At 31.2% G+C, this 46,856-nt stretch carries 45 protein-coding genes and 2 pseudogenes; 44 read left to right on the top strand and 3 right to left on the bottom strand.

The features are described from left to right. Both coaD and JJD95_RS07115 read left to right on the top strand, forming a co-directional pair. Nucleotides 1-137 (top strand): annotated as a pseudogene (coaD, locus tag JJD95_RS07120) (pantetheine-phosphate adenylyltransferase); the annotation flags it as partial. Nucleotides 138-147: 10 nt separating this feature from the next. Further along, nucleotides 148-672 (top strand): ATPase, encoded by a 525-nt coding sequence (locus tag JJD95_RS07115; RefSeq protein WP_291641765.1) that lies wholly within the window; start codon nucleotides 148-150, stop codon nucleotides 670-672. On the opposite strand, the gene ylbJ is transcribed toward JJD95_RS07115, so the two are convergent. Next, the gene (gene ylbJ / locus JJD95_RS07110; RefSeq protein WP_291641763.1) at nucleotides 655-1,833 is read right to left on the bottom strand and encodes a sporulation integral membrane protein YlbJ; all 1,179 of its coding nucleotides are present in this window, start codon (nucleotides 1,831-1,833) and stop codon (nucleotides 655-657) included. The two genes, JJD95_RS07115 and ylbJ, sit on opposite strands and share 18 nt — an antisense overlap. A 123-nt stretch (nucleotides 1,834-1,956) precedes the next feature. After that, nucleotides 1,957-3,180 carry a nucleotidyltransferase gene (locus tag JJD95_RS07105; RefSeq protein WP_291641761.1) on the bottom strand — a complete coding sequence of 408 codons (1,224 nt, stop codon included), beginning with the start codon at nucleotides 3,178-3,180 and terminating at the stop codon, nucleotides 1,957-1,959. Nucleotides 3,181-3,422: 242 nt separating this feature from the next. Between JJD95_RS07105 and pta the strand changes: the two genes are divergently transcribed. The 20 genes from pta to JJD95_RS07005 all read left to right on the top strand — a co-directional run bounded on the left by pta (nucleotide 3,423) and on the right by JJD95_RS07005 (nucleotide 21,258). Beyond that, a complete protein-coding gene (pta, locus tag JJD95_RS07100; RefSeq protein ID WP_291641759.1) occupies nucleotides 3,423-4,424 on the top strand; it encodes a phosphate acetyltransferase in 1,002 nt (333 codons plus the stop codon). Nucleotides 4,425-4,477: 53 nt separating this feature from the next. Continuing rightward, nucleotides 4,478-5,671, top strand: a complete 1,194-nt coding sequence (locus tag JJD95_RS07095; RefSeq protein ID WP_291641757.1) for an acetate/propionate family kinase — start codon at nucleotides 4,478-4,480, stop codon at nucleotides 5,669-5,671. A 105-nt stretch (nucleotides 5,672-5,776) separates the two neighbouring features. Beyond that, a complete protein-coding gene (locus JJD95_RS07090) occupies nucleotides 5,777-6,379 on the top strand; it encodes a YceD family protein (RefSeq protein WP_291641755.1) in 603 nt (200 codons plus the stop codon). 12 nt (nucleotides 6,380-6,391) lie between these two features. Continuing rightward, nucleotides 6,392-6,577 (top strand): 50S ribosomal protein L32, encoded by a 186-nt coding sequence (gene rpmF / locus JJD95_RS07085; RefSeq protein ID WP_291641753.1) that lies wholly within the window; start codon nucleotides 6,392-6,394, stop codon nucleotides 6,575-6,577. Between the two features lie 138 nt (nucleotides 6,578-6,715). Beyond that, nucleotides 6,716-7,726 carry a phosphate acyltransferase PlsX gene (gene plsX / locus JJD95_RS07080; RefSeq protein ID WP_291641751.1) on the top strand — a complete coding sequence of 337 codons (1,011 nt, stop codon included), beginning with the start codon at nucleotides 6,716-6,718 and terminating at the stop codon, nucleotides 7,724-7,726. A 29-nt stretch (nucleotides 7,727-7,755) separates the two neighbouring features. Beyond that, nucleotides 7,756-7,989: an acyl carrier protein gene (gene acpP, locus JJD95_RS07075; protein WP_291641777.1), complete on the top strand. Its 234-nt coding sequence runs from the start codon at nucleotides 7,756-7,758 to the stop codon at nucleotides 7,987-7,989. Between the two features lie 179 nt (nucleotides 7,990-8,168). Continuing rightward, on the top strand, nucleotides 8,169-8,870 hold the full coding sequence (rnc, locus tag JJD95_RS07070) for a ribonuclease III (protein ID WP_291641749.1): 702 nt from the start codon (nucleotides 8,169-8,171) through the stop codon (nucleotides 8,868-8,870). After that, nucleotides 8,863-9,954 carry an elongator complex protein 3 gene (locus JJD95_RS07065; RefSeq protein WP_291641747.1) on the top strand — a complete coding sequence of 364 codons (1,092 nt, stop codon included), beginning with the start codon at nucleotides 8,863-8,865 and terminating at the stop codon, nucleotides 9,952-9,954. Before rnc ends, JJD95_RS07065 begins: the two co-directional genes overlap by 8 nt. A gap of 254 nt (nucleotides 9,955-10,208) precedes the next feature. After that, a complete protein-coding gene (smc, locus tag JJD95_RS07060) occupies nucleotides 10,209-13,763 on the top strand; it encodes a chromosome segregation protein SMC (protein WP_291641746.1) in 3,555 nt (1,184 codons plus the stop codon). Nucleotides 13,764-13,805: 42 nt separating this feature from the next. Further along, nucleotides 13,806-14,717: a signal recognition particle-docking protein FtsY gene (gene ftsY, locus JJD95_RS07055; protein ID WP_291641722.1), complete on the top strand. Its 912-nt coding sequence runs from the start codon at nucleotides 13,806-13,808 to the stop codon at nucleotides 14,715-14,717. 108 nt (nucleotides 14,718-14,825) lie between these two features. After that, on the top strand, nucleotides 14,826-15,173 hold the full coding sequence (locus tag JJD95_RS07050; protein WP_291641720.1) for a putative DNA-binding protein: 348 nt from the start codon (nucleotides 14,826-14,828) through the stop codon (nucleotides 15,171-15,173). Nucleotides 15,174-15,183: 10 nt separating this feature from the next. After that, on the top strand, nucleotides 15,184-16,533 hold the full coding sequence (gene ffh, locus JJD95_RS07045; RefSeq protein ID WP_291641718.1) for a signal recognition particle protein: 1,350 nt from the start codon (nucleotides 15,184-15,186) through the stop codon (nucleotides 16,531-16,533). 49 nt (nucleotides 16,534-16,582) lie between these two features. Next, nucleotides 16,583-16,825: a 30S ribosomal protein S16 gene (rpsP, locus tag JJD95_RS07040; protein ID WP_291641716.1), complete on the top strand. Its 243-nt coding sequence runs from the start codon at nucleotides 16,583-16,585 to the stop codon at nucleotides 16,823-16,825. A gap of 33 nt (nucleotides 16,826-16,858) precedes the next feature. Next, a complete protein-coding gene (locus JJD95_RS07035; protein WP_291641714.1) occupies nucleotides 16,859-17,086 on the top strand; it encodes a KH domain-containing protein in 228 nt (75 codons plus the stop codon). Between the two features lie 58 nt (nucleotides 17,087-17,144). Beyond that, entirely contained in the window at nucleotides 17,145-17,636 is a 492-nt protein-coding gene (gene rimM / locus JJD95_RS07030) for a ribosome maturation factor RimM (protein WP_291641713.1), read from the top strand. Next, complete coding sequence (trmD, locus tag JJD95_RS07025; protein WP_291641711.1) at nucleotides 17,633-18,358, top strand: tRNA (guanosine(37)-N1)-methyltransferase TrmD; 726 nt, start codon at nucleotides 17,633-17,635, stop codon at nucleotides 18,356-18,358. The genes rimM and trmD overlap by 4 nt, the downstream gene beginning before the upstream one ends. Before the next feature lie 132 nt (nucleotides 18,359-18,490). Then, nucleotides 18,491-18,841, top strand: a complete 351-nt coding sequence (gene rplS, locus JJD95_RS07020) for a 50S ribosomal protein L19 (protein ID WP_291641775.1) — start codon at nucleotides 18,491-18,493, stop codon at nucleotides 18,839-18,841. 60 nt (nucleotides 18,842-18,901) lie between these two features. After that, entirely contained in the window at nucleotides 18,902-19,414 is a 513-nt protein-coding gene (lepB, locus tag JJD95_RS07015) for a signal peptidase I (protein ID WP_291641709.1), read from the top strand. Nucleotides 19,415-19,422: 8 nt separating this feature from the next. Next, nucleotides 19,423-20,274: a ribosome biogenesis GTPase YlqF gene (gene ylqF / locus JJD95_RS07010; protein ID WP_291641773.1), complete on the top strand. Its 852-nt coding sequence runs from the start codon at nucleotides 19,423-19,425 to the stop codon at nucleotides 20,272-20,274. A 171-nt stretch (nucleotides 20,275-20,445) separates the two neighbouring features. Then, on the top strand, nucleotides 20,446-21,258 hold the full coding sequence (locus JJD95_RS07005) for a ribonuclease HII (RefSeq protein WP_291641707.1): 813 nt from the start codon (nucleotides 20,446-20,448) through the stop codon (nucleotides 21,256-21,258). Here JJD95_RS07005 and JJD95_RS07000 read toward each other — a convergent pair. Beyond that, entirely contained in the window at nucleotides 21,253-21,621 is a 369-nt protein-coding gene (locus tag JJD95_RS07000; protein WP_291641705.1) for a YraN family protein, read from the bottom strand. The two genes, JJD95_RS07005 and JJD95_RS07000, sit on opposite strands and share 6 nt — an antisense overlap. Before the next feature lie 631 nt (nucleotides 21,622-22,252). Between JJD95_RS07000 and JJD95_RS06995 the strand changes: the two genes are divergently transcribed. From JJD95_RS06995 to truB, 22 genes and pseudogenes are all read left to right on the top strand, one after another. After that, nucleotides 22,253-23,815 carry a YifB family Mg chelatase-like AAA ATPase gene (locus tag JJD95_RS06995; protein ID WP_291641771.1) on the top strand — a complete coding sequence of 521 codons (1,563 nt, stop codon included), beginning with the start codon at nucleotides 22,253-22,255 and terminating at the stop codon, nucleotides 23,813-23,815. Nucleotides 23,816-23,864: 49 nt separating this feature from the next. Further along, nucleotides 23,865-24,947, top strand: coding sequence for a DNA-processing protein DprA (gene dprA, locus JJD95_RS06990; protein WP_291641703.1), 1,083 nt, complete (start codon nucleotides 23,865-23,867; stop codon nucleotides 24,945-24,947). A gap of 47 nt (nucleotides 24,948-24,994) precedes the next feature. Further along, nucleotides 24,995-27,106, top strand: coding sequence for a type I DNA topoisomerase (gene topA, locus JJD95_RS06985; protein ID WP_291641701.1), 2,112 nt, complete (start codon nucleotides 24,995-24,997; stop codon nucleotides 27,104-27,106). Between the two features lie 202 nt (nucleotides 27,107-27,308). Next, the gene (gene codY, locus JJD95_RS06980) at nucleotides 27,309-28,085 is read left to right on the top strand and encodes a GTP-sensing pleiotropic transcriptional regulator CodY (protein ID WP_291641769.1); all 777 of its coding nucleotides are present in this window, start codon (nucleotides 27,309-27,311) and stop codon (nucleotides 28,083-28,085) included. 253 nt (nucleotides 28,086-28,338) lie between these two features. Beyond that, a complete protein-coding gene (gene rpsB / locus JJD95_RS06975) occupies nucleotides 28,339-29,040 on the top strand; it encodes a 30S ribosomal protein S2 (protein WP_291641700.1) in 702 nt (233 codons plus the stop codon). A 112-nt stretch (nucleotides 29,041-29,152) separates the two neighbouring features. Next, nucleotides 29,153-30,073, top strand: a complete 921-nt coding sequence (tsf, locus tag JJD95_RS06970; protein WP_291641698.1) for a translation elongation factor Ts — start codon at nucleotides 29,153-29,155, stop codon at nucleotides 30,071-30,073. Nucleotides 30,074-30,144: 71 nt separating this feature from the next. Then, nucleotides 30,145-30,864: a UMP kinase gene (gene pyrH / locus JJD95_RS06965; RefSeq protein WP_291641696.1), complete on the top strand. Its 720-nt coding sequence runs from the start codon at nucleotides 30,145-30,147 to the stop codon at nucleotides 30,862-30,864. 15 nt (nucleotides 30,865-30,879) lie between these two features. Further along, the gene (gene frr, locus JJD95_RS06960) at nucleotides 30,880-31,437 is read left to right on the top strand and encodes a ribosome recycling factor (RefSeq protein WP_291641694.1); all 558 of its coding nucleotides are present in this window, start codon (nucleotides 30,880-30,882) and stop codon (nucleotides 31,435-31,437) included. Nucleotides 31,438-31,518: 81 nt separating this feature from the next. After that, nucleotides 31,519-32,298: an isoprenyl transferase gene (locus JJD95_RS06955; RefSeq protein WP_291641692.1), complete on the top strand. Its 780-nt coding sequence runs from the start codon at nucleotides 31,519-31,521 to the stop codon at nucleotides 32,296-32,298. A gap of 10 nt (nucleotides 32,299-32,308) precedes the next feature. Continuing rightward, entirely contained in the window at nucleotides 32,309-33,115 is an 807-nt protein-coding gene (locus JJD95_RS06950) for a phosphatidate cytidylyltransferase (protein WP_291641690.1), read from the top strand. Between the two features lie 79 nt (nucleotides 33,116-33,194). Further along, a complete protein-coding gene (dxr, locus tag JJD95_RS06945) occupies nucleotides 33,195-34,355 on the top strand; it encodes a 1-deoxy-D-xylulose-5-phosphate reductoisomerase (RefSeq protein ID WP_291641688.1) in 1,161 nt (386 codons plus the stop codon). A gap of 14 nt (nucleotides 34,356-34,369) precedes the next feature. Continuing rightward, the gene (gene rseP / locus JJD95_RS06940) at nucleotides 34,370-35,401 is read left to right on the top strand and encodes an RIP metalloprotease RseP (RefSeq protein WP_291641686.1); all 1,032 of its coding nucleotides are present in this window, start codon (nucleotides 34,370-34,372) and stop codon (nucleotides 35,399-35,401) included. A gap of 12 nt (nucleotides 35,402-35,413) precedes the next feature. Continuing rightward, nucleotides 35,414-36,463: a flavodoxin-dependent (E)-4-hydroxy-3-methylbut-2-enyl-diphosphate synthase gene (ispG, locus tag JJD95_RS06935; protein ID WP_291641685.1), complete on the top strand. Its 1,050-nt coding sequence runs from the start codon at nucleotides 35,414-35,416 to the stop codon at nucleotides 36,461-36,463. A gap of 23 nt (nucleotides 36,464-36,486) precedes the next feature. Beyond that, the gene (locus JJD95_RS06930) at nucleotides 36,487-40,821 is read left to right on the top strand and encodes a PolC-type DNA polymerase III (protein ID WP_291641683.1); all 4,335 of its coding nucleotides are present in this window, start codon (nucleotides 36,487-36,489) and stop codon (nucleotides 40,819-40,821) included. Nucleotides 40,822-41,025: 204 nt separating this feature from the next. Further along, nucleotides 41,026-41,487: a ribosome maturation factor RimP gene (rimP, locus tag JJD95_RS06925; protein WP_291641681.1), complete on the top strand. Its 462-nt coding sequence runs from the start codon at nucleotides 41,026-41,028 to the stop codon at nucleotides 41,485-41,487. 13 nt (nucleotides 41,488-41,500) lie between these two features. After that, nucleotides 41,501-42,622: a transcription termination factor NusA gene (nusA, locus tag JJD95_RS06920; RefSeq protein WP_291641680.1), complete on the top strand. Its 1,122-nt coding sequence runs from the start codon at nucleotides 41,501-41,503 to the stop codon at nucleotides 42,620-42,622. Between the two features lie 11 nt (nucleotides 42,623-42,633). Next, the gene (locus JJD95_RS06915; protein WP_291641677.1) at nucleotides 42,634-42,903 is read left to right on the top strand and encodes a YlxR family protein; all 270 of its coding nucleotides are present in this window, start codon (nucleotides 42,634-42,636) and stop codon (nucleotides 42,901-42,903) included. Continuing rightward, entirely contained in the window at nucleotides 42,890-43,240 is a 351-nt protein-coding gene (locus tag JJD95_RS06910) for a ribosomal L7Ae/L30e/S12e/Gadd45 family protein (RefSeq protein ID WP_291641767.1), read from the top strand. The genes JJD95_RS06915 and JJD95_RS06910 overlap by 14 nt, the downstream gene beginning before the upstream one ends. Before the next feature lie 23 nt (nucleotides 43,241-43,263). Then, nucleotides 43,264-45,330 (top strand): translation initiation factor IF-2, encoded by a 2,067-nt coding sequence (gene infB / locus JJD95_RS06905; protein WP_291641675.1) that lies wholly within the window; start codon nucleotides 43,264-43,266, stop codon nucleotides 45,328-45,330. A 21-nt stretch (nucleotides 45,331-45,351) separates the two neighbouring features. Then, the gene (gene rbfA / locus JJD95_RS06900; RefSeq protein WP_291641673.1) at nucleotides 45,352-45,759 is read left to right on the top strand and encodes a 30S ribosome-binding factor RbfA; all 408 of its coding nucleotides are present in this window, start codon (nucleotides 45,352-45,354) and stop codon (nucleotides 45,757-45,759) included. Beyond that, complete coding sequence (locus JJD95_RS06895; protein WP_291641671.1) at nucleotides 45,749-46,711, top strand: bifunctional oligoribonuclease/PAP phosphatase NrnA; 963 nt, start codon at nucleotides 45,749-45,751, stop codon at nucleotides 46,709-46,711. Before rbfA ends, JJD95_RS06895 begins: the two co-directional genes overlap by 11 nt. Further along, nucleotides 46,708-46,856, top strand: a pseudogene (truB, locus tag JJD95_RS06890) (tRNA pseudouridine(55) synthase TruB); the annotation flags it as partial. The gene JJD95_RS06895 and the pseudogene truB, both read left to right, overlap by 4 nt.

The following is a 46,856-nucleotide window of genomic DNA, read 5'->3' as shown; positions in this document are numbered from 1 at the left end:
TTATGATGACAAAAGCAGAATATTCATATCTAAGTTCTTCATCAGTTAAACAGGTTGCAATGTTTGGTGGTTGTATTAAAGGATTAGTACCAGATGAAATTATTCCAGATATTATTAGGAAAATGAATTCTAAATAGGGGGGTAAATATGGATGTTATAAAGCTTTTAGATTATCTTCAAGAAATTATCGAGAGTTCGTCTAGAATACCAGTTACAGGTAAGGCAGTTATAAACAAAAAAGAAATATTGGATATAATTGATCAAATTATAAATCACTTGCCAGATGAGTTTAAAAAGGCTGAGTGGATCTGTGATGAAAAAGAGCGGATTCTTGTTGATGCTAAAAACCAAGCAAAGCTTTTCGAGGAAGAGACTATTGACAAAATAAGAAGAAGAGTTGAAAAGCAAGACTTGGTTAAAGAAGCTCAAATAAGAGCTGAAGAAATTGTAGCATCAGCTCAAAGAGATGGTAAAATTATGCGACTGGGTGCTAAAGACTATGCTGATGAAATATTATCTCAATTAGACAAAGAAATCGAAGTAAAAGGCCAGCAAATGGTACATAATATTAAAGAGGATGTTCAAGAGTTCCTAACCTCTATGCAAGGGAAAGTTACAGATACAACATCTTCCATAAGAGAAAATGTAAAAGAACTAAGAAGTATGAAATAGTTTAATTATATTTGCAAGAAATATGGGGGTAAATAAAATAAATAAAATCAGAATATATAAATTACTAGTGCTATATATGATGACGTTATTAAAGGCGAAAACAGATGTGGTATGTAGAAAAACATAGTATAAAATTATTGATGAAATTGAAGAAACTATTGCTTGAATAAATTTTCGGACCACGTATTTTTTTATTGATACATTATATTTATATGTATAACTATAAACTTGAGATATGATAGACAAACCACTAAAAGCAATTAAAAAACTGAGTGTTGGAAGTTTTACAATTAGGCTTGAATTACTGGAAGATATTAAATTGCAACCATTAGTTATCTCTAACATTCCAAGGATTAAACCTTGTATAAAATCACTAGAAAAACCAACAAGTAAAGAAAGTTTATTAAGGGCAATGTGAAATATAACATTGTCTTTTACTATTCCAGTTATTACGGAGAATATTACGATAAAACCGCCTATATTTAAGCAGTTTTTTATGGCGTCTTCAATACTGTTTTTGAATACAATACCAATGTTTATATTCGTATTTAGATTTTTTTTAATACTGTTGTCTTTAATGTTTTTTTTATTGAAAGAATTCTTTGAGGGGATAATAAATCCCATAAATAAGCAAGAGAGAATATTAGAAAGCAACAATACATAACCAATTTTACTATTTGACATCATAGAAGCACCTACTGTACCTATAACAAATAGAGGGCTTGCATTAGAAGCTATATTAAGCAATCTCTCACAGGTGACTAAGTCAATTAACTTTTTTTCGTATAGATCGCAAGTATACCTTGCGCCCAGTGGATAACCGCAAAGCACACTGACTATGAGTGCGATAGTAGATTCTTTTGGTAGTTTTAGTGGTTTACAAATTATATTGCCTAAGAGTTTAGAATAAATATTAATGCCATCGTAGTTTATTATAATATTTATTAGGACTAAAAATGGGAAAAGAGAAGGGAAAACTGCATTAAAAAACAATTTTGCACCAGATATAGTGTAGCGAATACAAAGATTTGGGTTAAGTATCATTTGAAGAATAATAAGAGAACAAATTATTGTTATTAAAAGATTTATCTTTAAGGTTTTAAATAGTTTAAGTAATAAGAATATTATGGCAATCAACAATACAATTAATAGTAACCTCAAGTCTAAACCCCTTTTTTAATAGTACTCAATTAAATATATTTGAAAACACGTAAACTTATGTACTTTAAAAAAAAATTAAATATAATAAAGTCTATTACCTCTCATAGGTAGTAGACTTTATTATTAATCTATAATTATAGGTGATATTAAATAATCACTATTATGAGTTAAATTACTATTTATAGTGCTATAGGCTCCTGTAGATTGAACATCTAGCTTTAAAGTCTCACTTTGTACTTTAGGAAGTTTAGTATAAAGTGGAATGCTACTGTTAGATTTTATAGATTTTAAAATTGACTTACCATTTGAGTTAAAACCTAAAACCCGGGCATAGGGGCAAGACATTGATCTTAATTTTTCAGTATCAAAGCCATCAAATCCAATAAAGTATTGGCATAAGATTCTACTAAGCCGTGTATAAGTGTAACGTTTGCTCTTCATATCTTCTAGTGCGCTAGAATAGCTTATATTATTTTGCAAGGATTTAATAATCTTATTATGGAGCCCCTCAGACACGTCTGGAAGATTCACCAAAGAATTTTTTGATGTAAGACATTTGTGCTTTATGTAAGGGAACATGGAATCTTCAAAGGTGAACTTATAATTTTTCAAGTATAAATTTTGAATTTCAGCTAATACTGAATTTGGAATGTGGCCTTTTAATTTATCTAATGCGCCATTTTCTTTGATGAATTTTCTTATAGCTGTAGCACTTGAGAATTCGTCGTGTAAAATATCACTCTTATAAGAGTCACCCTTTCGTTTCAAGGTGTAAGGCGTAATAGAACTGTTTAATTTAATTAAACTTTTACAATACTCGATGCCTAATATGTTATTAGAGGAATTTAAGAAGTTATGAAATAATGTGCTTGACATGTCAAATTTTGAATTTTTCAAATAATCATAAAGAGCATTAGCTCTAGCTAGCGGAAAAACATTACCTTTGGATAAATGAGACTTTAATAATAATTTGAATTCAATGGGTTCATTAGACAATATATTGGAAATACTATTTATAGGGTCAATATCACCGTGTTCGCTGCCAAAGCAAATATTGTCCACTACTCCTAAGCTATTTAAAAGACTCACAGCGCCATAGGAAAAAAACTCCGCTGAAGATACACTGTAGATAGTTGGTAGTTCTAGTACTAGATCTACCCCATTATTTAAAGCCATTTTAGTTTTTGTCCATTTGTCAATAGTAGATGGAATTCCACGTTGAGCAAAATTTCCGCTCATAACACAAATTAGGACATCGGAATTTGTGAGTTCTTTGGTTTTATTAATATGATATAAGTGACCATTATGTAATGGATTATATTCAACAATTATTCCAGAAATATTCATCGAATCACCTCCTAAGAGCTTATTTTAAATAAAAAATAAATTAGTTAAAGCTATTATATAATATAAAACAAATAAATAAAAGTATGTATATTAGAAACGAAAAGAAGAAAAGATTGAAAATTCATAATATATAAAATATAACATATGTAAAGCATTTTGGTATTTAGTGTTGAAATGTATGGTGGAAAAGTAGTATATTATTAGTGTGCATAAGTCAATAATAACAGAGAGGAGAAACAAAAATGACATTTATAGAAAAAATATGTAAAAGAGCACAAGAAGATATAAAAAGAATAGTACTTCCAGAAGGGGAAGAAGAAAGAACTATAAGAGCTAGTGAAATCATAAAAAACAATTCATTAGCTAATGTAATATTAGTAGGTGATAAAAGTGAAATACAAACAAAAGCAGCAGATTTCGGGGTTAACCTTTCTGGTATAGAAATAGTTGATCCTAAAACTTCTAAAAAAACTGATACTTATGCAAAGGAATTTTATGAATTAAGAAAACACAAAGGAATGACTTTAGAAAAAGCATCACAGACAATGCAAGATACTATGTATTTTGGAACTATGATGGTTAAAATGAACGATGCTGATGGTTTAGTGTCAGGCGCAATACATACTACAGGAGATTTACTAAGACCTGGAATGCAAATCATTAAAACTGCACCAGGAATTAAAGTTGTTTCAAGTTTCTTTATAATGGAATTACCTAACAAAGAATATGGAGAAGATGGACTTCTTTTATTCGCAGATTGTGCAGTTAATCCAAGTCCTAATTCAGAAGAATTAGCATCTATAGCTATTAGTACTGCAGAAAATGCAAAACTTTTATGCAAATTTGAACCTAAGGTTGCAATGTTATCTTTTTCTACTATGGGAAGTGCAAAGCATGAATTAGTTGATAAAGTAGTAAAAGCTACTGAAATTGCAAAGAATGCTAGACCTGATTTGCAAATTGATGGAGAGCTTCAGTTAGATGCAGCTATCGTTCCAAGTGTAGGAAAACTAAAAGCACCAAGTAGTACAGTAGCTGGAAGTGCAAATGTTTTAGTGTTCCCAGACTTACAATCTGGAAACATCGGGTACAAATTAGTGCAAAGATTTGCAAAAGCACAAGCTATTGGGCCTGTAAGTCAAGGATTTGCAAAACCTATAAATGATTTATCAAGAGGCTGTAGTGTAGAAGATATAGTTAATGTTGTTGCCGTAACAGCAGTTCAAGCACAAATTCAAAAATAGTTTTCATATAAAAAAACAAACATTAAAATTCATAGGCTTAGGAGGCAAATTCAATGAAAATATTAGTTATAAATTGTGGAAGTTCATCGTTAAAATATCAATTGATAAACATGGAAAATGAAGAATGTTTAGCACTAGGGTTAGTAGAAAGAATAGGAATAGAAGGAGCAAAATTAACTCAAAAGGCTAAGGGAGAAAAATACATAATTGAAGAGACTATGAAAGATCATACAGATGCCATTAGATTAGTACTTGGAGCACTTGTAGACAATGATCATGGTGTTATTAAAGAATTATCAGAAATAGGCGCTGTGGGGCATAGAATTGTACATGGTGGTGAAAAATATGCGGGATCGGTCATAGTTACTGATGAAGTAATGAAAAACCTAGAAGAATGTTCAAAACTTGCACCACTTCACAACCCAGCTAATATAATTGGAATTAATGCTTGTAGTGCTTTAATGCCGAATATTCCAATGGTAGCTGTATTTGATACAGCATTTCATCAAACAATGCCAGAAGTTGCATATATATACCCACTTCCATATGAGCTTTATACAGAAAATAGCATTAGAAAGTATGGATTCCATGGAACATCTCATGATTATGTTTCAACTAAAGCTGCAAAAATGATGGGTAAAGATATAAAAGATCTAAAATTAATTACTTGTCACTTGGGAAATGGAGCAAGTATTTGTGCGGTGCAAAATGGTAAATCAGTAGAAACAAGTATGGGATTTACTCCACTTGAAGGAATAGCCATGGGAACTAGGTGTGGAAGTATAGACCCAGCTATATTAATATATATAATGCAAGAATTAGACTTAACAATTGATGAAGTAAATGATATGATGAATAAAAAATCTGGAGTCTTAGGAATATCAGGAATAAGCAGTGACTTTAGAGATATAGAAGTAGCTGCATGGGAACAGGGTAATCATAGAGCACAGTTGGCACTTGATGTATTTACCTATAAAGTTAAGAAATTCATAGGTTCTTATGCTGCAGTAATGGGTGGCGTAGATGCTATTATATTTACAGCTGGACTTGGTGAAAACTCTCCAGAAACAAGAGAAACTATTTGCTCTGGGTTAGAATTTTTGGGAGCTGTTTTAGATAAGTCTAAAAATAAAGTTCGCGGAAAAGATGTAGAAATAAACACAGAAGATTCTAAAACTAAAATATTTGTAATACCAACTAATGAAGAATTAGTAATTGCAAGAGATACTGAATCTTTAATAAAATAAAATCATTGCTAATTTCTATGATAAATAATTCTTGACTTTTTATTCTATTGTTTATATAATAGTCTGTGTTTGATGTAAGTAAAAAACAATTTAGTTAGGAGGGACATGAAGCTTTGCTCGAGCTGTATAATTTTCATTATACAAGGTATAAAGATACTTTTATATGAGAAAAAACTGAATGGCATTTGGTTTTTCAGAGTGGATATTATGGTAATAGATGTTTCAGAAATATTTGGTAATAAAAACAGAAGGAAAGAAATTCATTTAGATTTTCAAAAGGATAAGTTTTGGTATGATAATGAGTTTATACAATTCTCTAAACCAGTTGTGCTAAATTTGATTTTCAAACCTATTGATCATGAAATGGAGTTAACTGGAAGTATTGAGACAGAGCTGTTACTTGAGTGTTCTAGATGTCTTGAGACCTTTTCACATTCAATAAATATTGAATTTAATGAAAGATTGTCGAAAACTCTACATAACGAAGATGAGGATATTATTTTTATTAAAGATGATAGATTAGATTTAAATGAGATTGTGGAAAATAATATCATTTCAATGTTGCCTATAAAAAAACTTTGCAATAAAGATTGTAAAGGGTTATGTCATCAGTGTGGAATTAATTTAAATCATAATACATGTAAATGTGAAATTGATGATATTGATCCGAGATTTGCAAAGTTAAAAAAAATGTTTTCAACTGATTAAGGAGGTGTTACAATGGGAAATCCAGCTAGAAAATTTTCTAAAGGTAGAAGAGATTCTCGAAGAGCGCAAACATTTAAACTTGGTTTACCAGGAATAGTTGAGTGTCCTCAGTGCCACGACATGAAACTTGCTCACAGAGTATGTAAAAACTGTGGTTATTACAAAAATAGAGAAGTTATTGCAATGGAAGCAAAATAAAAAGAAAGTCGAAAGACTTTCTTTTTATTTATAATTATATTCCATTAAGATATTAATAATACTAGGAATTCTTGCACATTATAGTATATAATATGTATATGTATAATTTATATGGCACATTCAAAGTGAGGGTTTAAAATGGTAGTTGTTGTAGATGGTATGGGTGGGGATTTTTCTCCAAATGCTGTGGTTTATGGATGCATAGAAGCTATAAAAGAATATGATATAGAGATTCTAATAACCGGTCCAGAGGAGCTAATTAGTGAAGAGCTAAAGAAGTATACCTATGATTTGAGTAAAATAAAAATTATTGATGCCAAAGAAGTTATTAACACAAATGAACATCCAGTAATGGCTATTAAGAGAAAAAAAGATTCAAGCCTCGTAAAAGCCTTGAACCTTGTGAAAATCGGAGAAGCAGATGCTGTTATATCAGCTGGAAGCACTGGTGCTTTTTTAGCGGGATGCACTCTTATAGTAGGAAGAATAAAGGGAATAGATAGGCCGGCTTTGGCACCTGTAATGCCTGGTAAAAAAGGACCTTTTATGATAATTGATTGTGGTGCAAATGCAGAATGTAAACCGCATTATTTAGTACAATTTGGACTTATGGGTAAAATATATTTTGAAAATATTCTAAAAATAAATAACCCATCTGTAGGTCTTGTGAACATAGGAACTGAAGAAGAGAAAGGTAATGAACTATCAAAATCAGCTCATAAACTACTAAAGGTAGCAAATTTGAATTTCGTAGGTAATGTGGAAGCTAGAGAAATTCCAACGGGAGATATTAATGTGCTTGTTTGTGATGGGTTTGTAGGAAACATAATTTTAAAACTATATGAAGGTGCAGTTGCTAATATATTCGATATGTTGAAAACGGGAATAATGAGTTCATTTAGAACTAAACTGGGGGGAATACTACTAAAACCAGTATTTAAAAAGTTTAAGAAGGATTTCGATTATAAAGAATACGGTGGAGCTGCGTTTCTGGGAGTAAATGGAATTTGCATAAAAGCTCATGGTAGTTCAGATGCTAAAGCTTTTAAAAATGCAATAAGACAGGCTACAATATTTTATGAAAATAAAGTTGTAGATAAGTTAAAATTAGAAATTGAAAATTTATCTCAGCAAGAAATAAACGTATAACTTATACGTTAATAAAAGGAGGTGAAGATATTATGTTTGAAAAAATTAGAACAACTATAGCATCACAATTAAGCATAGATGAAGAGGAAATAAAAATGGAATCATCTTTTATGAATAATTTAGGCGCTGATTCCCTTGATATTGTGGAACTCATAATGGCATTAGAAGAAGAGTATGAAATAGAAATTCCTGATGAAGATGTTGAGAAAATTACTACTGTGGGTGATGTAGTAGAATATATTAAAGCTCATATTGAAGAATAATACAAGGTCCCGCATTACAGCGGGCCTTTAACTTTTTGGAGTTTATTTTTGAATTTACTAGTAAATCATTTTGAAACGTAAATTGAAGAATAAACTTGAATGTTTTTTTAGATAAATAGGAAGATAATAATTAATAATGTTAAAATATTTAAATAAACTTCCGAAAAGGAGTAATGATTATGAATAGCGATATAAAACTACAGCAACTAGAGGAAAAATTGGGATTGAATTTTAGTGATAAGCAGCTGTTAAAAGTAGCAATAACACATAGTTCCTATGCAAATCAGAAAAGAGTGGTTGAATTTAATGAAAGACTTGAATTCTTGGGAGATTCTGTATTGCAAATTATAATATCCGAATACTTATACTGTCATTTTACTGAAAAACCTGAAGGATATCTAAGTAAAATTAGATCGTTAATTGTTTGTGAAAATTCTCTGTGTGACATAGCTAATGGATGGGAACTTGGAAAGTATATGAACATGAGCAAAGGTGAAGAAATTACTGGTGGTAGGAATAGAGTCTCAATATTGGCCGATTGTGTTGAAGCAATAATAGCTGCTATATATTTGGACAAAGGAATAGAGTATTCTAAGACATTTATACTTGATAATTTTAGAAGGACAATTGAGAAAGCCATTAGTAATGAGATAGTCTTAGATTACAAGACTAAGATTCAAGAAATATTACAGCAGAACGGTGAAGTGGATATTTGTTATGAACTTGTAAAATTTGAAGGTCCACCACACAGAAGAGAGTTCTTCGTGGATTTATTAATAAATCACTCTATAAAAGGCTCAGGGCGAGGTTACAGTAAAAAAGAAGCGGAACAAAATGCAGCTAAAGAAGTTATGTTAAGGCAGGAGGGGTTGCATGAGTAATTTACATTACATTATTCCTATTTTCGTTCCACATGAAGGGTGTCCACATGAATGTGTATTTTGTAATCAAAATAGCATAACGGGCACAAAGGTAAAAGTTGATGCAATGTATGTGGAGAAGACAATAAATGAATACTTAAAAACAATAAAAAGTAAAGATGCCGTTATTGAGGTATCATTCTTTGGAGGAACTTTTACAGCTATAAAAATGGAAAAACAAATAGAACTTTTAACTGTTGCTAAGAAGTTTAAGGATAATAATAAAATAAAATTCATTAGATTATCTACAAGACCAGATTATATCGATGATAATATATTGCTAAACCTTAGAAAATACTCTGTAGACATTATAGAACTTGGAGTTCAATCATTGGATGCGAAGGTGTTATTAAAATCCGGAAGAGGACATACTTCCCGTGATGTAGAACTTGCAGCGAAACTTATAAAGCAGTATGGTTTTACTCTAGGACTTCAAATTATGATAGGGTTACCTTCTGACGATATAAATAAAGATATAGAGACGGCTAAAGGGGTTATTGCTCTTAAACCGGATAATTGTCGAATATACCCTGCCCTTGTAATTAAGGATACACCTATGGAAAGCATGTATATAAAAGGAACTTTTGTGCCTTACACGTTAAGTGAAGCGGTAAATATAAGCAAAATCATTTACATTATGATGACTTTAAGCGGTATAAATGTGATTAGAATGGGGTTACAACCCACTAAAGAAATTTCGAAAGGTAATGACCTAGTAGCAGGACCGTTTCATCCTGCTTTTAGAGAGCTTGTTGAGGGTAGTATATATAATGATTTGTTATACTATGTAATCATTAATAATATCAAAAGTAACACTACCGCAAATAAGGTTTTAGTGAAAATTAATCCGAAAGATATTTCTAAACTTTATGCTAATGGTAAAATCTATTTTAATGACATGAAAAAACAAATAAGTACTATATATATAGAGGTATCTCAAGATATTTCTATAGAGCTCGGAAGTATTGCTGTATGTTTAGGGAGTGAATGTATTATTATGACCATATATGAATATGCATCCATAAAGTATAGTGAAGGATTTTAATTTATTTTAGAAAAACCGTGTACACGGTTTTTTAAATTTATATGCACTAATTTATGTGTATGAACACTAGCAATTGATATTTTCATGAAAATGCTTTAAAATATAGAGTAGAATAAAATTCAAAATATGAGGTGAATTATGAGTAAGAAAAAAAGAGAGAAGAACCAAAAAATATTGATTTATGGCATAGTCGTAGTTTTTATATTAGGTTTTGTATTGCCAATGTTATTTAGGTAAAATAGGAGAGTGTTCCCATGTTTTTAAAATCTATTGAAATTAGAGGATTTAAATCCTTTGCAGATAAAACAGAATTAACATTTAAGAAGGGCATTACGGCAGTAGTAGGCCCTAATGGTAGCGGGAAAAGCAATATATCCGATGCTGTTAAATGGGTACTTGGGGAACAAAGTGTCAAAAATCTCCGAGGGGATAAAATGGAAGATGTTATATTTGCAGGCACTCAGTTTAGAAAACCAGTTGGCCTTGCACAAGTTTCCCTTACTTTAGATAATAGTGACAGCGTGCTTAATATCGATTATTCTAATGTGACTATATCTAGAAGATTATATAGGTCTGGAGAAAGTGAATATTTAATAAATAATACAACTTGTAGATTAAAAGATGTTCAACAGCTTTTTATGGATACGGGTATTGGAAAAGAAGGATACTCAATTATTGGACAAGGTAAAATTGATGCTATTTTGAGTGGAAAAACTGATGATAGAAGAAAACTATTTGAAGAGGCTGCAGGTATTGTAAAATTCAAGACAAGAAAAGAAGAATCTCAAAAGAGATTGGATAATACAGAGCAGAATATGATTAGAATAAACGATATTTTAAGTACCTATGAAGAAAGATTAGAACCGTTAATGAAAGAAAGTGAAAAGGCAAAGAAATTTTTAAAGTTCTTTGAAGAGTTAAAAATTAAAGAAGTAAGTATGATTGTTGATTTTATAAATAAAGTTGAAGAAAAAATGAAAATTTTACAGGGTCAATCTGCTAAATTAAATGATGAGGTTGTAAATTACACAGATATAAAAAATAAGGTAAGAGGTGATAGTGAATACTGGAAGGTTGAATCTGAAAATTTTGAAACTAAAAACCAGGAAGAAAAACAATTATATTATAATGATAAACTAATTCACCAAACTAATACTTCTGAAATAAATATTCAAAATGAGAGAATACAAAATTTAGAGAAAATCATCCGTAAAACTTCAAAAGATAGTGATGATATTCATAAAAAACTTCTGGTTCTTAAATGCAATTTGAACGAACTAGAGGATTCTTCTAATAATATAAAAAATACTCAAGCGGAAATACAAGAAAAAATTGGGCATGAAGAGATAAAAATTGTTAACATTCAAGAAAACATAAAAACCAAAAGTGATGAAGCTAGAAACCTAAAAGAAGAAGAGCAGTTTATAATCCGTAAAACTATGGAAATTAGTAATAAATTATTGATTTTAAACAATAATATAGAGAGTGCTGAGAAAAGAATGGTTTTATTAGTAAGTACAATTGAAAACATTGGTGAGGAAGTAAAAATAAATACTAGCACAAAAGTAAATTATAAAAATCAAGTGCAACAAGTTAAAACTAAAATAATTGAATGCGAATTAATAATCAATGAAAATAATCAAAAGCACAGTAAACTCCAAAATATTTTAACCACCGATGAAACTATCATGAAAAACTGTAATATTAAAATGAGTAAAACTGAAGCCAATTTTAATGTGCTTACAAATTTAGAGAAAAAATTTGAAGGCTATAATAAGTCGGTAAAAAATTTAATGGAGCATATAAATGAAGGTAAGGTAGGAAACATTTCTGAATGTTTCGTACTTGGCGAGGTTATAAAGGTCGAAAAAAGCTTAGAAGTAGCAATAGAAATTGCATTGGGTGGTTCGATATCACACATAATAACTAAAGACGAAATCGCAGCAAAAACATTAATCAATTATCTAAAGGGCCATAGTTTAGGAAGAGCTACATTTCTTCCTTTAAACATTATTAAGGGTAAAAAACTTAATATCTCAAATGAAACTATAAGCCATATTGGTTTTGTTGGAATTGCAAGTGATCTTATAGGCTATGATGATAAATTTACTGAAGTTATGACATCTATTTTGGGAAGGACAATTATATGTAGTGATATGGATTCAGCCTTGCAAATATCTAAAAACAATAATTTTAGGTATAAAATTGTAACACTTTCAGGGGAAGTTATAAATCAAGGAGGGTCATTAACTGGTGGAAGTATATACTCGAAGACTTCTAGTATAATTGGTAGAAAAAGAGAGATACAACAATTGGCTGCTGATTTAAACACTTTTAAAAATGAATATCTTATTTATACAAATAAAATAAAACAATGTAAATTTGAAATCACAAGATTAGATAAGGTAAACATAAATACAAAGGACGAGGTTCATGTGCTAAGCATTGAGAAAACTAAGTTGGAAGCTAAAATACATTCATTAGAAGATGAAACAGATAGACTTAAAAAAAATCTTATGGATTTAGAGACTGAAAAAATGTCTGAAAAGAGTAAACTTTCAAGAGATAATAGTGAAATCAGTGAAAATAATGCCTCTGCCCTCAGATTAACTGGTGAGAGTGAAAAAATTCAGCAAAAGCTTTCAGTGGATCATTCCAAATTAAAAGATAAATTACAAGAAATTGAGAATATAAAGGGACTAATTGTCGATGCTAAGATAAAAAAAGCTGGAATTGATGAAGTAATGCAGAATAAACGTTCTGAAGTACAAAGGTTAAATGGAGAAATGTTTGTGCATAATCAAAAAATGATTTCATTTTCTAGAGAAATACAAGAAGCTTTGGAAAGTAAAAAGAGTAGCGATAAAGCAATAGAAAGTACTAATGAAAAAGTAAGAGAGATAACTATTAAATTAGATAAAATGGAAAAAAGCTTTGAAGACGATGAAATACAGAGAATTAAAATTAAAGAGAAAATAAAAATAAATGTGGATAAGTTAGAGGATACTACTCTAATATTAGAAAAAAGCGAGAAAGATTTATATAAATGTGAACTGGCACTTGCGAAAGTAGAAATGGAAAAGGGCGTTAATTATTCCAAGTTGAATGATGATTTTGAGCTAACATATGCAGAAGCACTTAAATTTAAAATTGAAATCGACGACATTGATCTTCTTAAAAAGCAAATTAAAGCCTTGAAAGGTGATATATCAATGCTGGGAGAGGTTAATGTAGGTGCTATCGAAGAGTATAAAGAAGTTAAAGAGAAATTCGCTTTTATGGACAGTCAAAAGGAAGATTTGATACTAGCTAAAAATGAACTATTGACAATGATATGTGAAATGACTGAAAAGATGAAAAAAATATTCGCGGAAAATTTTATAATATTAAGACAAAATTTTAATGAAACCTTCGTGGAATTGTTTAAGGGTGGAAGTGCAGATTTGATACTTACCGAAGGCGATGAACTTACAGCGAAAATAGATATTAATGTTCAACCACCAGGTAAAAAACTACAAAACTTAAGTTTGATGTCTGGTGGAGAAAAAGTGTTATCTGCAATTGCATTATTATTTGCTATATTAAAGATGAAGCCAACACCTTTTTGTATTTTAGATGAAATTGAAGCAGCCCTTGATGATGCTAACGTAATTAGGTATGCTGAATTCTTAAAGAAATTCTCGGACAGCGTTCAATTCATTATAATAACTCACAGAAAAGGAACAATGGAGGCTGGAGATGTACTATATGGCGTTACGATGGAAGAAAAAGGAGTGTCGAAAATAGTGTCTGTTGATTTTAATAGGTAAAGACAATATTTATGGCAGCGAAAAGAATTAGGAGGCTTTAAAATGTTTGGAGGATTTTTTGATAAATTAAAAGATGGACTAGCAAAAACTAGAAATAATATAAGTGAAAAAGTTAGTGAAGTATTAAAATTGGCTCTTACAATTAATGAAGATTTATATGAAGAATTAGAGGAGATATTAATTACTGCAGATATAGGAGTAGATACTTCTATTTATATCATCGAAAAACTTAAAATAAAGGTGAAGGAAGATAAAATAAAGGAACCTTCAGAAATTATGCCTTGTTTAAGAGAAGTTATAACGACTATATTAGTTGAAGATGAAACCCCAATAAAACCTATAGAACTTCCTAAGGTGATACTCATAATTGGGGTTAATGGAGTTGGGAAAACTACTTGTATTGGTAAAATTGCTGCAAAGTTAAAAAATGAAGAATATAAAGTGCTAATTGCAGCAGCAGATACCTTTAGGGCGGCTGCTATTGACCAGTTAGAGGTTTGGGGTAATAGATCAGGTGTGGAACTCGTAAAACAGCAAGAGGGATCGGATCCTGCTGCTGTAGTTTTTGATGCTGTTCAAGCAGCAAAAGCAAGAAAAGTTGATGTGCTAATTTGCGATACGGCAGGTAGACTTCATAATAAAAAAAATCTTATGGACGAACTGGCGAAAATAAATAGGGTGATTAAAAGGGAGTACAGTGAGGCTCATATGGAAACTCTCTTAGTACTTGATGCTACAACGGGGCAAAATGGTGTACAACAAGCAAAACAATTCATGGAAGTATGCACCATAGATGGAATAATACTAACTAAATTAGATGGTACCGCTAAAGGTGGAATTGTAATATCTATAAAAAAACAACTGCATATACCTGTTGTGTATATAGGTGTTGGTGAAGGAATAGATGATTTACAAGAATTTGATGCAAGTGATTTTGTAGAAGCACTATTTTAAAATGCACCCGTAAAATATCAATTATATAAAATATTAACCTGTTAAGTAAAATTACTTGACACTATATATAAACTCTGATATTATATTATTTGTGAGTAGGGTGATGGAATGGAAAAAAGATTTGAAATTTCTTTATTATTTGATTTCTATAGTGAATTACTTACTGAAAAGCAAAAGGATATAATGGATTTGTATTTTAATAATGATTTATCACTATCAGAGATAGCAGAAATTAATAAGACGAGTAGGCAAGCTATTCATGATACTATTAAAACATGCGAAAAGTTGCTTTTAGTATATGAGGAAAAATTGAAATTATCAAATAGAGACCTTAAACTTAAAGAAATCTCTGAAAACATTATTTCAGAATTAGATAAATTACAGATCAATATAAAAGATGACAAAATGAATCAGATTATAGATGATATAAAAACCCAGATAATTGAGAACGTTTAGGAGGTTTATTATGGCTTTTGAAGGACTATCTTCTAAGTTACAAGATACCATAAAAAAATTAAAAGGTAAGGGTAAGCTTTCTGAAAAAGATATCAAAGATGCTATGAGAGAAGTAAAACTAGCATTGTTTGAAGCTGATGTTAACTATAAAGTAGTTAAGGACTTTGTGAAAAATGTTAGTGAAAAATGTTTAGGTAATGGAGTAATGCAAAGCTTAACACCTGGCCAACAGGTTATAAAAATTGTTAATGATGAGTTAACAAGTCTAATGGGTGATTCGGAAAGTAAATTAGAGTTTTCTATAAATGGGATAACGGTTATTATGCTTGTAGGTCTTCAAGGTGCTGGTAAAACCACAATGGGTGGAAAACTTGCCCTTTCACTTAAAAGAAAAAATAAAAAACCATTACTAGTTGCTTGTGATGTATACAGGCCAGCAGCAATTAAACAATTGCAAGTAGTAGGAAAGCAAATTGATGTTCCAGTATTTACTATGGGAGACAAGGTAAGCCCTGTAGATATAGCAAAAGCATCTTTAGCCTTTGCCAAGGAAAATGGTAATAATGTAATTATAATAGATACAGCAGGAAGACTTCATATAGATGAAAATCTAATGGAGGAACTTCAAAATATAAAAGTGTGCATGCAACCAAGTGAAATAATGCTTGTTGTAGACTCAATGACTGGTCAAGACGCAGTTAATGTAGCAGATAGCTTTAATTCTCAGCTGGATATAACTGGCGTGATTTTGACAAAGTTAGATGGAGATACAAGAGGCGGAGCTGCACTATCTATTAAAGCAATAACTGGCAAATCTATAAAATTTGTTGGTGTTGGCGAAAAAATGAGTGATTTAGAAGTTTTCTACCCAGATAGAATGGCATCAAGAATACTTGGTATGGGTGATGTGCTTTCGTTAATCGAAAAAGCGCAGCTGTCTATAAATGAAGAAGAAGCAAAAGAACTTGGAAATAGAATGATGTCGCAAGAATTTAATTTAGATGATTTTTTAGCTTCAATGCAACAAATAAAGAAACTCGGGCCATTAAATAAATTAGTTGAAATGATGCCAGGCGCTAATAAAAAAGAATTGCAGGGTGTAGATTTATCTCAGAGCGAAAAAGAAATGGGAAAAGTTGAAGCTATCATAAGGTCAATGACTGTAGCGGAGAGAAAACATCCTAGTTTGATTAGTGGTTCTTCTTCTAGGAAAAAGAGAATTGCTAATGGGTCAGGCACTTTGGTACAACAAGTAAATAAGCTATTAAAAGATTTTGAGATGATGAAGAAATTTATGAAGCAAGCAAAAGGATTCCAAAAACCTGGTAAAAAAGGTATGTTTGGTAAAATGCCTTTTTAATAAAATAACTTAGGTTATAGCTAAATTACATTTAAAGGAGGTGATATACGTGGCAGTTAAAATAAGATTAAAAAGAATGGGTGCTAAACACTCTCCATTTTACAGAGTTATAGTTGCAGATTCAAGATCTCCTAGAGATGGAAAATTCATTGAAGAAATAGGATATTATAACCCAAGAACAGAACCAACTACAATTAAAATTGATACTGAAAAAGCAGCTAGTTGGATAAAAAAAGGTGCTCAACCATCTGATACAGTTAAAAGATTACTTAACAAAATAGCAGTCAACTAGAAAAGTTTATAAGTAATGAATGGAGGGTTTTCCATGAAACAGTTACTTGAAGTATTGGCAAGGTCTTTAGTTGATAAACCTGAAATGGTAGTAGTAAATGAAGTAGCTCATGAGCACACGGTAGTTCTTCAATTATCTGTGGCGAATGAGGATATGGGAAAAGTTATTGGTAAACAAGGTAGAATAGCTAAAGCTATTAGAACTGTTGTAAAGGCAGCTGCTGTTAAAGAAAACAAAAAAGTAGTTGTTGAAATAAAGTAAGAGTTAGGTTCTGCCTAACTCTTATTTTAATATAAGCAATTTGTAAGGAGGATTTTAAGTGAAGGATTTTATGGGTGTTGGTCAGATTGGTAAAACACACGGATTAAAGGGTGAAGTTAAAGTTTTTTCATTAACAGACTCGCTTGAAAGATTTAAGAAATTAAAAAATGTATATATTGATGGCGAAATCAGAAAAATAGAAGGATGTAAACTTCAATCAGATAAAGTAATATTAAAAATTGAGGGTATAGATAGTATAGAACAAGCGGAGACTTATAGAAATAAGATTCTTATGGTTAGTCGCGAAGAAGCGATTCCACTTGAAGAGGATAGCTATTATGTAGCTGATCTTATAGATTGTAGCGTTTTTGATACAGATGGAGAGGAACTTGGAAAAGTATATGACGTTCTTAGTACACCAGGTAATGATGTATATTGGGTTAAAGGAAATACAGAAGTACTTATTCCAGTACTTAAAGACATAGTTGTTAGTATAGATATTAATAAACGTGTAATAATAATTAAACCAGTAAGTGTTTGGTCAGAATGAAAATAGACATTTTAACACTATTTCCTGAAATGTTTGAAATATTTAATAGCAGTATAATTGGAAAAGCCATAGAAAAAAACATACTGGATATTTCATCCCACAATATTCGGGACTATGCATTAAATAAACATAAAAAAGTAGACGATTATCCCTATGGTGGTGGAGCTGGTATGGTAATGCAAACTCAACCAGTGATTCACTGTATTAATGATGTTAAATTAAGTAATAGTGGAAAGGTGATATTTTTAGGGCCAAGAGGTAAAACTTTCACTCAGGAAATTGCTAAAAAGTTATGCCAGGAAAGTGAATTAATATTTTTATGTGGCCATTATGAAGGCATTGATGAGAGAATCTATGACTATATAGATATGGAAATTTCTTTAGGGGATTATGTTTTAACAGGTGGAGAAATGGCGTGTATACCTATAGTGGATAGTATCTGCAGACTGATTCCAGGAGTATTATCTTGTAGTGAGAGCTTTACTGAAGAATCTTTTTATGATGGAGTACTGGAATATCCTCAATATACAAGGCCGGAATGTTTTGAGGGTGAAAGTGTTCCTGAAGTATTGACTTCAGGGCATCATGAAAATATACGGAAGTGGAGAAGAACTCAGTCTCTTTTAATAACTAAAGAAAAAAGACCGGATATGTTTCAAAAACTTGAACTTACGAAGGAAGACAAAAAATTACTCAGTGTGGCTTATAAAATAAAAGAATAAGGCTATAAAAGGGATTTTTATGTTGATATATATATATAGTTATGATAGAATATACTTTGTGCTAGTACGGACGGTCCTCTGCTATATTTTATGGGCATGAACGTCACAATAAAATATTAGGAGGGAATGCACATGTTAGATATTATAAGAGCAATAGAACAAGAACAAATCAGAACTGACTTACCAAATTTTGGTGTGGGTGATACTGTTAAAGTACACATAAAAATTAGTGAAGGTAACAAGGAGAGAGTCCAAGTATTCGAAGGAACCGTTCTTAAAAGACAACACGGCGGTTTAAGAGAAACTTTTACAGTAAGAAGAGTTGCATCTGGTGTTGGTGTTGAAAAAACATTCCCAGTAAACGCTCCAGTAATTGATAAGGTTGAAATTGTAAGACTTGGTAAAGTTAGAAGAGCTAAACTATTCTACTTGAGAGATAGAGTTGGTAAGGCTGCAAAGGTTAAAGAAAGAATGAGAAAATAATAAAATTGGGGCTGAAAAGTCCCTTTTTATATTTTAGTGAATTTTTAAGTAGGTGCATATATGACAAGGAGAAATCTTAAAGTAGTAAAATTTATAACGATTTTACTTGTAATTTCAGTATTCACCATAAATTTTTTATTTCAAGTAGTAACAGTAAATGGTGAATCTATGGTTCCTACGTTACATAACAATGATAAATTAATACTTGAAAGAGTATCATATAGAATAATGTCGCCTAAGCGAAATGATATTGTAGTAATAAGGTATCATGCTGATATAAGAGAAAGAATAATAAAAAGAGTTATAGCAGTAAGTGGAGACGTAGTTAAAATAAGTGATAATATATTATATATAAATGGTAAAACTATTAATGAATACTATAGAAATGTAGGTTTTATGCGTGACTTTGATGAAGCTCAGGTACCTTCGGATGCTGTTTTTGTCCTAGGTGATAATAGAAATTTCAGCAGTGATTCTCGCAGTGATGATATTGGGTTTGTAAAACTCAATCTTATAGAAGGAAAAGCAGTTATAAGGCTTTATCCATTCAATAAAATGGGAAGGATACGATAAGTATGAGCATGACCATAAATTGGTTTCCAGGACATATGGCTAAGACTAGAAGACAAATTCAAGAGAGTTTAAAACTTGTTGACGCCGTAATAGAAATGAGAGATGCAAGAATTGTAAACTCAAGTGCAAATCCACAAATTGACGAGATCTGCAAAGATAAGCCAAGAATTATTTTATTAAACAAAAGTGATTTAGCTGAAGATAAAGTAACTAAAGAATGGATACAAAAACTTACAACTGATACGGTGAAACCATTATCTGTAAATAGCCTTACAGGTGGGGGTTTAAAAAGTATAAAGACTACTCTTGATGAATTATTAAAAGAAAAGCAAGATAGGCAGAGAAAAAAAGGATTAGTTAATATAATTACACGAGTTATGGTAGTTGGTATACCTAATGTGGGTAAATCTTCTCTTATAAATAAATTGGCTAAAAACCACAGTGCTAAAACTGGTGATAAGCCCGGTGTTACTAAAAGTAAGCAATGGATTAAAACTAGCATCGGAATAGAACTTATGGATACTCCAGGAGTGTTATGGCCTAAATTTGAAGATCAAGTTGTTGGACTTAATCTGGCCTTTACAGGAGCCATAAAAGATGAAATTATGGATATAGAGGAATTAGCTCTTAGACTAGTAGAAAGGCTTCAAGTTGTTAATCCACAAAGATTAATGGAAAGATATAAACTTCCAGAAATTATGGAGGAAGCTATAGATAATTTGGACAATATAGCAAAGAAAAGAGGTCATGTAATTTCTGGTGGCAACATTGATTATAATAGAGTAGCGGTTATGCTTTTAGATGAATTTAGAGGTGGAAAACTAGGATCTATATCTCTAGAAAGACCAGACGATTATTAAGTTTATATATAATAAATGTAAATTTAAATATTATTAAATAAGCAACTTTCTGATTGTGGATAGATAACAATTAATAATTGGTTTCTAAGACAAATATCAGAAGGTTGCTTTTGCGTATAAATTTATAAACAGTATTTAATAAAAATTATGGAGTATTAGGGAGAAGATATTATGGAAAAAGATATGAATTTTTTAAATATGAGTTATAAAGAAATATGTGAACATATAAAATCAATAGAAAATGTTAGGTCAGATAATAGTATGAAAAGTCTCATGAATGTGCTTTTAAATGACAATAGAAAAACTGTACAAAAATTAGGTAGTAAAATGTTTAAAATGTTCGAGAACGAAGAAAAAGAGATTCAAAGAGTAAAAAAAATGTACGACTTTGATAGAAGCTATGGAAACTATAAATATTTAGCCGGAGTGGATGAGGTTGGTAGGGGTCCACTAGCAGGCCCAATAGTGGCAGCCGCAGTAATATTAGATTTAAATATAAAGGATGATACGGATTTAATTCTTAGAGCTAACGATTCTAAAAAAATATCAATCTCTGTTCGATCCGAATTATCTAAGATTATTAAAGAAAAGGCAATAGCTTATAAGATTATTGCTATTGATAATAACCAGATTGATAAAAAGGGTATTGGGTGGTGCAATAATCAAGTGTTTTTAGATTGCTGTAATGAAATTACCATTAAACCAGATATAGTTTTATCTGATGGATATAAAATCAAAAATTATTTGGGTTTAAATGAGTTTGCAATAAAAGGAGATACAAAAAGTATAAGCATAGCCTGTGCTTCAATTATCGCAAAGGTATATAGAGATGAACTGATGTTTAAGTATCACAATGAATATCCGAATTATGGTTTTGATAAAAATGTTGGGTATGGTACAGAGCAGCATGTTAGTGCACTAAAAAAATATGGAGCTATATCAATACATAGAAAAAGTTTCCTTAAAAATATATTAGAATTATAATTGAAAAGCATCTTCGATATGATTAACTAAAAAATCATTGTTATCGTTATTTAGTAGAACTTCTATAACATCAAATCTAAAATTAGAGTCAGCAATATTTTTGTACGAAATATAAACCTCAGCTGTTTTGTAAATTTTTTTCTGCTTTACATAATTGACTGACTCTGCTGGTAATCCGAATTTTGTACCATATCTGGTTTTCACTTCTACAAAGCAAGTATAACCACTATTTACGGCTATTAAGTCGATTTCTCCACACTTACATCTGAAATTTTTTTCTTTAATCACGTATCCCGTATTTTTTAAATGAGTTTCTGCTATATCTTCACCTAGTGCACCAATATCTTTGTTGTGTGTTTTCATTCAAAAACATCCTTCCATAAACATCTATAATTGGTATATGACTTATATTAGATTAATAAAAAATGAAAATCAAAATAATATCAAAAATATACATTATTATGTCTAAATAGTTATAATTACGAGTTAATAAGAAAATAAAACTACTACAAGTACCTTATTGTGCCCAAATTTGCCCCAGTTTTAACAATGATATGTAACTGTTAGCATTTATACCGGTTCACCATTTCAGAGATTTAAACTATGAATTTAAGTGTTTCACTACAGATAGACTGAAAATTTACCTGTAGCTCATCACTTATATCATAACCTATTTCTATCGATTTTATCCCTTAATATGGGTGGTAGTGCATTTTTCATAGAAACCTCCAATGAGTTAATATATTACGCTTAAATATTAATTTGAAAATATATATACTAAATGTATATGATAAAAACATTAAATTATTATAGATAAATAGAAAAACCAAAGAGGGCTTGGATATAATATGCAAAGATATTTTATATTGGTGATGTTTGGTTATAATTTTGTATATTCACAATTAGTAATTATTATTTGCAAAAAAACAAAAACAATATAAAAATATAATTTAGTAATAAGTTTATATAAAATAATTTTGTCAATAATTATGGAATAGAAGTAATAAGCAATAAGAAGGTTAAGGGTGATAATATGGCAATACAAATTATGTCGGCTGCATTTACAGGAATTAAAGGGGTTATAGTTACAGTTGAAATTGACATAACTCGTGGACTTCCCGCTTTAAACATTGTGGGTCTTGCAGATATAGCAGTTAAAGAATCAAAAGAAAGGGTACGCTCTGCAATATTAAATTCAGGTTTTGAGTTTCCTGTAAATAGAGTAACTATAAATTTAGCGCCAGCGGATCTTAAGAAAGAAGGCTCACTATTCGATTTGCCAATAGCCGTAGGTATTCTGCTTGCGACTAAACAAATAATAGTAAATGATATTAATGATTATCTTTTTATAGGAGAATTATCACTTTCTGGTGGACTTAAGAGCGTAAGAGGCTCATTATCTGTTGTTATGGAAGGTATAGAAAATAAAATCGAAAAGTTTATTGTTCCAAGTAACAATGCAAAGGAATGTAGCCTTGTAAAATCAGCAAAGATATATCCATTAGATAATTTAAAACAAGTAGTAGACTTTTTAAATTATAGGGACTTAATGCCTTATAAACAGAGTAATGAGGTGGAGGTATTAATTAATGAGCAGTTAGATTATGAGGATGTTATGGGTCAGGAGAGTTCAAAGCGTGCTATTGAAGTTGCAGCAGCTGGAAACCACAATTTATTAATGTATGGTCCTCCGGGCTCTGGAAAGTCCATGATGGCGAAGAGAATTCCTACAATTCTACCTTCTTTAAGTCAAGAGGAGTCATTAGAAGTTACAAAAATATACAGTATTTGCGGAAAACTAGGGGACGCAGGGGGGGTTATTTTGCAAAGACCTTTTCGAAGTCCACATCATACGATATCAAGGATAGCCCTTGTGGGTGGTGGCAATAAAATAGCACCTGGAGAAATATCTTTAGCACATAATGGAGTATTATTTTTAGATGAAATATTAGAATTTAAAAAAAATGTAATAGAAATATTAAGGCAGCCATTAGAGGATAGAAAAATCAATATTTCTAGAATTAATGGAAACATAGAATATCCATCAAATTTCATGTTTGTAAGTGCTTTAAATCCATGCCCTTGTGGATACTATGGGTCTTTAGAGAAAAGATGTAGCTGTAGTGAATATGAAAGGCGAAGATATTTAAGCAAACTCAGCGGGCCCTTAATAGATCGGATAGACATTTTTACAGCAGTGAATACACTACCCTATAATAAAATAGTTGATGGGAAAAATAGTGAAAAGTCTGATGTTATTAAAAAAAGAGTGGAAGTAGCAAGAAAAATTCAAGCAAAAAGATTTAGGAAGGAAAAAATTCACTGTAATGCTGAGATGAGTCAAAAATTAATAAAAAAATACTGCCATTTAGACAATAGTGCAAGTGAAATAATGGAATTAGTGTACAATAAATTTAATCTAAGTACAAGAGCCTATTCTAGGATTCTTAAGGTGGCTAGAACTATTGCTGATTTAGATGAAAGTGAAAACATTTTAGATATGCATATCATTGAGGCTATGCAATATAGAAAATTTATAGATGAGAGGATAGTTTAGTAAATATTGATAATAACAAAATTTTATATATTGGAGGTATGTGAAAAATATGAATGACTATGATATATGGTTTTCTTTAGTTAAATTATCCCCTAGAATTAAACTGAAATTAATAAATGATTTACAAAATACTGAAAAAATATGGTATTATGGTGTACATACTAAAAAAACTGAATATTTCAAAAAAGAGTTAACTGATATCCTGACTAATGCTTGGAATGAAAGTAATATTGATAATGTGAAAAGAAACTTAGAAATTAATGAGATAAAATCAATTTCTTATTACGAGGGTGATTATCCTAAAAAATTAAAAAATTATGACGATGCTCCATATACATTATTTTATAAGGGCAACATATTGCCATTAAATGAAGGGTATAATATTTCTATAGTAGGATCAAGAAAATTTTCGAATTATGGTAAGGATGTAACTAAAATTATATGTAGAGACCTATGTTCTAATAATGTTAATATTATTAGCGGAATGGCTAGGGGGATAGATACTTTTGCCCATAGAAACTGTTTAGAGAATGAGGGTTATACATGTGCAGTTTTAGGTTCAGGACTGGATATAGTATATCCAAAAGAAAACACTGGAATTTTCAGCGAAATAGCTCGAAGTGGTTGTGTTATTTCAGAGTTTTTACCAGGAATACCGCCATATGCGTATAACTTTCCTCAGAGGAATAGAATAATAAGTGCTCTTAGTGATATTATTATAGTAATAGAAGCTGGTGAAAAAAGTGGATCATTAATCACTGCAAATTTAGCACTTGAACAAGGTAAGGATGTTATGGCTGTTCCAGGCTCTATATTTTCACATGAAAGTAGGGGAACCAACAAATTAATTAAAGATGGAGCTTTTCCTCTTACCTGTTCTGAAGATATATTTAACTTAATAGGAATAGATATGAAGACCCTAAAAAATACCGCTGTAGTTGCTTTAAATAACGAAACTCATAAAGAGATATATAACGTAATAAATGATAGTCCACTACATATTAATGATATTATTAGAATAACTAACATTGACATAAAACAATTATATGAGGTATTATTTGAACTGCAGATTAAAAATCAAATATTATGTTTATCAGGAAACTATTATGTAAGAGTAAACGACAATATTTAATTGAAAATATAGTAACTAAACTAGAATACATTGATGGAGGGGATAAGATGGGACAAAAACTTGTAATAGTTGAGTCACCTGCAAAGGCTAAAACTATAAAAAAATATTTGGGTAGTAGCTTTGTAGTTGAAGCGTCCATGGGACACGTTAGAGATTTACCAAAAAGCCAATTAGGGGTTGATATAGATAATAATTATCAACCTAAATATATTACTATCCGTGGTAAGGGAGAAATTCTCAGTAAACTTCGAAAAGAAGCAAAAAAAAGCGATAAAGTTTATTTGGCAACTGACCCTGATAGAGAAGGTGAAGCAATAGCTTGGCATTTAGCAAAAGCCTTAAAAATAGATGAAAAAGATAAATGTAGAATAGAATTTAATGAGATAACTAAGACGGCAGTTAAAAACGCTATAAAAACTCCAAGAATAATAAATGCACCGCTTGTGGATGCACAACAAGCAAGACGTATACTTGATAGATTGGTTGGATATGAAATTAGTCCTATACTTTGGAGAAAAGTTAAATGGGGACTTAGTGCAGGCCGAGTTCAATCGGTTACTCTTAAAATAATCTGTGATAGACAAAAGGAAATACAAAATTTTATTACTCAGGAGTATTGGACTATAGAATGCCAGTTGCATAAAGAAGGAGAACCTCAGAATTTAAATGTTAAATTAACCTCTAAGGGTGGAAATAAAATTGAAATAAATTCTAAAGATGAAAGCGATGAAATTATTAGATTGCTTAATGAAAAAGAATTTATTGTAAGAAAGATAAAGAAAGCATCTAAGAGCAAAAATCCACTTCCACCATTTATAACAAGCACGCTTCAGCAAGATGCTTATAGAAAACTTAATTTTTCAACTAAAAGAACTATGTCTGTAGCTCAACAATTGTATGAAGGTATGGAAATAGAGGGACATGGAACAGTAGGACTTATTACATATATGAGAACTGACTCCACTAGAATATCCGAAGAAGCACAAGGAAATGCAAAAGAATTTATTGAAAATAAATATGGTGAAAAATACTATCCTGAAACTCCTAGAATATATAAAGGTAAAAAAAATATACAGGATGCTCATGAAGCTATTAGACCATCGTATGTTGAAATAACACCGGAAATAGCAAAAAAAACTTTAAAGGCACCACAATATAAGTTATATACCTTGATTTGGAATAGGTATGTTGCTAGTCAAATGGAATCGTGTTTACTAAATACTATATCGATAGATATAGAAAATGGAGACTATATACTTAAGGCATCCGGATCTAAAGTAACCTTTGACGGATTTAGAAAAATTTATAATGGGGACTTAGATGAAGAAGAAAACACAATGAAACTCCCAGAACTTAAGGAGAAAGATGTTTTAATTAATGAAAATACTGAAGGTAAGCAGCATTTTACGCTACCACCTGCAAGATTTTCTGAGGCATCTCTTGTAAAAACTTTAGAAGAAAATGGCATAGGAAGACCTAGTACTTATGCCCCAATTATATCAACTCTTCTTGGTAGGAGATATATAGAAAAAGATAAAAAAACTTTAGAAGTAACTGAACTTGGAAATATCGTAAATAATATAGTAAGTGAATACTTTAAGCAAATAGTAGATGTTGAGTTTACAGCACAAATGGAGAATAATTTAGACACTATAGAAGAAGGACAAGAAAAATGGGAAAATATAGTTGATATTTTCTTTACACCTTTAAAAAAGGATATCGAAATTGCTGAGAAAGAAATTGCTAAGATTACAATTGAAGATGAGGTTACTGAGGTTGTATGTGATAAATGTGGTAAGTTCATGGTGATAAAACATGGAAGGTTTGGTGATTTCTTAGCCTGTCCTGGTTATCCAGAATGCAAAAACACAAAAGCAATCACTAAAGAACTAGAAGTTAATTGCCCTAAATGTGATGGGAAAGTTTTAGAACGAAGAAGTAAAAAAGGTACTAAATTTTTTGGATGTAGTAATTATCCAAAATGTGATTTCGTGAGTTGGTTTGAGCCTACAGCCATAAAATGTCCTGTGTGTGATACTTATATGTTAAAAAAATATAGTAAATCTAAAGGAGAATACATGGAATGCTCAAATCCAGAATGTAAACATAAGGAGTACAAAGTAGAAGAAAGTATTGAAGAAAAAACTGAAGAAAAGTAAAACCGATGAACAATTCAAACAATTTACTGTTCCATAAATATTTTGTCGAAATTTATGAAATAATATTGATATGACATGGATATTATGATATTATTAAAGGTAGAAGGAACAATTCTAAAAATTTGGAAAATTGTGAATTTTGTTTATTATAGAATTTTGATTAAGAATTGGTTAAATAAATATAAAATATAAGAGGAGGAGTATTGTGTCATTATTAGAAAAAACGAGAAAGTTAAATAAGATATTGCAAAAATCAGGAGCTGAACCAGTAGTTTTTGATGATATTTGTAATTTACTGAGTGATGTATTGAAATGTAATGTGTATATTGTTAGCAGAAAAGGGAAAATATTAGGTTATACATTATCCGGCGGTTATGAATGTGATATAGTAAAAGATGATATTATAAAAAACATGAGATTCCCAGAAAACTACAATAATAATTTACTTAATATTAATGAAACAAAGGAAAATCTTGTAAATAAAGAATCCTGTGTACTTGAAGAAAGTAAAGAGTGCAAAGTAGATAATAAAATAACTACTATAGTACCTATAAACGGAAATAGGGAACGATTAGGTACACTTTTACTTGCAAGATTTGATAAGGATTTTACAGAAGATGATTTAGTAATAGTTGAATATAGTGCTACTATAGTTGGACTTGAAATTTTGAGAGCTAAAAATGATATAATTGAGGAAGAAGCAAGAAAAAAAGCTGTAGTACAACTTTCTATTGGAACACTATCCTATTCAGAACTTGAAGCTGTGCAACATATTTTCAGTGAATTAGACGGTCCTGAAGGATTACTTGTGGCTTCTAAAATAGCAGATAAAGTGGGAATAACAAGATCTGTTATAGTCAATGCGCTAAGAAAATTTGAAAGTGCAGGAGTAATAGAATCAAGGTCCCTTGGAATGAAGGGCACACATATTAAAATATTAAATGATAAACTAATTGATGAACTTAATAAAATAAAATAATAAGAGGCAGAGCAAAGTTGCTCTGCCCTTTATTATTTTTAGTAAACAAAGTATAAATTTGTATAAGATGAGAATATTAATAATTATGTTGCGTTTTTATTCTGATTTAAAGTTTTTATTGAATACATCAATATCTTGTGATATACTACAAACGTAAGAAAATACACACATTACTTAATTATTGAAGGGTTCCTATATATGGACTTCGATAAGATGATGGTAATGGAGGTAAAAACCAGGGAGGTTATTATTAATGGCAGTTATATCAATGAAACAATTATTAGAAGCAGGTGTTCATTTTGGACATCAAACTAGAAGATGGAATCCTAAAATGGCTCCTTACATATTTACAGAAAGAAATGGAATATATATTATCGATTTACAAAAAACAGTTAGAAAAATCGATGAGGCATATGATTTTGTTAAATCTGTATCTGAAGAAGGTAAAGATGTTTTATTTGTAGGTACAAAAAAACAAGCTCAAGAAGCTATTAAATTTGAAGCTGTAAGATCAGGTATGCATTTTGTAAACAATAGATGGTTAGGCGGAATGTTAACAAACTTCAAAACAATCAAAACAAGAATAAAAAGATTAGAAGAATTGTTTAAAATGGAAGAGGATGGAATTTTTGACGTTCTTCCCAAAAAAGAAGTAAGTAAACTTATGCATGAAAGAGAAAAACTAGAAATAAATCTAGGCGGAATCAGAAGTATGGATGCAAACAAAATAGGAGCTCTATTTATTGTAGATCCAAGAAAAGAAAAAAATGCGATTTCTGAAGCTAAAGCTCTTGGAATACCAGTAGTTGCAATAGTTGATACAAACTGTGATCCAGATGAAATTGATTATGTAATTCCAGGTAACGATGATGCTATAAGAGCAGTTAAATTAATAACTGAAAGATTAGCTGATGCTATTATAGAAGGAAGACAAGGCGAACAATTAGCTGAATAATAGTAATTAGATTTATGAGATAAGGTAATTATGGATATAACATTTGAGGGGTAGGTGGAAGGTAATGCTTTCATTTACCTTTTAAATTAGATAGGAATAGGAGGAAATAATAATGATTAGTGCAAGCATGGTTAAAGAGTTAAGAGAAATGACCGGAGCTGGAATGATGGATTGTAAAAGAGCTTTAACGGAAACAGATGGTGTTATTGATAAAGCCGTTGAACTTTTAAGAGAAAAAGGTTTAGCAGCTGCTGCTAAAAAATCAGGAAGAATAGCTTCCGAAGGATTAGTATGCACACATATTTCAGAGGATATGAAGACTGGATCTGTTGTAGAAGTTAATTGCGAAACAGACTTTGTTTCTGCTAATGAAGACTTTGTTAATTTAACTAAAAACGTTGCATTGCAAGCGGCGCAAACTGCTTCAACTACTATAGAAGAATTTGTTTCTGAAAAATACATAGCTAATGAAGAGATAACAGTTACAGACGCTGTTACGGAATTAATATCTAAATTGGGCGAAAACATGTCTGTAAGAAGATTTGAAAAGTTCTCTATTGAAAATGGTATAGTACAAAGTTATATCCATGGTGGTGGAAGAATTGGTGTTTTAGTTGAACTTGCCTGCGATAAGAAAGATGATGTGTTAATCAAAATTGCTAAAGATATTGCAATGCAAATAGCAGCTGCAAGTCCACTATTCTTAGATAATACATGTGTTGATAATGAAACTTTAGATAAAGAAAAAGAAATATATAGAGTTCAAGCACTAAACGAAGGAAAACCAGCGAAAATTGTTGAAAAAATGGTTGAAGGTAGAGTAAATAAATATTATAAAGAAGTTTGTCTACTTGAACAAATTTGGGTAAAAAACGCTGACTATACCATTACAAAATTTCTTCAAGAAGAATCTAAAAAACTTGGTGCTGACATAAAAGTAACAAGATTTGTAAGGTTTGAAAGAGGCGAAGGTATAGAAAAGAAGGAAGAAAATTTTGCTGAAGAAGTTGCAAGACAAGTGCAGGGTAAATAACAATTAAAGGGGACACTGCGTGTTCTCTTTTTTAAAATAAGTAATACTCTAATTTTGGAGGTGTAATATTCATGGAAGTAGCTAAATATAAAAGAATTATGTTAAAGATTTCTGGAGAAGCTTTAGCTGGTACGCAAGGATTTGGGATAGACTTTGACACTACAAATGAGATAGCACTTCAAATAAAGGAACTAGTAAAGCTTGGTGTTGAAATAGGTATAGTTGTTGGAGCCGGAAATATATGGCGTGGTAGAAGTGGTAAAGGAATGGATAGGACTACAGCAGATTATATGGGTATGATGGCAACTTGTATTAACGCATTAGCACTTCAAGATTCACTAGAAAATGTGGAAGTAAAGACTAGGGTGCAAACTGCCATTGAAATGAAGGAAATTGCTGAACCATTTATAAGAAGAAGGGCTATGAGACATTTGGAAAAAGGTAGAGTTGTTATATTTGCAGCTGGTACAGGTAATCCTTATTTTTCAACAGACACAGCGGCAGCACTTAGAGCAGCAGAAATAGAGGCTGAAGTAATACTGCTTGCTAAAAAAGTTGATGGAGTTTATGATAAGGATCCTCATGTGTTTAAAGATGCAGTAAAGTTTGATACATTAAGTTATCTTAGTGTGCTCGAAAAAGGGCTACAAGTTATGGATTCTACTGCTACATCATTATGTATGGATAATAATATACCTATACTAGTTTTTGGACTTGATAAACCAGAAAATATAAAAAGAGCGATTTTGGGAGAAAAAATTGGTACTTTAGTATCTGCTTCTACCAAATAATATGGAGGGGATTCTATGATTAATAAAATTATTAGTATTGCTGATGAAAAAATGAATAAAACTATTGGTGTTTTAAAACAAGAGTTTGGAAGTCTTAAAGCTGGAAGAGCGAACCCTTCAATGCTAGATAGGATTCACGTTGAATGTTATGGAAGTATTATGCCTCTGAGTCAGCTAGCAAACATTTCAGCACCAGAACCTAGAGTGCTAATGATTCAGGCTTGGGACAAAGCATCTATGAAAGATATAGAAAAAGCTATACTGAAATCTGATTTAGGATTAAATCCATCAAATGATGGATCAACTATTAGACTTATTATTCCTGAACTAACTGAAGAAACAAGAAAAACATTGCTTAAAACTGTGAAGAAAACAGCAGAAGATGCTAAAGTAGCTATAAGATCTATCAGAAGAGACGCTAATGATAAAATTAAAGCGCTTAAAAAAAATAGCGAAATTACTGAAGATGAAGTTAAAAAAGCTGAAGATACAATCCAAAAAGAAACAGATAAGTTTATTAAAGAAGTGGATAAATTAACAGATATTAAAGAAAAAGATATAATGAAAGTTTAACATATAATTTTAAATAGAACCTGCTTAATTGCAGGTTCTATTTAAAATTATACTATAACTAATAAAAAGGAGAGAATTATATTGAAAAATTTATTCGCTTTTTTTAAAAAGAATAATAATATAAAGAATAATGACAGTGATAATTTGGATTTAGATATGGCAAAAATACCTACGCATATTGCAATTATAATGGATGGTAATGGTAGATGGGCAAGGAAACGTAAGTTGCCAAGAGCACTTGGACATAGGGCTGGAGTGGAATCAATAAGAAGAATAGTAAAGGAATGTAATAAACTCGGAGTAAAATATTTAACATTATATGCATTTTCAACAGAAAATTGGAATAGACCTTTAGCGGAAGTAGACTCTTTAATGAACTTATTAGTAGAATATTTAAAAAACGAGTTGGAGGAATTAAATAGTAATGATGTTGTCATTAATTCCATCGGGAACATTTCAAAATTACCAGGGGTATGTAAAGTAGAATTAGATCATGCTTACGCAAAAACAAAAAACAATAAGGGTTTAGTTTTAAATTTAGCTTTAAATTATGGTGGACGAAATGAAATAATAGATGCTGTAAAAGAAATTTATTCGGATTTGATGAGTAAAAAAATATCTAAAGATGAAATAACGGAAGAATTGTTTTCAAAATATATGTATACCAGTGAAATGCCAGACCCGGACCTCATAATAAGGCCTAGTGGGGAGTTGAGATTAAGTAATTTTTTGCTATGGCAGAGTGCGTACTCAGAACTTTGGTTTTCGGATATTAATTGGCCGGATTTTCATGAAAAACAGCTAAAACTTGCAATATCGGAATATCAAAAAAGAGATAGACGATTTGGAAAGGTTAAATAGGGGAGAAAATATGAATAATAGATATATAGGAGCACTTATTCTGGCGCCGTTAATAATATTTTTATTTTTAGGCGGGGACTACTTGAAATATCTTGTAATGGTACTTTCACTTTTTGGTATGTACGAATTCTATAAAGTTTCTAGAAAAAAACACTATAAACCAATTGGACTAATAGGATACATTTTATGTGCATTATATTACGTAAATATGGGCAAGGATTTTTTATCTAGTTTTAATGTATACATTTTAATAGCAACAATTTTCTTCTTATTATGTATACCTATATTTCATACAAATTATAATTTTGTAGATATTGCTATAACTATTTTTGGGTTTTTGTATGTAGCAGTATTTTTTAGTTTCATTGTGTTTGTTAATAACAAAACCTACGGTGGATATTTAGTATGGATTATATTTATTTGTTCATGGGGTTGTGATACGGCAGCTTACTACTCTGGAAGATTTTTTGGTAAAGGTGGTAAACACAAATTGTGTCCTAAAGTTAGTCCTAATAAAACAATTGAAGGTTCAATAGGTGGGTTACTTGGAAGTGCTATAGGGTGTACGGTTTATGGTTATTTCATTTCACAATATGGCGTTTCTATAGAGCTATATCATTACTTTATAATAGGTATACTTTGTGGAATTTTTGGACAAATCGGAGATTTAATTGCGTCATCTATAAAAAGATTTGTAGGAGCCAAAGATTATAGTAATATTATACCAGGACACGGTGGGATTTTAGATCGGTTTGATAGTATTTTATTTGTTTCGGTAGTAGCATTTTATTATATTACTTTTATATTAAAAATATAAATGGTAAAATTAGAACATAAATAAAATTTTAAAGATGTATAATATAAAAAAACAGATTTATAGGAATGGAGAGATTTACATGAAGAAGGTTACTATTTTAGGCGTTACTGGGTCCATAGGAATCCAAACCTTGGATGTTATTCGGAAGGATATTAATAATTTTGAAATTATAGGGATTTCTGCCAATGTCAGCTTTGAGAAAATCATTCCCATTATAGAGGAATTTAAACCTAAATATATTGCCATGATGGATGAGAAATCTTCATTAAAACTTAAAAAACATTGTAATGAAAAAGAGTATTTAACGGAAGTTTTGCAGGGGCTAGAAGGTTTGAATTATATAAGCACACTGCCAGAAGTTGATCTTGTAGTAACTGCAGTTGTAGGTATGATTGGTCTTGTTCCAACTATGAAAGCTATATGTGCTGGAAAAGATATTGCCTTAGCTAATAAAGAAACTTTAGTAGTAGCAGGTGGACTCGTGATGGATGCTGCTAAAAAAAATCACGTTAATATTTTGCCGGTTGATTCAGAACATGGTGCAATTTTTCAATGTCTACAGGGGAACAGAATAGAAGCAGTTAATAAAATAATATTAACTGCTTCAGGTGGTCCTTTTAGAGGTAAAACTAGAGAACAATTAATAGAAATAAAACCTGAAGAGGCGCTTAAACATCCTAAGTGGGAAATGGGTAAAAAAATATCTATTGATTCTTCAACACTTATGAATAAAGGACTAGAGGTTATAGAGGCACACTGGTTATTTGGAGCTGAGTATGACAACATACAAGTAGTAGTTCATCCTCAAAGTGTAATACATTCTATGGTAGAATACAAAGATGGAAGTGTAATGGCGCAACTGAGTTCTACTGACATGAGACTTCCTATCCAATATGCTGTAAACTATCCTGAAAGAAAGAATGCTGTTATTGATAAATTGGATTTTTATAATATGGGTAATTTGACTTTTGAGAAACCAGATATGGAAACTTTCAAATGTCTAAAGTTAGCTTATAAAGCTGGTAAAATGGGTGGAAATATGCCAGCTATTATGAATGCTGCAAATGAAGTGGCTGTTGAATTATTTTTAGATTATAAAATCAAATATCTTGGAATAGAATATATTATAGAAAATTGCATGGATAGATTTGAACACTGTATTAATCCGGATTTAGAAGAGATCCTAGAAATTGACTTAAAGGTAAGAGAATACGTGAAAAACAATTATGGTAAAAGGTAGGGAGGTAAATTGTTATGAGTAGTTTTATAGGGAATATACCGTATATTATTATGGCTATATTAGCATTTAGTCTTTTGATTATAATACATGAATTAGGCCATTTTATGCTAGCTAAACTAAATGGAGTAAAAGTACATGAGTTTTCACTAGGAATGGGTCCGAAACTTTTTGGTATTAAAGGAAAAGAAACGGAGTATTTAATTAAGGCATTTCCTATTGGTGGGTATGTTAAAATGGAAGGTGAGAATGAAGAAAGTGATGACCCACGATCTTTCGCGTGTAAAACTCCTTGGCAAAAACTAAGCATAGTATCTGCTGGTGCAATTATGAATATAATATTAGCATTTGTTTTATTTGCCATTATAGGAGCTTCACTAGGAAATATATTACCTACAGTTGGAAAATTAGTCCCTAATAGTCCAGCTATGAATGCTGGAATAAAAGTTGGAGACAAAATTACTAAGGTTAATAAAGTTAATATAGAGAAGTGGGATCAATTTATAAATGAAATGACTATTGCTAAAGGGGAGAGTACGACTATTGAAATAGTCAGAAATTCAAAATTAGAAAAATTTACGATTACCCCTGTTATGAATGAGGAAGAAAAAAGATTTATGGTGGGAATCGCTGGTCTTCAAGAGAAGCTGAATTTCGGTGAAGCTGTAGGTTATGGATTTAAACAAACTATCAATACATCAAAATTAATTTTTGGAATCTTCGGCAGTATATTTCAGGGTGAAGTTTCTGTCAATGATGTTGGGGGACCTATAAGCATAATAAGAATTTCAACAATGGGAGCACAAGCTGGAATTATAAATTTAATGTCGTTAACAGCAATGTTAAGTGTGCAACTGGGAATATTAAACATAATACCTTTCCCAGCACTAGATGGAGGATGGATTTTTATACTATTATTTGAAATAATATCTGGCAAAAAATTAGATGAAAAGAAAGTCGCAGCTGTAAATTATGTAGGATTTATGATTTTAATGGCATTCATGGTATTTATAGTCATTAAGGATATAGTGAGCCCAATGAAATTCTAGGAGATGAAGATAATGAAGGTTAAACAAACAAAGAAGATTAAAATTGGGAATATATATATAGGTGGAGATTCTAAGGTAACGGTGCAGTCAATGACTAGTACAGATACAAGGGATGTAGATGCTACTGTTGAGCAAATTCTTAAGCTGGAAAAGGCAGGTTGTGAAATTATACGTTGTGCGGTTCCTGATATGGCAGCTGCTGATGCTATTAAAGATATTGTGAAAAGGATTCATATACCATTAGTTGCAGATATTCATTTTGATTATAGGTTAGCTTTAAAATCAATTGAAAATGGAGTAGCCAAATTAAGAATCAATCCAGGTAATATTGGAAGTATTGATAAAATCAAATTAGTTGCAAAGGCTGCCAAAGAAAAGGGTATTCCCATTAGAATTGGTGTTAATTCAGGATCACTAGAAAGTGATCTTCTTGAAAAGTACGGTCATGTATGTGCAGAGGCACTAGTAGAAAGTGCGTTAAGACATGTTGAAATATTAGAAAACTTAGATTTTTATGATATAGTTATTTCTATCAAATCTTCTGATGTAATTATGATGATAGAAAGTTATAAAATAATTTCAGATAAAGTAGATTATCCACTACATCTAGGCGTTACTGAGGCAGGAACTACATGGCGAGGAACTATAAAATCAAGTGTAGGTATTGGAGCACTTTTAGCTTGCGGTATTGGCGACACTATAAGAGTATCATTAACAGGCGATGTAGTAGACGAGGTTAAAGTTGGCATAGAAATCCTAAAATCCTTAGGATATAGGGATGATGGAATTAAATTTGTATCATGCCCAACTTGTGGTAGAACTCAAATTAATCTTATCAAAATTGCTAATGAAGTAGAAAAAAGATTAGAACATTGCAATAAGAACATAAAGGTTGCAATAATGGGATGCGTAGTAAATGGACCAGGTGAAGCCAGAGAAGCTGATATTGGAATAGCAGGAGGAAGTGGAGTTGGTCTCATATTTAAAAAAGGTGAAATAATTAAAACTGTTAACGAAGAAAATTTAGTAGAAGAGCTTATACGCGAGATAGATAAACTTTAGACGTCCTATCAGGAGGTATACCAATGAATGTAAGCTTAGCTGAAATGTTAAAAAATGATTTTGATTTAAATGAAGAAACACTAGTAGATGATATTAAGGTACTTAGAGTTCAATACCTTAAAAAGAGCGACAAATTAAGGGTGATAATCAAATCCTTTGAGGATATAGATGATAATAAAAATCTGCTAATCAAAAATATTATTAAAAAAAGATTATGCAGTTTTCAAGATATACAGCTAATTTGCTATAAAGATGTATCAAACGCCACTATAGAAGATGTAAAAGATAAGTATTGGTCGGATGTTGTAAATGTGATAGCTACTTCAGAGCCATCCAGTAGGGATAGTTTATTAAAATCTTCTAGGATGATTGAGAATGGTACACTGAAAATTCAATGTGGTAATGATTTTATGTGCAAAATTTTAAGAGATAAAAACATAGAGGTACTTTTGAAAACCACTATAAATGACATGTTTGGAGTTAATTCAATAGTTAAACTAGAACATAATAGGGAGCTTTTAAAAGAAGATTATTTTGTTAAAAAAGAAGTGGAAAATCAAACTATAATAAATGAAATTGTCAAAAATATCAGTACAGAAAAGAAAGATAAACCTCAAAATAGCAGTAACAATAAAGACAATTCCAATGGAAACAAATGGAATAAGGGGCAGGGTTATAAAAAATGTGAGGCTGCTGATGAAAACACTATAATGGGAAGAAATATAAACAATAGCGATAGTATAACAATAGAAGATATAAATGAAGCTTCGGGAATAGTATGTGTTTCTGGAGATGTTTTTAAGGTGAATATATTAGAAACCAAAACTGGAAGAATAATCATAACGTTTTTTATTACAGATTATGAAAGTTCAATTACAGTAAAATGTTTTCCAAAGCCTAAAGATGTAGAAAAGATTATGGAAGAAGTTAAAGTGGGGCTTTTTTGTAAGGTGCGAGGAGAAGCCAGTTATGACACTTATGCAAGAGAAGTTGTTGTAATGGTTAGAGATATAATAAAACTAAAGAAAATAGAAAGAATGGATACAGCCCAGGAAAAAAGAGTTGAACTTCATTTGCATACTCAAATGAGCGCTATGGATGGAATAAGCCCAGCATCTAAACTTGTTGAAAGAGCCGCAAAATGGGGACATAAGGCAGTAGCAATAACTGATCATGGTGTAGTCCAAGCTTTTCCAGAAGCTATGGAGGCAGCTAAAAAGAATAAAATAAAAATTATATACGGTGTTGAAGGGTATTTAGTAGATGATGGAGTTCCAATAGTTATTAATAATCATAACGAAAATTTAGATGATAGTTTTGTGGTATTTGACTTAGAAACAACAGGGCTATCTAGTGAAAATGATAGAATTACAGAAATTGGAGCAGTTAAGATCGAAAACGGGAAAATAGTAGATAGATTTAATGAATTCATAAATCCGGAAATGGACATACCTTATAAGATTACAGAGCTTACTGGAATTACAAATGATATGGTTGCTGGAGCGGAGTCTATCAAAGAAATACTACCTAAGTTTTTAGAGTTTGCAAAGGGTAGTGTGGTAGTAGCTCATAATGCTGGTTTTGATGCTTCTTTTATCAAGAAGAACTCAGAGAGACTTAATTTAAAATTTGAAAATGCAATTATGGATACAATACCACTAGCTAAATATTTACTTCCGGATCTTAAAACATTTAAGCTGAATGTAGTTGCCAAGCATTTAGGCATCACCCTTGAAAATCATCATAGAGCCATAGATGATGCTAAAGCTACGGCAGATATACTATTACATTGCTTTGGGCTGCTTAGAGAAAAAAACATCCTAGACTTAGATACTTTGAATAGTGCATTTCTAGATGATTTTAATGTGAAGAAAGCAAACACATTTCATGTTATTATCTTGGTTAAAAATCTTGTAGGACTTAAAAATTTGTATAAGCTTATTTCCTTTTCAAATTTAGATTACTTCCATAGAAGACCTAGACTTCCTAAGACCATAGTGGAAAAATATAGGGAGGGTCTTATAGTTGGATCTGCTTGTGAAGCTGGGCAAGTATATAAGGAAGTGCTTCAAGGAAAATCTGAGGAAGAACTTAAGAAGATTATAGGATTCTATGATTATTTAGAAATACAACCTCTCCTAAATAACAAATTCATGATTAAAAATGGTACTGTAAAAGATGAAAATGAATTAATGGAGATTAATAGAAAGATATGTGACATCGGAGAGAAAAACAATATGCTCGTAGTTGCTACAGGAGATGTACATTTCTTAGAACCTTCTGATGAAGTTTTCAGAAAAATACTAATGGCTGGTAAAGGCTTTTCGGATGCAGATGATCAACCCCCACTATATTTTAAAACTACTAATGAAATGTTAAAAGAGTTCTCATATTTAGGTGATAAAAAATGTAGAGAAGTTGTAATTTATAATCCGAACAAAATTGCAGATATGATAGAAGTTATAAAGCCAATACCTGATGGAACGTTTACGCCCACAATACCAGGCGCAGAAGATGATATTCGGAAAATGACCTCGAACAAAGTTCATTCTATATACGGGGAAAAATTACCAGAGATAGTTGAAAAAAGATTGGATAAGGAATTAAACTCTATTATAGGTAATGGATATGCTGTACTTTACTTAATTGCCGAAAAATTAGTAGCAAAATCTCTTGCAGACGGTTATTTAGTAGGATCGAGAGGCTCAGTTGGGTCTTCTTTTGCAGCTAACATGTCTAATATAACGGAGGTAAATGGACTTCCGCCTCATTATGTATGCCCAAATTGCAAAAGAAGTGAATTTATATTGGATGGATCTGTTGGTTCAGGCGCTGATTTACCTGATAAAGAGTGTCCGAGTTGTGGCACGTTATATGTGAAAGATGGTCATGATATTCCATTTGAAACATTTTTAGGGTTTGAAGGGGATAAAGAACCAGATATAGATTTGAATTTTTCAGGAGATAATCAAGCAGATATCCATAGGTATACAGAAGTGTTATTTGGTAAAGGCCATACTTTTAAAGCAGGAACAATAGGAACAATTGCTGACAAAACTGCTTATGGTTATGTGAAAAAATATTTGGGCCAAAAGGACATTATGGTTCCTCAAGCTGAAATAGAGAGACTAGTTCAGGGATGCACTGGAGTTAAGAGAACATCAGGTCAGCATCCAGGTGGAATAATGGTTGTTCCAAGCGATAATGAGATATATAATTTTTGCCCAGTGCAACACCCAGCTGACGATCCAAATTCTGAGATTATTACAACACATTTTGATTACCATTCCATAAGTGGCAGACTATTAAAACTTGATATCCTTGGGCATGACGACCCTACAATGCTTAAAATGCTTCAAGATCTAACAGGACTTAACCCTCTAACTATTCCACTATCAGATCCTAAGGTCATAAGCTTATTTACGTCCCCAGCGGCACTAGGGCTTACCGTTAAAGAATTGGGCTCTGAAGTTGGAAGTTACGGTGTACCAGAATTTGGTACAAAATTTGTTAAACAAATGCTTTTAGACACCCAGCCAAAATCTTTTTCAGACTTAGTTAGAATTTCTGGACTATCTCATGGTACGGATGTTTGGATTAATAATGCGCAATATTATATCAAAGAAGGATTAACAACGCTTAAAGATTGTATTTCAACAAGAGATGATATAATGGTTTATCTAATTCAGAAAAATCTTGAACCTAAGACTGCTTTTACTATCATGGAGAAAGTGCGAAAAGGTAAAGGACTTACAGAAGATGATGAGCTAGTAATGAGAGAACATGATGTTCCAGATTGGTATGTAGGATCATGTAAGAAGATAAAGTATATGTTTCCTAAAGGACATGCAGTAGCATATGTAATGATGGCGGTAAGAATAGCATATTATAAGGTTTATTATCCAAAGGAATATTATGCTACGTTCTTTACTATAAGAGCAGATGACTTTGATGCTAATTTAATTGTAAAAGGTGCCAGTGCTATAAAAGTAAAAATGGATGAACTAACAGATATGGGTAAGGATATAGGAATGAAAGAAAAAGGTCTTCTCACAGCACTGGAGTTATCTTTTGAAATGTATAAAAGAGGGATAAAGTTATTAAATGTAGACCTTTATAAGTCTGAGGCAGTTAAATTTATAATTGAAGGTGATTCAATAAGACCACCACTCAGTAGCCTTGAAGGTGTAGGAGAAAATGCTGCTAAAAGCATAGTTTTATTAAGAAATCAAGGTGAGTTTATATCTAAAGAAGATTTGAGAATTCGCTCTAAAGTTTCTAAAACAGTTATTGAAGCATTAGATAATCACGGTTGCTTAAAAGGCCTCCCTGAGACGAATCAGTTGTCGTTTTTTTAGTAAAATTGAATTAACTCTTGAAATAACAAATTTTTTATGATAAACTTATAAACAGTAGTTATCTGTGATAATTTTATTACAAGAGAGTAGGCCGGTCCTACTCTCTATTTATTGAAACGCAACTCATGGTTGCGTTTTAATTATAATATTATGATTAAGTATACTGATAGATGTGGAAAATATGAATAGAAGGAGGGTGTTAAAATGAAAAATGATACCTTGTTACAAAAACTTAGAGGATTAATTGGTCCAATAGTAGAGAAAAACGATTGTGAATTATATCATTTAGAATATGTAAAAGAAAAAGGAGAAAATTTCCTCAGAATTTATATAGATAATGCTAATGGGATATCGCTAGAAAACTGTGAAAAAGTAAGTAGAGCCACAAGTGAAATATTAGATATAGAAGACCCCATAGCCGAGGGTTACTGTTTAGAAGTATCTTCACCAGGAATTGAGAGGATTTTATATGATGACAAACATCTAGAAAAATACATAGGTCAAAATGTACTAGTGAATTTAAATAGCCTATATGAAGGTGAAAAAAAGTTTGAGGGCGATTTAATAGGATTTTCTGATGTGCAAATAGAAATTCAATATGATGGGAATAATATATCTATTCAAAAAGATAATATTTCCATTATAAGTTTGAAACCAGTGCTGTAAGGAGGAAGTTAAAATGAATCAAGATTTTATTGAAGCATTGAGAGAAATTGTAGACCAAAAGGGAATTAGCGAAGAAATGCTTTTTGAAACTATCGAAGATGCATTAGTAGCAGCATACAAGAAAAATTATGCTACTCTTTCTAATGCTAGTCAAAATGTAAAAGTGTCAATGAATAGAGAAACAGGTGAAATACATGTTTATGGTCAAAAAGTAGTTGTAGAAGAAGTACTTGAGGAAGTTAATGAAATAACACTTGAAGAAGCTAAAGAATATAGTCCTAGATACCAAATTGGGGATACTGTTGATATTGAAGTTACTCCAAGAAAATTTGGAAGAATAGCAGCACAATCAGCAAAACAAGTGGTTATTCAAAGAATTAAAGAGGCCGAAAGAAATATTATCTACAATGAATTTATAACCAAAGAATTTGACATTATTACAGGAAGTGTTATTAGAAAAGATAGAGGAAATGTATTTATAGATTTAGGTAAAATCGAAGCTGTTCTTGGCGCTACTGAGCAAATGCCAGGTGAGGAATACAATTTTAATGAAAAATTAAAATTATATATTGTTGAGGTTAAAAACACTACAAAAGGCGCTCAAGTGGGCGTATCAAGAACTCATCCAGGTCTTGTAAAACGCTTGTTTGAATTAGAGGTACCAGAGGTTTTTGGTGGAATTGTTGAAATAAAAAGTATTTCAAGAGAAGCAGGGTCAAGAACTAAAATTGCAGTGTATTCAAATGACGAAAATGTTGATGCTATGGGAGCTTGTGTTGGTCCTAAAGGTAGCAGGGTTCAAAATATAGTTAACGAACTCAGAAATGAAAAAATTGATATTATTAAGTGGAGCAAGAAATCTGAAGAGTATATATCAAATGCTTTAAGTCCTGCAAAGGTATTGAATGTTGTAGTTGAAGAAAATTCTAAATCTGCAAAAGTCATAGTGGAAGATAATCAATTATCCTTAGCTATTGGTAAAGAAGGCCAAAATGTTAGATTGGCTGCTAGACTCACAGGTTGGAAAATAGACATTAAAAGTAGAACACAAGCACAATATAACATGGAATCAGTTGAAGTTACTGAGTGCAATGTTAGTGAAAATGAAGCAACTGAACCAATTATTAAAGAGTAGGTGATAGCTTTATGAAGGTTAAAAAAATACCTCAGCGTATGTGCACCGGATGTATGGAAATGAAAGGTAAAAAAGAATTATTGCGTATAGTTCGTAGTAAAGAAGGCGAAACTTCTATAGATTTAATAGGGAAAAAGCCGGGCAGAGGCGCATATATATGTAAGAACATAGAATGCTTTGAAAAATCTTTTAAAACAAAAAGATTAGAGCGGAATTTAGGCGGAAAAATAAGTGAAGAAATTTATGTTAAACTTAGGGATGAGATAAATAATGAACAATAAATTTTTTAATTTCTTAGGATTAACAAAAAAGGCAGGCAAACTTATTGAGGGTTACAATCAATGTGAAGAAGCGCTGTCACACAGAAGAGGAACTCTTATAATTTTGTCTGCGGAAAGTGCTGTAAATACAAAAGACAAATTTAAAAGACTAGGGATTAAAAACAATATACCACTTATTGAAGGTGTTACCAGTGAAGCTTTAGGTAAGTGTTTAGGTAGAGCAGAAATTAATATTTTGTGTGTAAATGATAAAAGAATGAGTAATAAGCTACTCAGCTTATGGAATGAAGATAATGAAGTAAATAAAGAAAATGAAGAAAGCAAAGAGAATGAGTAAATTAAATTTCGGGGGTGAATGATTTGGCAAAAGTCAGAATATATGAATTAGCAAAAGAATTAGAAGTAACAAGTAAAGAATTAATTAATGTACTATTTGAGGAATTTAGTATAAAGGCCAAAAATCATATGAGTGTGATTGAGGAAGAGGATGCTGAGTTAATAAAGGAACTATATAGTGACGAGAATTCAGGACTTAAAGATGATAAGAATGAAACAGTAGAACATTACGAAAATTTAGCTAATGAAGATGCTAACAAAGTTATTATCAGAAAAAGAGGTAGAAAAGGTAGAGATGAATTAGGAAATGGTAACAATAGTGTTGAAGCGATAGATGATGAAGTTGTAGTAATTGAAGAGTCTATTACTGTTAAGGACTTAGCTGATAAGTTAAAGAGACCTTATGTAGAAGTTATAAAACAACTTATTTTTATAGGTGTTATGGCTGGAATGAACCAAGAAATTGATTTTGCTACAGCTGAAAAAGTAATAGAAAAATATGGTGCACTTGCAGTACTCAAAGATGAAGAACTAGGAAAAATCGCTGATGATGAAGATGCTGATGTTGATTTAGGTACAGATAAGAAACCAGCTGTTGTTACAGTTATGGGTCACGTTGATCATGGTAAGACATCATTACTTGATTGCATTAGAAAATCTAAGGTTACTGAAACAGAAGCAGGCGGAATTACACAACATATTGGTGCTTATACCGTTACTATTAATGGAGAAAAAATAACATTTTTAGATACACCTGGTCATGAAGCTTTCACTGCAATGAGAGCAAGAGGTGCTCAAATAACAGATATAGTTATACTTGTTGTAGCTGCAGATGATGGTATTATGCCACAAACTAAAGAAGCTATAAATCACTGTAAGGCTGCTAAAGTACCAATGATAGTAGCTATAAACAAAATAGATAGACCAGGAGCTAATATTGACAAGGTTAAACAAGAATTAGCAGATAATGGTCTTGTATCAGAAGATTGGGGTGGAGACACAATTTGTGTTCCAGTATCAGCTCATACTAAAGAAGGTTTAGATACACTACTTGAAATGATATTAATTACAGCAGAAATGTTAGAGCTTAAAGCAAGTCCTGACAGACACGCAAAAGGAACTGTAATAGAAGCAAAACTTGACAAAGGTAGAGGTCCACTTGCTACACTACTTATACAGAATGGTACATTAAGCACTGGAGATTCTATAATAGTTGGTTCAACTTATGGTAGAATCAGGGCAATGTTTGATGATAAGGGTAAAAAGATAAACACTGCAGGACCTTCTATACCAGTAGAAATACTTGGATTATCTGAAGTGCCAGCAGCTGGAGACAGATTCAATGTAGTTAAAGATGAGAAAACTGCAAGAAATATGGCCGAAACTAGAAAAGCAAAATCAAGAGAAGAACATTTTAAGGCAAGTAATAGAGTGTCAATGGAAAATTTATATAGTCAAATACAAGAAGGATCTGTTAAAGAACTTGGTGTAATTGTTAAAGCTGACGTTCAAGGGTCTGTAGAGGCTGTAAGACAATCTCTAGAAAAATTATCTACTGAAAATGTTAAAGTAAGAGTTATACATTTTGGGGTTGGAGCTATTACAGAAACAGATGTTACGCTTGCAGCTGCATCAAATGCTATAATCATAGGATTTAATGTAAGACCAGACAATAATGCTGCTTCAATTGGAGAAAAAGAAGGAGTAGAAATTAAAACCTATAGAATAATTTATGATGCTCTTGATGATATAAAAGCTGCAATGCTTGGACTTCTTGATCCTGTATATAAAGAAGTTGTTTTAGGTAGAGTTGAAATAAGACAAATATACAAAGTGTCAAGTGTAGGAACAATAGCAGGATCCTATGTACTCAGTGGTAAGATTACTAGAAATAGTAGTGTAAGAGTTCTTAGAAATGGCATAGTAATAACTGAATCAACATTAGCTTCTTTAAAGAGATTTAAAGATGATGCAAAAGAAGTTGCAGCTGGATATGAATGTGGGTTAAGTATAGAAAAATTCAATGATATAAAAGAAGGAGACGTTGTTGAAGCGTTCATAATGGAAGAAGTAAAGCCAAAATTAATGTAAGTTTAAGGAGTAGTGGGTTGTATGGTTAATTATAGAAATGGAAGAATAAATGAAGAAATTAAAAAAGAAGTAAGCAATACAATTCAAAACAAAATAAAAGATCCAAGAAAAAGTGCTATGGTAAGTGTAACAAAAGTAGATACAACAAAAGATTTAAGCTACACAAAGATTTACGTTAGTATATTTGGTAGCGAAATTTCTAAAAAAGAAACAATTGAGGCACTTAAAAGTTCAACTGGACTTATGAGAAAAGAAATAGGGGCTCATGTTAAATTAAGACATGTTCCTCAAGTCATAATAGAGGTAGATGAAACTATAGAACGTGCAATACATTTAGAAGGCATTTTTCATCAAATAAAAGAAAAAGAAAAAATTGATGGAGAAAATAGTGAAGCACATATAAGTGTAGAAGATAGCAATGAGGATTAGTGGTATTATTAGTAAAATAAAGGTGTGCAAAAAAATTGCTATATCTTTTCATACTTCTGCAGATGGGGATTCATTAGGTAGTGCACTAGCTTTACTTATTGGACTTAGAAAATTAAACAAGGAAGTATATATAATTTCTAAAGAAATTATTCCGCAAAAATTTATGTTTTTGCCTTACTCTTACGAAATTACTGGTGAATTAAGTGAACCATTAAAGGATACAGACTGCATTATAGTCTTAGATTGTGGTGATTTTAAAAGAATTAATGCAAATTTATCTATGCAAAATAGAAAATTTGCATTAATTAATATAGATCACCATGTATCTAATGATTTGTACGGAGATTTGAACTATATTGATACAGGCGCTTCTGCAGTTGCAGAGATTGTGTATGAGGCGCTTACACTTCTTAAGGTTAAAATTGACAGTGAAATCAGTGCATGTTTGTATACCTCTTTACTTACAGATACGGGTTCTTTTAGACATTCAAGTACAACAGCAGTAACTCATAGTATCGCAGGAGAGCTTATTAATACAGGTATAGATTTTAGTGATATTCATAGAAAAGTTTTTGAAAATAGAAAATTCGAGCAAATAAAGTTTTGTGGAGAAATTATTAGTAATATGACATCAGAACTTCATGGCACAGTATGTGTTATGTACATACCTAAAAATCTGATAAAAAAATATAATTTGGAATCTTCCGATACAGCAGATGTTGTAACTTTAGGTTCGTCTATAAATACAGTTGAAGTTACTATTGTTATAAGAGAAGCTGAAAATGGTGTTAAAGTAAGTTTAAGATCTAAATCAATAGTTGATGTTAGAAAAATTGCAGAAGGTTTTAACGGTGGTGGCCATATTAGAGCTGCAGGTTTTTTCACTGAAATAAATTTTCATGACATTAAAGTTAAACTTCTGGAAATTTTAGAAAAAGAGTTGATAAAATGAATGGTATAATAAATGTACATAAACCTACAGGAATTACTTCTTTTGATGTAGTACGTAAAATAAAAAAAATAAGCAATGTAAAAAAAGTAGGCCATGCTGGCACTTTAGACCCTGAAGCTAGCGGGGTTTTACTTGTTTGTATAGG

Origin of the sequence: Clostridium sp., from assembly GCF_016650035.1 — a bacterium.
GTDB lineage: Bacteria > Bacillota > Clostridia > Clostridiales > Clostridiaceae > Clostridium_AD.
This window is presented reverse-complemented; position numbering and strand designations above follow the sequence as displayed.

What these genes read in the sequence shown, in the direction of transcription:
- JJD95_RS07115 (WP_291641765.1), top strand. Translation starts at nt 148, where the DNA reads ATGGATGTTATAAAGCTTTTAGATTATCTTCAAGAAATTATCGAGAGT.
- rbfA (WP_291641673.1), top strand. Translation starts at nt 45,352, where the DNA reads ATGGTTAATTATAGAAATGGAAGAATAAATGAAGAAATTAAAAAAGAA.
- rpmF (WP_291641753.1), top strand. Translation starts at nt 6,392, where the DNA reads ATGGGAAATCCAGCTAGAAAATTTTCTAAAGGTAGAAGAGATTCTCGA.
- tsf (WP_291641698.1), top strand. Translation starts at nt 29,153, where the DNA reads ATGATTAGTGCAAGCATGGTTAAAGAGTTAAGAGAAATGACCGGAGCT.
- rseP (WP_291641686.1), top strand. Translation starts at nt 34,370, where the DNA reads ATGAGTAGTTTTATAGGGAATATACCGTATATTATTATGGCTATATTA.
- pta (WP_291641759.1), top strand. Translation starts at nt 3,423, where the DNA reads ATGACATTTATAGAAAAAATATGTAAAAGAGCACAAGAAGATATAAAA.
- rnc (WP_291641749.1), top strand. Translation starts at nt 8,169, where the DNA reads ATGAATAGCGATATAAAACTACAGCAACTAGAGGAAAAATTGGGATTG.
- ffh (WP_291641718.1), top strand. Translation starts at nt 15,184, where the DNA reads ATGGCTTTTGAAGGACTATCTTCTAAGTTACAAGATACCATAAAAAAA.
- plsX (WP_291641751.1), top strand. Translation starts at nt 6,716, where the DNA reads ATGGTAGTTGTTGTAGATGGTATGGGTGGGGATTTTTCTCCAAATGCT.
- dprA (WP_291641703.1), top strand. Translation starts at nt 23,865, where the DNA reads ATGAATGACTATGATATATGGTTTTCTTTAGTTAAATTATCCCCTAGA.
- JJD95_RS07095 (WP_291641757.1), top strand. Translation starts at nt 4,478, where the DNA reads ATGAAAATATTAGTTATAAATTGTGGAAGTTCATCGTTAAAATATCAA.
- nusA (WP_291641680.1), top strand. Translation starts at nt 41,501, where the DNA reads ATGAATCAAGATTTTATTGAAGCATTGAGAGAAATTGTAGACCAAAAG.
- JJD95_RS07035 (WP_291641714.1), top strand. Translation starts at nt 16,859, where the DNA reads ATGAAACAGTTACTTGAAGTATTGGCAAGGTCTTTAGTTGATAAACCT.
- dxr (WP_291641688.1), top strand. Translation starts at nt 33,195, where the DNA reads ATGAAGAAGGTTACTATTTTAGGCGTTACTGGGTCCATAGGAATCCAA.
- JJD95_RS06895 (WP_291641671.1), top strand. Translation starts at nt 45,749, where the DNA reads ATGAGGATTAGTGGTATTATTAGTAAAATAAAGGTGTGCAAAAAAATT.
- JJD95_RS07000 (WP_291641705.1), bottom strand. Translation starts at nt 21,621, where the DNA reads ATGAAAACACACAACAAAGATATTGGTGCACTAGGTGAAGATATAGCA.
- JJD95_RS07005 (WP_291641707.1), top strand. Translation starts at nt 20,446, where the DNA reads ATGGAAAAAGATATGAATTTTTTAAATATGAGTTATAAAGAAATATGT.
- JJD95_RS06950 (WP_291641690.1), top strand. Translation starts at nt 32,309, where the DNA reads ATGAATAATAGATATATAGGAGCACTTATTCTGGCGCCGTTAATAATA.
- JJD95_RS06915 (WP_291641677.1), top strand. Translation starts at nt 42,634, where the DNA reads ATGAAGGTTAAAAAAATACCTCAGCGTATGTGCACCGGATGTATGGAA.
- rimP (WP_291641681.1), top strand. Translation starts at nt 41,026, where the DNA reads ATGAAAAATGATACCTTGTTACAAAAACTTAGAGGATTAATTGGTCCA.
- JJD95_RS07065 (WP_291641747.1), top strand. Translation starts at nt 8,863, where the DNA reads ATGAGTAATTTACATTACATTATTCCTATTTTCGTTCCACATGAAGGG.
- rpsB (WP_291641700.1), top strand. Translation starts at nt 28,339, where the DNA reads ATGGCAGTTATATCAATGAAACAATTATTAGAAGCAGGTGTTCATTTT.
- rplS (WP_291641775.1), top strand. Translation starts at nt 18,491, where the DNA reads ATGTTAGATATTATAAGAGCAATAGAACAAGAACAAATCAGAACTGAC.
- ftsY (WP_291641722.1), top strand. Translation starts at nt 13,806, where the DNA reads ATGTTTGGAGGATTTTTTGATAAATTAAAAGATGGACTAGCAAAAACT.
- JJD95_RS07050 (WP_291641720.1), top strand. Translation starts at nt 14,826, where the DNA reads ATGGAAAAAAGATTTGAAATTTCTTTATTATTTGATTTCTATAGTGAA.
- topA (WP_291641701.1), top strand. Translation starts at nt 24,995, where the DNA reads ATGGGACAAAAACTTGTAATAGTTGAGTCACCTGCAAAGGCTAAAACT.
- JJD95_RS07090 (WP_291641755.1), top strand. Translation starts at nt 5,777, where the DNA reads ATGAAGCTTTGCTCGAGCTGTATAATTTTCATTATACAAGGTATAAAG.
- trmD (WP_291641711.1), top strand. Translation starts at nt 17,633, where the DNA reads ATGAAAATAGACATTTTAACACTATTTCCTGAAATGTTTGAAATATTT.
- frr (WP_291641694.1), top strand. Translation starts at nt 30,880, where the DNA reads ATGATTAATAAAATTATTAGTATTGCTGATGAAAAAATGAATAAAACT.
- smc (WP_291641746.1), top strand. Translation starts at nt 10,209, where the DNA reads ATGTTTTTAAAATCTATTGAAATTAGAGGATTTAAATCCTTTGCAGAT.
- JJD95_RS07105 (WP_291641761.1), bottom strand. Translation starts at nt 3,180, where the DNA reads ATGAATATTTCTGGAATAATTGTTGAATATAATCCATTACATAATGGT.
- ispG (WP_291641685.1), top strand. Translation starts at nt 35,414, where the DNA reads ATGAAGGTTAAACAAACAAAGAAGATTAAAATTGGGAATATATATATA.
- ylqF (WP_291641773.1), top strand. Translation starts at nt 19,423, where the DNA reads ATGACCATAAATTGGTTTCCAGGACATATGGCTAAGACTAGAAGACAA.
- JJD95_RS06930 (WP_291641683.1), top strand. Translation starts at nt 36,487, where the DNA reads ATGAATGTAAGCTTAGCTGAAATGTTAAAAAATGATTTTGATTTAAAT.
- lepB (WP_291641709.1), top strand. Translation starts at nt 18,902, where the DNA reads ATGACAAGGAGAAATCTTAAAGTAGTAAAATTTATAACGATTTTACTT.
- pyrH (WP_291641696.1), top strand. Translation starts at nt 30,145, where the DNA reads ATGGAAGTAGCTAAATATAAAAGAATTATGTTAAAGATTTCTGGAGAA.